Annotated in this window: 54 protein-coding genes (1 of these 54 running past the window's edge); 33 read left to right on the plus strand and 21 right to left on the minus strand. The window is 65.5% G+C overall.

Annotation, left to right across the window (positions count from 1 at the left end; genetic code table 11):
• Positions 1 to 221: 221 nt before the first annotated feature.
• A complete protein-coding gene (locus AC5JLE_RS10255) occupies positions 222 to 1,181 on the minus strand; it encodes a mitochondrial fission ELM1 family protein (RefSeq protein ID WP_100449279.1) in 960 nt (319 codons plus the stop codon).
• A gap of 126 nt (positions 1,182 to 1,307) precedes the next feature.
• Here AC5JLE_RS10255 and AC5JLE_RS10260 point away from each other — a divergent pair, with 126 nt between their 5' ends.
• Both AC5JLE_RS10260 and AC5JLE_RS10265 read left to right on the plus strand, forming a co-directional pair.
• Entirely contained in the window at positions 1,308 to 1,898 is a 591-nt protein-coding gene (locus tag AC5JLE_RS10260; RefSeq protein WP_005415046.1) for a malonic semialdehyde reductase, read from the plus strand.
• An 86-nt stretch (positions 1,899 to 1,984) separates the two neighbouring features.
• Positions 1,985 to 2,692 carry a YceI family protein gene (locus AC5JLE_RS10265; RefSeq protein ID WP_496065270.1) on the plus strand — a complete coding sequence of 236 codons (708 nt, stop codon included), beginning with the start codon at positions 1,985 to 1,987 and terminating at the stop codon, positions 2,690 to 2,692.
• Positions 2,693 to 2,849: 157 nt separating this feature from the next.
• Here AC5JLE_RS10265 and AC5JLE_RS10270 read toward each other — a convergent pair whose 3' ends face one another.
• Positions 2,850 to 3,251: a hypothetical protein gene (locus AC5JLE_RS10270; protein WP_496065271.1), complete on the minus strand. Its 402-nt coding sequence runs from the start codon at positions 3,249 to 3,251 to the stop codon at positions 2,850 to 2,852.
• A 208-nt stretch (positions 3,252 to 3,459) separates the two neighbouring features.
• On the opposite strand from AC5JLE_RS10270, the gene AC5JLE_RS10275 reads away from it, so the two are divergent.
• Entirely contained in the window at positions 3,460 to 4,293 is an 834-nt protein-coding gene (locus AC5JLE_RS10275; RefSeq protein WP_496065272.1) for a hypothetical protein, read from the plus strand.
• A 161-nt stretch (positions 4,294 to 4,454) separates the two neighbouring features.
• Here AC5JLE_RS10275 and AC5JLE_RS10280 read toward each other — a convergent pair whose 3' ends face one another.
• Both AC5JLE_RS10280 and AC5JLE_RS10285 read right to left on the minus strand, forming a co-directional pair.
• Positions 4,455 to 5,252 carry a siderophore-interacting protein gene (locus tag AC5JLE_RS10280; RefSeq protein WP_197602871.1) on the minus strand — a complete coding sequence of 266 codons (798 nt, stop codon included), beginning with the start codon at positions 5,250 to 5,252 and terminating at the stop codon, positions 4,455 to 4,457.
• A gap of 60 nt (positions 5,253 to 5,312) precedes the next feature.
• Positions 5,313 to 5,873, minus strand: a complete 561-nt coding sequence (locus AC5JLE_RS10285) for a helix-turn-helix transcriptional regulator (RefSeq protein WP_197561521.1) — start codon at positions 5,871 to 5,873, stop codon at positions 5,313 to 5,315.
• Between the two features lie 545 nt (positions 5,874 to 6,418).
• On the opposite strand from AC5JLE_RS10285, the gene aceE reads away from it, so the two are divergent.
• The 4 genes from aceE to AC5JLE_RS10305 all read left to right on the plus strand — a co-directional run bounded on the left by aceE (position 6,419) and on the right by AC5JLE_RS10305 (position 13,528).
• Positions 6,419 to 9,106, plus strand: coding sequence for a pyruvate dehydrogenase (acetyl-transferring), homodimeric type (gene aceE / locus AC5JLE_RS10290; RefSeq protein ID WP_012478970.1), 2,688 nt, complete (start codon positions 6,419 to 6,421; stop codon positions 9,104 to 9,106).
• A 145-nt stretch (positions 9,107 to 9,251) separates the two neighbouring features.
• On the plus strand, positions 9,252 to 10,160 hold the full coding sequence (locus AC5JLE_RS10295; protein WP_496065273.1) for a HamA C-terminal domain-containing protein: 909 nt from the start codon (positions 9,252 to 9,254) through the stop codon (positions 10,158 to 10,160).
• Complete coding sequence (locus AC5JLE_RS10300) at positions 10,153 to 12,261, plus strand: DEAD/DEAH box helicase (RefSeq protein WP_496065274.1); 2,109 nt, start codon at positions 10,153 to 10,155, stop codon at positions 12,259 to 12,261. Before AC5JLE_RS10295 ends, AC5JLE_RS10300 begins: the two co-directional genes overlap by 8 nt.
• Positions 12,262 to 12,625: 364 nt before the next feature.
• Positions 12,626 to 13,528, plus strand: a complete 903-nt coding sequence (locus tag AC5JLE_RS10305) for an HNH endonuclease (RefSeq protein WP_496065275.1) — start codon at positions 12,626 to 12,628, stop codon at positions 13,526 to 13,528.
• 135 nt (positions 13,529 to 13,663) lie between these two features.
• On the opposite strand, the gene AC5JLE_RS10310 is transcribed toward AC5JLE_RS10305, so the two are convergent.
• Together AC5JLE_RS10310 and AC5JLE_RS10315 are read right to left on the minus strand one after the other, a co-directional pair.
• On the minus strand, positions 13,664 to 14,032 hold the full coding sequence (locus AC5JLE_RS10310; RefSeq protein WP_496065276.1) for a hypothetical protein: 369 nt from the start codon (positions 14,030 to 14,032) through the stop codon (positions 13,664 to 13,666).
• Positions 14,033 to 14,516: 484 nt separating this feature from the next.
• The gene (locus AC5JLE_RS10315; protein WP_496065277.1) at positions 14,517 to 14,732 is read right to left on the minus strand and encodes a hypothetical protein; all 216 of its coding nucleotides are present in this window, start codon (positions 14,730 to 14,732) and stop codon (positions 14,517 to 14,519) included.
• Between the two features lie 198 nt (positions 14,733 to 14,930).
• Here AC5JLE_RS10315 and AC5JLE_RS10320 point away from each other — a divergent pair, with 198 nt between their 5' ends.
• Positions 14,931 to 15,572 (plus strand): DUF1629 domain-containing protein, encoded by a 642-nt coding sequence (locus AC5JLE_RS10320; RefSeq protein WP_151354663.1) that lies wholly within the window; start codon positions 14,931 to 14,933, stop codon positions 15,570 to 15,572.
• A 59-nt stretch (positions 15,573 to 15,631) separates the two neighbouring features.
• Here AC5JLE_RS10320 and AC5JLE_RS10325 read toward each other — a convergent pair whose 3' ends face one another.
• The gene (locus AC5JLE_RS10325) at positions 15,632 to 15,802 is read right to left on the minus strand and encodes a hypothetical protein (RefSeq protein WP_496065278.1); all 171 of its coding nucleotides are present in this window, start codon (positions 15,800 to 15,802) and stop codon (positions 15,632 to 15,634) included.
• A 179-nt stretch (positions 15,803 to 15,981) separates the two neighbouring features.
• On the opposite strand from AC5JLE_RS10325, the gene AC5JLE_RS10330 reads away from it, so the two are divergent.
• Positions 15,982 to 16,620, plus strand: coding sequence for a DUF1629 domain-containing protein (locus AC5JLE_RS10330; protein WP_496065279.1), 639 nt, complete (start codon positions 15,982 to 15,984; stop codon positions 16,618 to 16,620).
• A gap of 37 nt (positions 16,621 to 16,657) precedes the next feature.
• Positions 16,658 to 20,002 carry an XVIPCD domain-containing protein gene (locus AC5JLE_RS10335; RefSeq protein WP_496065280.1) on the plus strand — a complete coding sequence of 1,115 codons (3,345 nt, stop codon included), beginning with the start codon at positions 16,658 to 16,660 and terminating at the stop codon, positions 20,000 to 20,002.
• A 183-nt stretch (positions 20,003 to 20,185) separates the two neighbouring features.
• Here the strand turns inward: AC5JLE_RS10335 and AC5JLE_RS10340 are convergent, their stop codons facing one another.
• Together AC5JLE_RS10340 and AC5JLE_RS10345 are read right to left on the minus strand one after the other, a co-directional pair.
• On the minus strand, positions 20,186 to 20,905 hold the full coding sequence (locus AC5JLE_RS10340) for a hypothetical protein (RefSeq protein WP_496065281.1): 720 nt from the start codon (positions 20,903 to 20,905) through the stop codon (positions 20,186 to 20,188).
• A gap of 64 nt (positions 20,906 to 20,969) precedes the next feature.
• A complete protein-coding gene (locus AC5JLE_RS10345) occupies positions 20,970 to 21,842 on the minus strand; it encodes a hypothetical protein (protein WP_496065282.1) in 873 nt (290 codons plus the stop codon).
• 216 nt (positions 21,843 to 22,058) lie between these two features.
• On the opposite strand from AC5JLE_RS10345, the gene AC5JLE_RS10350 reads away from it, so the two are divergent.
• From AC5JLE_RS10350 to AC5JLE_RS10375, 6 genes are all read left to right on the plus strand, one after another.
• Positions 22,059 to 22,985, plus strand: coding sequence for an XVIPCD domain-containing protein (locus AC5JLE_RS10350; RefSeq protein WP_496065283.1), 927 nt, complete (start codon positions 22,059 to 22,061; stop codon positions 22,983 to 22,985).
• Positions 22,982 to 23,617: a hypothetical protein gene (locus tag AC5JLE_RS10355; protein WP_496065284.1), complete on the plus strand. Its 636-nt coding sequence runs from the start codon at positions 22,982 to 22,984 to the stop codon at positions 23,615 to 23,617. The genes AC5JLE_RS10350 and AC5JLE_RS10355 overlap by 4 nt, the downstream gene beginning before the upstream one ends.
• A gap of 2 nt (positions 23,618 to 23,619) precedes the next feature.
• Entirely contained in the window at positions 23,620 to 24,633 is a 1,014-nt protein-coding gene (locus AC5JLE_RS10360; protein WP_496065285.1) for an XVIPCD domain-containing protein, read from the plus strand.
• 177 nt (positions 24,634 to 24,810) lie between these two features.
• Positions 24,811 to 25,956, plus strand: coding sequence for a YncE family protein (locus AC5JLE_RS10365; protein WP_496065286.1), 1,146 nt, complete (start codon positions 24,811 to 24,813; stop codon positions 25,954 to 25,956).
• A gap of 143 nt (positions 25,957 to 26,099) precedes the next feature.
• The gene (locus AC5JLE_RS10370; protein ID WP_496065287.1) at positions 26,100 to 26,672 is read left to right on the plus strand and encodes a hypothetical protein; all 573 of its coding nucleotides are present in this window, start codon (positions 26,100 to 26,102) and stop codon (positions 26,670 to 26,672) included.
• 77 nt (positions 26,673 to 26,749) lie between these two features.
• Positions 26,750 to 27,325, plus strand: a complete 576-nt coding sequence (locus AC5JLE_RS10375) for a hypothetical protein (protein WP_496065291.1) — start codon at positions 26,750 to 26,752, stop codon at positions 27,323 to 27,325.
• A gap of 41 nt (positions 27,326 to 27,366) precedes the next feature.
• On the opposite strand, the gene AC5JLE_RS10380 is transcribed toward AC5JLE_RS10375, so the two are convergent.
• Positions 27,367 to 27,783 carry an XVIPCD domain-containing protein gene (locus AC5JLE_RS10380; protein ID WP_164111033.1) on the minus strand — a complete coding sequence of 139 codons (417 nt, stop codon included), beginning with the start codon at positions 27,781 to 27,783 and terminating at the stop codon, positions 27,367 to 27,369.
• Positions 27,784 to 27,858: 75 nt separating this feature from the next.
• Complete coding sequence (locus tag AC5JLE_RS10385; RefSeq protein WP_164111032.1) at positions 27,859 to 28,338, minus strand: nuclear transport factor 2 family protein; 480 nt, start codon at positions 28,336 to 28,338, stop codon at positions 27,859 to 27,861.
• A 221-nt stretch (positions 28,339 to 28,559) separates the two neighbouring features.
• Here AC5JLE_RS10385 and AC5JLE_RS10390 point away from each other — a divergent pair, with 221 nt between their 5' ends.
• Both AC5JLE_RS10390 and AC5JLE_RS10395 read left to right on the plus strand, forming a co-directional pair.
• A complete protein-coding gene (locus AC5JLE_RS10390; RefSeq protein WP_164111030.1) occupies positions 28,560 to 29,372 on the plus strand; it encodes an alpha/beta fold hydrolase in 813 nt (270 codons plus the stop codon).
• Positions 29,373 to 29,381: 9 nt separating this feature from the next.
• Positions 29,382 to 29,555 (plus strand): hypothetical protein, encoded by a 174-nt coding sequence (locus AC5JLE_RS10395; protein ID WP_005415066.1) that lies wholly within the window; start codon positions 29,382 to 29,384, stop codon positions 29,553 to 29,555.
• 110 nt (positions 29,556 to 29,665) lie between these two features.
• Here AC5JLE_RS10395 and AC5JLE_RS10400 read toward each other — a convergent pair whose 3' ends face one another.
• The gene (locus tag AC5JLE_RS10400) at positions 29,666 to 30,346 is read right to left on the minus strand and encodes a hypothetical protein (protein WP_069118052.1); all 681 of its coding nucleotides are present in this window, start codon (positions 30,344 to 30,346) and stop codon (positions 29,666 to 29,668) included.
• A gap of 138 nt (positions 30,347 to 30,484) precedes the next feature.
• On the opposite strand from AC5JLE_RS10400, the gene AC5JLE_RS10405 reads away from it, so the two are divergent.
• Both AC5JLE_RS10405 and AC5JLE_RS10410 read left to right on the plus strand, forming a co-directional pair.
• Positions 30,485 to 31,129 carry a hypothetical protein gene (locus AC5JLE_RS10405; protein WP_014645753.1) on the plus strand — a complete coding sequence of 215 codons (645 nt, stop codon included), beginning with the start codon at positions 30,485 to 30,487 and terminating at the stop codon, positions 31,127 to 31,129.
• Between the two features lie 64 nt (positions 31,130 to 31,193).
• Positions 31,194 to 32,162: a polysaccharide deacetylase family protein gene (locus AC5JLE_RS10410; protein WP_164111027.1), complete on the plus strand. Its 969-nt coding sequence runs from the start codon at positions 31,194 to 31,196 to the stop codon at positions 32,160 to 32,162.
• A 3-nt stretch (positions 32,163 to 32,165) separates the two neighbouring features.
• On the opposite strand, the gene AC5JLE_RS10415 is transcribed toward AC5JLE_RS10410, so the two are convergent.
• Positions 32,166 to 33,086 (minus strand): class I SAM-dependent methyltransferase, encoded by a 921-nt coding sequence (locus tag AC5JLE_RS10415; RefSeq protein WP_306813912.1) that lies wholly within the window; start codon positions 33,084 to 33,086, stop codon positions 32,166 to 32,168.
• Positions 33,087 to 33,151: 65 nt separating this feature from the next.
• Complete coding sequence (locus AC5JLE_RS10420) at positions 33,152 to 33,568, minus strand: hypothetical protein (protein WP_032961770.1); 417 nt, start codon at positions 33,566 to 33,568, stop codon at positions 33,152 to 33,154.
• Positions 33,569 to 33,658: 90 nt separating this feature from the next.
• Here AC5JLE_RS10420 and AC5JLE_RS10425 point away from each other — a divergent pair, with 90 nt between their 5' ends.
• Positions 33,659 to 33,943 carry a hypothetical protein gene (locus AC5JLE_RS10425; protein ID WP_032961769.1) on the plus strand — a complete coding sequence of 95 codons (285 nt, stop codon included), beginning with the start codon at positions 33,659 to 33,661 and terminating at the stop codon, positions 33,941 to 33,943.
• 85 nt (positions 33,944 to 34,028) lie between these two features.
• Here AC5JLE_RS10425 and dmeF read toward each other — a convergent pair whose 3' ends face one another.
• A complete protein-coding gene (dmeF, locus tag AC5JLE_RS10430) occupies positions 34,029 to 34,988 on the minus strand; it encodes a CDF family Co(II)/Ni(II) efflux transporter DmeF (protein ID WP_032961767.1) in 960 nt (319 codons plus the stop codon).
• A gap of 48 nt (positions 34,989 to 35,036) precedes the next feature.
• On the opposite strand from dmeF, the gene AC5JLE_RS10435 reads away from it, so the two are divergent.
• Positions 35,037 to 35,321 (plus strand): metal-sensing transcriptional repressor, encoded by a 285-nt coding sequence (locus AC5JLE_RS10435; protein WP_041863029.1) that lies wholly within the window; start codon positions 35,037 to 35,039, stop codon positions 35,319 to 35,321.
• Positions 35,322 to 35,397: 76 nt separating this feature from the next.
• Here AC5JLE_RS10435 and AC5JLE_RS10440 read toward each other — a convergent pair whose 3' ends face one another.
• The gene (locus tag AC5JLE_RS10440; protein ID WP_046428559.1) at positions 35,398 to 35,769 is read right to left on the minus strand and encodes a MerC domain-containing protein; all 372 of its coding nucleotides are present in this window, start codon (positions 35,767 to 35,769) and stop codon (positions 35,398 to 35,400) included.
• A 69-nt stretch (positions 35,770 to 35,838) separates the two neighbouring features.
• Here AC5JLE_RS10440 and AC5JLE_RS10445 point away from each other — a divergent pair, with 69 nt between their 5' ends.
• The gene (locus AC5JLE_RS10445; RefSeq protein WP_495233414.1) at positions 35,839 to 37,164 is read left to right on the plus strand and encodes a GTP-binding protein; all 1,326 of its coding nucleotides are present in this window, start codon (positions 35,839 to 35,841) and stop codon (positions 37,162 to 37,164) included.
• Positions 37,165 to 37,245: 81 nt separating this feature from the next.
• Here AC5JLE_RS10445 and AC5JLE_RS10450 read toward each other — a convergent pair whose 3' ends face one another.
• Together AC5JLE_RS10450 and AC5JLE_RS10455 are read right to left on the minus strand one after the other, a co-directional pair.
• A complete protein-coding gene (locus AC5JLE_RS10450) occupies positions 37,246 to 38,853 on the minus strand; it encodes an ATP-binding cassette domain-containing protein (RefSeq protein WP_495233413.1) in 1,608 nt (535 codons plus the stop codon).
• 210 nt (positions 38,854 to 39,063) lie between these two features.
• Complete coding sequence (locus tag AC5JLE_RS10455) at positions 39,064 to 39,963, minus strand: LysR family transcriptional regulator (protein WP_014645763.1); 900 nt, start codon at positions 39,961 to 39,963, stop codon at positions 39,064 to 39,066.
• Between the two features lie 230 nt (positions 39,964 to 40,193).
• Between AC5JLE_RS10455 and AC5JLE_RS10460 the strand changes: the two genes are divergently transcribed.
• Complete coding sequence (locus AC5JLE_RS10460) at positions 40,194 to 41,372, plus strand: serine hydrolase domain-containing protein (protein WP_495233412.1); 1,179 nt, start codon at positions 40,194 to 40,196, stop codon at positions 41,370 to 41,372.
• Entirely contained in the window at positions 41,369 to 42,553 is a 1,185-nt protein-coding gene (locus AC5JLE_RS10465; protein ID WP_014645765.1) for an MFS transporter, read from the plus strand. Before AC5JLE_RS10460 ends, AC5JLE_RS10465 begins: the two co-directional genes overlap by 4 nt.
• A 218-nt stretch (positions 42,554 to 42,771) precedes the next feature.
• Here AC5JLE_RS10465 and AC5JLE_RS10470 read toward each other — a convergent pair whose 3' ends face one another.
• Positions 42,772 to 44,388 (minus strand): EAL domain-containing protein, encoded by a 1,617-nt coding sequence (locus AC5JLE_RS10470; RefSeq protein ID WP_049441460.1) that lies wholly within the window; start codon positions 44,386 to 44,388, stop codon positions 42,772 to 42,774.
• A 230-nt stretch (positions 44,389 to 44,618) separates the two neighbouring features.
• Between AC5JLE_RS10470 and cycA the strand changes: the two genes are divergently transcribed.
• Positions 44,619 to 45,992, plus strand: a complete 1,374-nt coding sequence (gene cycA / locus AC5JLE_RS10475; protein ID WP_053496312.1) for a D-serine/D-alanine/glycine transporter — start codon at positions 44,619 to 44,621, stop codon at positions 45,990 to 45,992.
• Between the two features lie 162 nt (positions 45,993 to 46,154).
• Positions 46,155 to 46,931 (plus strand): lytic transglycosylase domain-containing protein, encoded by a 777-nt coding sequence (locus AC5JLE_RS10480; protein ID WP_495233411.1) that lies wholly within the window; start codon positions 46,155 to 46,157, stop codon positions 46,929 to 46,931.
• A gap of 98 nt (positions 46,932 to 47,029) precedes the next feature.
• Here the strand turns inward: AC5JLE_RS10480 and AC5JLE_RS10485 are convergent, their stop codons facing one another.
• A complete protein-coding gene (locus AC5JLE_RS10485) occupies positions 47,030 to 48,550 on the minus strand; it encodes a hypothetical protein (RefSeq protein WP_496065288.1) in 1,521 nt (506 codons plus the stop codon).
• A 165-nt stretch (positions 48,551 to 48,715) separates the two neighbouring features.
• Between AC5JLE_RS10485 and AC5JLE_RS10490 the strand changes: the two genes are divergently transcribed.
• On the plus strand, positions 48,716 to 50,797 hold the full coding sequence (locus AC5JLE_RS10490) for an SMP-30/gluconolactonase/LRE family protein (protein ID WP_197561891.1): 2,082 nt from the start codon (positions 48,716 to 48,718) through the stop codon (positions 50,795 to 50,797).
• Here AC5JLE_RS10490 and AC5JLE_RS10495 read toward each other — a convergent pair.
• A complete protein-coding gene (locus tag AC5JLE_RS10495; RefSeq protein ID WP_164111008.1) occupies positions 50,775 to 51,182 on the minus strand; it encodes a YciI family protein in 408 nt (135 codons plus the stop codon). The two genes, AC5JLE_RS10490 and AC5JLE_RS10495, sit on opposite strands and share 23 nt — an antisense overlap.
• 736 nt (positions 51,183 to 51,918) lie before the next feature.
• Between AC5JLE_RS10495 and AC5JLE_RS10500 the strand changes: the two genes are divergently transcribed.
• From AC5JLE_RS10500 to AC5JLE_RS10520, 5 genes are all read left to right on the plus strand, one after another.
• Positions 51,919 to 52,332 (plus strand): YciI family protein, encoded by a 414-nt coding sequence (locus AC5JLE_RS10500; RefSeq protein WP_014645771.1) that lies wholly within the window; start codon positions 51,919 to 51,921, stop codon positions 52,330 to 52,332.
• Between the two features lie 67 nt (positions 52,333 to 52,399).
• A complete protein-coding gene (locus AC5JLE_RS10505; protein ID WP_032959273.1) occupies positions 52,400 to 52,822 on the plus strand; it encodes a VOC family protein in 423 nt (140 codons plus the stop codon).
• Positions 52,823 to 52,858: 36 nt separating this feature from the next.
• Positions 52,859 to 53,269 (plus strand): VOC family protein, encoded by a 411-nt coding sequence (locus AC5JLE_RS10510; RefSeq protein ID WP_164110279.1) that lies wholly within the window; start codon positions 52,859 to 52,861, stop codon positions 53,267 to 53,269.
• Positions 53,270 to 53,292: 23 nt separating this feature from the next.
• On the plus strand, positions 53,293 to 53,649 hold the full coding sequence (locus AC5JLE_RS10515) for a DUF1428 domain-containing protein (protein ID WP_032959272.1): 357 nt from the start codon (positions 53,293 to 53,295) through the stop codon (positions 53,647 to 53,649).
• Positions 53,650 to 53,694: 45 nt separating this feature from the next.
• Positions 53,695 to 54,500, plus strand: partial view of an RNA polymerase sigma factor gene (locus tag AC5JLE_RS10520; RefSeq protein WP_032959269.1) — the 5' portion only. It continues 457 nt past the right edge of the window; only the first 806 of its 1,263 coding nucleotides appear in the window; its start codon is at positions 53,695 to 53,697; the stop codon falls past the right edge of the window.

Here is a 54,500-nt window from a genome sequence, read left to right on the forward strand (position 1 = left end):
CCATCGCGCTTGAACTCGGGACGCGGCCCCCGGGGGGGCCGGCCCGCGCGCCTATCATCCGCGCCTCCGCGCCGGGGGCTACCCCCCCCCTGGCGCGGCGAATGGGGGTCGGGCGGGCCGCTGGCCGGCAACGGCAGGGTTTGGCAATGCATGCAGCGTTGCCGGCCAGCGGCCGGCACTACCGTGATGCCAGGTACAGCGTTGCCGGCCAGCGGCCGGCATTACCGTGATGCCAGGCGCTGTTTCACTTCCGCCGCCACCCGCGCGGTCTCGCGCAGTGGTTCGATGCGGTCGTACTGCCAGTCCAGCCAGTGCGCCTGCAACCGCCCACGTTCGCGCAGCTGCTGCTGGAAGCGCGCCAGGCGGCCCTGCGCTGTGTCGGCCAGCGCCACCATCACCGGCATGCGCGTGGCGCAGGCCTCCGAGAGCAGGTTCACCGAATCGGGCGAGACCACCACGCGGTTGGCCCAGCCGAGCAGGCCGCCATAGGGATTGGTGCCGTCGCCACCATCGCCCCAGATCACGTGCGGCAGGTCGGCGAATTTCGCGCGCAGGATCTCCGCCAACGCCGGTGGGGTGCGTCGCGAGGTGGTGGCCAGCAGGCTGCCGCCTTCGCTGCGGATCTGCTCGGCCAGCGCCTGGAACACGCCGACCATCGCCGTCTCGTCCCAAGGCGCCAGCGGCGTCGGCCCACCGACCAGCAGTGCGGTGCGCGGGCCGGGCAGGGTGCTGAAGCCGGCGAACGCAGCGCGGCCCCAGGCCAGCCAGTCATCGTCCACCGGGTTGAGGCTGCCGAGCAGGGTGAGCACGTTGCTGCCGCGCAGGGCGTCGTGTTCGGGCACCACCACCACGTCCCAGTGGCGCGCGCCAATGCGCGGGTCGAGGATCTGCACCACCTGGGTGCCGCGTGCGCGCAGCACGCGCAGGGCGCCAGCGGCCTGGCGGCCACAGCCGATCGCCAGCGCCGGGGCGTCGGCAGCCAGCGTCGCGAAGGCCTCGCCGTAGCCGTTCACATCGCCGGGCAGGCGGCGCGGCGACAGCCAGCGCCAGGGCGCGCGCGGTTGCAGCAGCAGCGGTCGGTGGGTGCCCTGGCGCAGTGCCGAGGCCAGCGCAACCGCCTGGCGGACATTGCCCGCGCGGCCGTCAGTGACCGTCCAGGGCGCGCTCGATCGTTTCACCATTGGCATTAATTCGTTTCAGTCCTGCTGGGTGTTGCAACAGTCGCGACACTCTACACTGCGGCTCGTCGATTCGCCCCGCGCCGCCCGCGGGCACTGACTCCCTTTCGCCGCCCTGGAGATCCACCGATGTCCCACGCGCTCGACGCCGCCGCCCTCGATCAGCTGTTCCGCACGGCCCGCACCCAGAACGCCTTCCTCGACAAGCCGGTCCCCGAGAGCCTGCTGAAGGAACTGTACGACCTGGTGAAGTGGGGCCCCACCGCGGCCAACACCACGCCGGCCCGCTTCGTCTTCGTCACCTCGAAGGAAGCCAAGGACAAGCTGGCCCCGGCGCTGTCCGAAGGCAACCTGGCCAAGACCATGGCCGCGCCGGTCACCGTCATCATCGGTTTCGACCTGGACTTCCACGAGAAGCTGCCGTACCTGTTCCCGCACACCGATGCCAAGGCCTGGTTCGACGGCCCGCAGGAAGGCCGCCACGAAGCCGCCATCCGCAACGGCAGCCTGCAGGGCGCCTACCTGATCCTGGCCGCGCGCGCGCTGGGCCTGGATGCCGGCCCGATGTCCGGCTTCGACCCGGCCAAGGTCGACGAAGCCTTCTTCGCCGGCACCTCCATCAAGTCGAATTTCCTGGTCAACCTGGGTTACGGTGATCCGGCGGGCCTGTTCCCGCGCCTGCCGCGCCTGTCGTTCGACGAAGCGGCGCGCATCGCGTAAGTCGCTGTATCGGTTTCGGGCCCGCCGTCGTGCGGCGGGCTCTTGCTGCACCGTGTACCCACCCTACGATCCGGAGAGTTCCTCAGATGAGCGCCACCCGTAAACTGCTGCTGCCGCTGGCCCTGACCCTGGCCATCGCCGCCTGCTCCAAGCCGGCCGACACCGCTGCCCCGGCGGCCGATGCTGCCGCCCCGGCCACCACCGAGCAGGCCGCCACCCCGGCCGCCGATGCCGCCGCTGCTGCGCCGGCTGCCGAAGCGATCAAGATCGCCTCGGGCACCTACAAGCTGGACCCGAGCCACACCGACGTGCTGGCGCAGTGGAGCCACTTCAGCTTCTCCAACCCGAGCGCGCACTTCGGCAACGTCGAAGGCACCCTGGTGTACAACGCCGAAGACGTGACCAAGTCCACCGTGGAAGTGAAGCTGCCGCTGAGCGGCCTGAACAGCTTCACCGCCAAGTTCGACGAGCACCTGAAGAGCGCCGACTTCTTCGACGCCGCCAAGTTCGCCGATGCCACCTTCAAGAGCACCAAGGTGGAAGCGGCCGGCACCAACAAGCTGACCGTTACCGGTGACCTGACCATCAAGGGCATCACCAAGCCGGTCACCCTGGACGTCACCGTCAACGGCGGCGGCGAGCACCCGATGGCCAAGGTTCCGGCCGCCGGCTTCGATGCCACCACCACCCTGAAGCGCAGCGATTTCGGCGTCGGCGCCTACGCTCCGAACGTCAGCGATGAAGTGAAGATCCGCATCACCACCGAAGCCACCGGCGAAAAGCCGGCGGCTTGATGTACCCGACTCACTCGTCGTGAGAAGGCAGAAGGCCCGCTGAAAAGCGGGCCTTCTTTTTGGGTGCGGGGGAACGCGCATTGGTAGATGCCAACCTTGGTTGGCACATGGGCACTCCGCAGGCCAACCAAGGTTGGCCACTACCGGGTACGCGCCCTCAGCGCAACGTGCCCAACCACGCCCCACACGCTTCGCTCGGGCTCTGCTTGGCCTTCACCGTCATCCCGCTCACCCGCACGAACGTCTGCGCGGCCTGCGCCACCACCTGGCGTGCGATCAGCGCCGCCTGCTTGGTCGCGGCCTGTTGCTTGCGCAGCTGCACGATGTGCACCGACGGCCGGCCCACCGGCGCGTACTTCTGGTCACGGCGCAGCACGTCGGCCACCTGGGCCACTTCGAATTCGGCCTGCAGGTAGCGGTGCTGCGCCGCCACCAGCTCGCGCAGCGGCGCGCGCAGTGCAGCGCTGTCGGCGAACGCGGCCAGCGCCGCATCGCAGGCGGCGTCATCGGCAAAGCGGGTACGCAGCGCATCCACGCTGGCCAGGGTCAGTTTGGCCATGTGGGCCTCGTTGCTGCAGGAAAGGAGCGCGATTGTCGCATTGCCTGGCGGCTGATGCGTTGAACCGGGTGTCGGAATCCGTGTAGAGCCGAGCCCACGCTCGGCTCATCGCGCGCAGCGCGAGGGTTTTCCGATGGCGGAGCGGAGAGCAGCCGAGCGTGGGCTCGGCTCTACAATGGCTGTTGTATCACCCACGGAAGGAAGACCCATGCAGGACGCGCAGTACTGGTTGAACGAATTCTGGTCGGGCCTGAGCGTGCTCGATCTGCTGGGCGGCAGCGTGCTCGGCACGTTGCTTGGCCTGGTGCTGGGCATCCTCGGCTGGCGCTGGCTGCACAGCCGGGGTTGGTTGCAGCGGCGCAAGCGCTGGCATCACTGGCTGCTGGCCAGCTACGTGGTGCTGCTGCCGCTGGCCACGGCCTTCTTCGGGCTGCAGCTGGGCTTCACCGCCGGTGCGCACCGCGCGCTGTTCAAGCAGCTCGATCATTTCCAGCCGCACCTGCAGACTCTGGTGGAAGGCTGGAGCGAAGGCTTCACCGGCTCGCTGGACGACCCGCGCATGCGCGAGGCGTTGCGCAGCCAGGGCACGGTGGGCGATGTGGCCGACACCATTGCCTCTGCCTACCTCAGCGAACATCCGTTGCCCGGCCTGGACCGTCTTGGCAACGGCCCGTTGGCGCGCGGTACCGGCTGGGTGATCGGCAAGGTGCGCGAAGGCCTGCTGCGCGGCATGGTGGAAGACACGCTGGTGGACAAGGTCGGCACCCTCGGCCTGGAACCCAAGGTGGTGCGAGAGGCGCTGACCATGCATGTGGATGAGCTGTTGCACACCCGTGGCGTGCTGCGGCTGGTGAAGGCGCAGATCAACGGCATGATGCCCGGCGTGTACTTCGGGCTGCTGCTGCCGCTGCTGGTCATCGCGCTGCTGGTGGCGCTGGAGATCTGGGCCGCGCAGCGGTTCGGGTGGACGGGGCAGGTGGCCAAGCCGCCGGTCGCGGTCCCTCCTGTAGAGCCGAGCCCATGCTCGGCTCATCGCGCGTAGCGCGATGGGTCCATCGGTGGCCGAGCGGAGAGCAGCCGAGCGTGGGCTCGGCTCTACACAGTCAAGGGCGTGCGGACCAACGGTCCGCACCCACCAGGCAGGTTCTGGTGCATGGGGTCAGATCCCTTTTCCACAGGAAAAGGGATCTGACCCCGAGCCGGTCAATCGCCGTCGGTTTCGTCCGGGTGGGCCTTCCAGTAGCCGGTCGAGCGGATCCAGTCGCGCGGCACGCCCAGGTGGCCTTCGATGAACTTGCGCATCATCCGCGCGCGGCGCGATTCGGTGGCGATCCAGTAGAAGACATCGCCGTCCGGGGCCTCGAAGTCGGTCAGCATGTCTTCCAGCAGCGTGCTGCTGGCCGCCGGGAAGCCGTTGCGCTCCAGCCAGTGGATGCGCACGTTCTCGTACTGCGGCAGGTCCTGGCGCTCGGCCTCGTCGCGCACTTCGATGAAGGCCTGCACCTCGGCGCCGTCCGGCAGCACGTCCAGCCAGCGGGCGATGGCCGGCAGCGCGGTTTCATCGCCGATCAGCACGTAGGCGTCGTAGGTGTCGGCCACCACGAACGAGCCGCGCGGGCCGCCGATCACCAGCGTGTCGCCCGGCTGTGCGCGTTCGGCCCACGGCCCGGCGACGCCCTGGTCGTGCAGCACGAAGTCGATGGCCAGCTCGCCGGTTTCGTGGTCCCACCAGCGCGGGGTGTAGTCGCGCGACGGCGAGGGCTCCTTGCCGGCCGGGTAGCTGCGGCCTTCGGCGGTCAGCACCGGCAGCACCATCTCGCCGCTGGCGTTGGGGAAGAACAGCTTGATGTGGTCGTCGGCACCGGGCGAATCGAAGCCGGCCAGATCGTCGCCACCCAGCACCACGCGGCGCATGTGCGGGGTGACCTCTTCGGTGCGCAGCACGGTCAGTTCACGGAAGCGCACATCCAGGCGCAGGCGCGTGTTGTTGTGTTCGGTCATGGGGATACCTGTAAAGGTGTCGCGCGGGGGCGCGCGGCATGGGGGAGGACCTGGCTGGATTCAGTCTGGCTGGGTCGTTGAAAACGGTGGGTTCTCGCTACCGGCGGTACCGTTGAGCAGGGCCGAGGCCCGCGTCAGCAGCGCCGCCACTTCTTCCGCCTCGCCCTCGGCCCAACGGCCGTGGTGATGCACCAGCGCCCGCTTGAACTCGCGCAGGGCAGTGGCCAGCGGCGGCGGCAGCGAGGCCTTGGTGATCTCGCGGGCACGGTCGAAGGCACGCCGCTGCGCCAGCCGCACCTGGGTGCGCTGCACCTTCAGCTCGAACTCGCCGGCAGCGGTGATGCGGAAGATCCGCTTGCCATCCAGTTCCTCGGCCTCGATCCAGCCGGCCTGCTCGAAGCTGGCCAGCAGCGGGTACATGGTGCCGGCGCTGGGCGTATAGGCCTGCATGAACTGGTTGCTGATCAGCTGCATCAGCTCGTAGCCATGGCGCGGCTGCTCGCCGATCAGGGCCAGCACCAGCAGGCGCAGGTCGCCGCGGCTCAGCACGCGTGGCTGGCCGTTGCGGCGGGGCACCGCGGGATCGGTGGAACGGGCTCTGGGAGAAGGGGGGCGGCTCATTTCGATATATCGGTAAACGAGTGTGCAAACGATATATCGATATATCGAAGCCGGCAATCATCGATCCGGCCACAAGCAGGTCCGTTTTGGGCCACGGGCGGCCGCGTGCACAGCAAAAGGGGCGCCCCTTGCAGGGCGCCCCGGCGATGCTGTGGAAGGGAGCAGGGCCGCCAGGCCCCTCACTCGCGGCCCACGCTGGACCCGCAGCCGGTACCGATCCAGAGGCAGGTGCGACATGTTGTCGCCGGTTCAGTACCGTTGCCCGAACCGCCCCTACAGCGGTGCCGGAGTTGCCCTACAACCGTCATCGGCAGCGGTAACACTGCGTCCTGCACATGGGCGCAGCGGCCCGCAAGCGACAGCCCGCGCAGCCGCCAAGGCCCGCCGCAGGGCCGTCAGCGGGCGCGGCAAGCCCCTTGCGGACACTGGCCGCATGCGTCCATACGCCAGCGTAGCCAAGTGACGAAAGCCCTTGGTGCGCTACACTTTGCGGTCTAGAAATCTATACAACAGTCGCGCGCGTGCGTGCGGTAATGGGAGCGCTAATGAACTGGTTGAACGAGGTGCTGAACAACGACCCGAATCCTGTGGAGACCCAGGAGTGGATCGAGTCGTTGAAGGCCGTTATTGATGTCGAGGGCTCCGAGCGCGCGCATCAGCTGCTGGAAGGCATGGTGGAACTGACCCGTCGTTCGGGCGCCTACCTGCCGTTCTCTCCCACCACCGAATACGTCAACACCATCGAACCGCAGTTCGAGGCCAAGAGCCCGGGCAACGCCGAGCTGGAATGGCGCATCCGTTCGATCATCCGCTGGAACGCGATGGCCACCGTGGTGCGCGCCAACCGCAAGCCGGGTGACCTGGGCGGCCACATCGCCTCGTTCGCCTCCGGCGCCACCCTGTACGACGTGGGCTTCAACCACTTCTGGCGCGCCCCGAGCGAAAACCACCCGGGCGACCTGCTGTTCATCCAGGGCCACAGTGCGCCGGGCATCTACGCGCGTTCCTTCCTGGAAGGCCGCATCAGCGAAGAGCAGCTGGACAAGTTCCGCATGGAAGTGGACGGCGGTGGCCTGTCCTCGTACCCGCACCCGTGGCTGATGCCGGACTACTGGCAGACCCCGACCGTGTCGATGGGCCTGGGCCCGCTGGCCGCCATCTACCAGGCGCAGTTCATGCGCTACCTGGAAAACCGTGGCCTGATCGAGAAGTCCGACCGCAAGGTGTGGTGCTTCATCGGCGACGGCGAGAGCGACGAGCCGGAAACCCTGGGTGCCATCGCGCTGGCCGGCCGTGAAGGCCTGGACAACCTGATCTTCGTGGTGAACTGCAACCTGCAGCGCTTGGACGGTCCGGTGCGCGGCAACGGCAAGATCATCCAGGAACTGGAAGGCGTGTTCCGTGGCGGCGGCTGGAACGTGATCAAGCTGCTGTGGGGCGGTTACTGGGATGCCCTGCTGGCCAAGGACACCAATGGCGTCCTGAAGAAGCTGATGATGGAAACCGTCGACGGTGAGTACCAGAACTGCAAGGCCTTCGGCGGCGCGTATACCCGCGAGCATTTCTTCGGCAAGTACCCGGAAACCGCTGCGATGGTCGCCGGCCTTTCCGACGACGACATCTGGCGCCTGAACCGTGGTGGCCACGACCCGCACAAGGTGTACGCCGCCTACCACCAGGCCGTGAACACCAAGGGCATGCCGACCGTCATCCTGGCCAAGACCGTGAAGGGTTACGGCATGGGCAGCGCCGGTGAGGCACTGAACCCGACCCACCAGACCAAGAAGCTGGACGACGAAGCGGTGCGCCACTTCCGCGACCGCTTCAACATTCCGGTGACCGACGCGCAGCTGGCCGACGGCCAGGTGCCGTTCTACCACCCGGGCCCGGATTCGCCGGAAGTGCAGTACCTGCAGGAACGCCGTGCCGCGCTGGGCGGTTACCTGCCGCAGCGCCGCCGCAAGGCCGACAAGACCTTCGTGGCACCGAAGCTGGAAGCCTACGAGCGCCTGCTGAAGAGCAGCGGCGAGCGCAGCTACTCCACCACCATGGCGTTCGTGCAGAGCCTGAACATCACCCTGCGTGACAAGGAACTGGGCCCGCACATCGTGCCGATCGTGGCCGACGAAGCCCGTACCTTCGGCATGGAAGGCCTGTTCCGCCAGATCGGCATCTACGCGCCGTTCGGCCAGAAGTACAAGCCGGTCGACGCCGACCAGCTGATGTTCTACCGCGAAGACCAGAGCGGCCAGGTGCTGCAGCAAGGCATCAGCGAGCCGGGCGCGATCAGCTCGTGGATGGCGGCCGGTACCAGCTACTCGGTCAGCAACGTGCCGATGCTGCCGTTCTACATCTACTACTCGATGTTCGGCTTCCAGCGCGTGGGCGACATCGCCTGGCAGGCAGCGGACATGCGTACCCGCGGCTTCCTGCTGGGTGGCACCGCCGGCCGCACCACGCTGAACGGTGAAGGCCTGCAGCACGAAGATGGCTTCAGCCATCTGGTGGCCGGTGGCATCCCGAACGTGCGCAGCTACGACCCGACCTTCGGCTTCGAAGTGACGGTGATCCTGCAGCACGGCACCAAGCGCATGATGGAAGACCAGGTGGACGAGTATTACTACGTCACCCTGATGAACGAGAACTACACCCACCCGGAAATGCCGGAAGGTGCGGCCGAAGGCATCGTCAAGGGCATGTATCTGCTGACCGACGCCGGCAAGCCGAAGAAGGGCGAGCTGCGCGTGCAGCTGCTGGGTTCGGGCACCATCCTGCGCGAAGCCATTGCCGCCGCCGAGCTGCTGGACAAGGACTTCGGCGTGACCGCCGATATCTGGAGCTGCCCGAGCTTCAACGAACTGCGTCGCGATGGTTTCGACGTGGAACGTGCCAACCGCCTGCATCCGGAAGGTGAGCAGCGCAAGGCCTACGTGACCGAGCTGCTGGAAGGCCGCCAGGGCCCGGCGATTGCCGCCACCGACTACGTGCGTGCGTATGCGGACCAGATCCGCGCGTTCGTGCCGATGTCGTACACCGTGCTGGGTACCGATGGGTTCGGCCGTTCGGATACGCGTGCGAACCTGCGCCGGTTCTTTGAGGTGGATCGGTACTACATCGCGCATGCCGCGATTGCGGCGCTGGCGAAGGAAGGGAAGATGACCGCGAAGGATGTGGCCCGGGCGATCAAGCAGTACAAGATTGATCCGGAGAAGGCTAATCCTGTTGGGGTTTGATTTCGTCAATTAATTGACGTGAGAAAGGGCGGCCATTGGCCGCCCTTTTTTGTTGTATCAAGATGAGTATGCTAGTGGTGGTTCGATGTGCTCCGAGCGATTGTGACTCGGAAGGAAGCAGAGCTTAGCCAACCTGGAGTGGTTCGTGTTCAAGACTGTTTTGAAAGAATCGGTGAACATAGCTGGATCGGGCGGAGACCGACATTTCGTACTGAGCATCGCGAATGACTTTGAAGACTCAAAGTGGCGAGTAGCAAAATTCCATGAATTCGTGTGGAACAATATCGCTCAAACAGCTCTATCAGAGTCTGAGCGAAATGCGCTAATAGACAGTCCGCAAACCCTTATCAATAGAGCTGCTAGCAACCTTAGGCTCACCGATAGCGCAGAGGATATTGGATCTGGCAGCGAGCTTGCTGAGGCCATGTTGTACGGGGTCATGAGAGCGTACTATGACGGTCTCCCTGTAGTTCCAAAGATATTCTATAAACAGAATGCCCAGGATAACGCGAAGGGTGCAGATAGTGTCCACGTGACCGTGGATGGCGACGAGTTTCACCTCTGGTTTGGTGAGTCTAAATTCTACTCAAACATCGAAGATGCTCGTATTGCCTCTATTGTGAAATCTGTTGGGGAGTCGCTAAGGACGGATAAGCTTAAGAAAGAGAATGCAATAATATGCAACGTGAGCGATCTCTCGGCTTGCGTAAAAAATGAGATCGTTCTAGATAAGATAAAAAAAATGCTCTCCCAGGACGTCTCCCTGGATGAGCTCAAGCCCCACTTATGCATCCCCATACTTCTGCTTCATGAATGTGCGCTTACGTCGAGCGCCTCGATTTGGACCGATGAGTACGAGAAGTCCCTGATTGACCGCCACCGAGAGCGAGCGGTGGCCTACTTTAGTCGGCAGCTCAGCCAGCTTTCGTCCACTGTATCTCAGTATGGCGACATCACGTTTCACGTGATTTTGTTCCCAGTCCCTGACAAGAAGAAGGTTGTAGAGAAGTTCCTCGCAACCGCGAAGTTCCACAAGGAGTGTGGTAATGAATGATTTCGAGGTGCTTTCTAGAATCAACGATATGATCGAGCTTGGATGTGAGCAGGAGGCTCGATCTTCACTGATTGAGCATCTCCATGGACGGTCACAATCAGAGGAGGCCTATACGCCCCTTCTGAATCATCTCTTACGCAGGGTCGGGCTCTATCCTTATCTTCAGCTTGATACAGCGATGTGGCAGGATCGCATCGTCGCAGACGTTTTTCGAGCAGACGTTGGACTACCAGAGTTTGCAACTCTCCATCGCGACCAATCATCCTTGCTTTCTAAGCTGTTGAAGGGGCAGAGCGTCGCAGTAAGCGCACCAACTAGCTTTGGCAAGAGCTTCGTTATTGATGCTTTCATTTCGATAACTCGGCCAAAGTCAGTCCTCATCATCGTGCCTACGCTAGCGTTGATGGACGAAGTGAGGCGTCGACTTCATAGAAAATTTGGTGGCAGCTACTCAGTCGTGACGACGACTGAAGGGAATATCCCAGAGGGGGCGAAAATATTCGTCTTTCCCCAAGAGCGAGCCATTACCTATGCAAACAGAATTGAAAGCCTCGACTTGTTCATTGTGGATGAATTCTACAAGGCAAGTGCTGCGTTCGATAAAGACCGGTCTCCAACGCTAGTTCGTGCAATGATTAAGTTTTCGTCGATCGCCAAGCAGAGATATTTTCTCGCGCCCAATATATCATCGCTGAAGGAAAATCCTTTTACCAGGGGTATGGAGTTTGTTAAGACGGACTTCAATACCGTTGTTCTAAAGACTTACGACCTTTCGGACTCGACTTCTGGTGACGTAGATAAGAAGTCGGCTGCAGTGCGCAGAATCTGCCAGCCAGGCTCAAAAACCTTGCTTTATGCAGGATCTCATTCTCAGGTCAAGGTTGCATCGGATGCTGTCAAAATTTCGTGGCCATTGTCTAGTTCTTATCTCCTGCGCGACATAGGTAGATGGCTGGGAGATAACTATTCTGCAACCTGGGCTCTATCAACTCTTATTCAACATCGGATTGGGTTGCATAATGGCCAGATCCACCGGGCGATTGCCCAGATGCAGCTGCGGCTGTTCGAAATGGAACAGCATGGTTTGGATTTGATTGTATCTACGTCCTCGATAATTGAGGGCGTGAATACGTCAGCGCAACGTGTCGTGGTTTGGAGTAACAAGAATGGCAACCCGCGGCTTTCTAACTTCGACTACCGAAATTTAATTGGTCGTGGAGGGAGGATGTTCAGATACTTCGTTGGTGAAGTATATTTGCTGGAGAAAGCTCCTGCTGATTCCGAAACGCAGCTCACTCTAGAGTTGCCTGAATCGTTGCTTGGTGTTGCTGAAATTGACTCAGTGTCGGATTCGTTGAGCGAAGCGCAGCGGGACAAGGCCGAGGCTTTTGATAGAGATGTTTCGGCTATTCTTAACGTGACGTCTGTGGCTGCGCTGCAACGAGAAGGCAAGTTGCAATCGAGTGACGCAAATGTCATCTGGAAGCTGGTGAATTCGATTTCAAATGATCCGAGCAACTGGAGGGCTTTAGCAAATCTGAACTCCTCGAATCGAGAGTCATGGGAATGGGTACTCTTCAATGCAATCAACCTGAGTCCGGCTGGATGGGATGCCCCATACACCAAAGTCGTTGCATTCATCAAAGTCGTCGCAGACTCATGGACGTCTACAATTCCGGCAATGCTACGAAAACTCTCTAATCACGGGGTTACGGTTGAGGAGTTCTTCAAGCTTGAGAGGACGGTTTCCTACAAAATGGCAGCGCTCCTTGGGGACATCAATACAATTCATGCCAGGGTTAGTCCAAATCGCGGATTCGATGTGTCGCCATTCGTTTATAGGCTTTCCCACGCTTTTCTTCCGGCAGCAGTTTATCAACTCGAAGAGTATGGTCTGCCAAGAATGCTTAGTCGCAGGATTCATCTGTCAGCGATCGTAGATTTTGAGAAGGCGGACTTGTCTCTTCCTGATGCGCTCGAGGTGCTGGAGACCCGTCGGTCGGAAGTCTATGAGCTGTTCGGTTCCCCCGCAGAGCACTTCATGCTGGACCATTTCTATGCCGGCGTGACAGTGGATCAGGACACTCGCCAAAGTACCTAGTTCTTGTTTCAGCGGCACCGTCAGTGCCAGTGATTAGGTTTCTTGGAGATTTGAAAAGTATCGCGCATTCAGTTGATATCGCTAGTTCGTTTCAAGCTATAGGCGTGCATTTCGGTAGAAGAATGTACTTAGACAGGGGCGCAGGGAAGTCTACGTGGAGCTCGACCGCTACAGATTTTTGCGCGTGGGCACTGATCAATAGGACGGAAGTTCTCTAAGTAATCATCGAGGCACCGTGTAGTAGGGAGGCGCGTCCCTGACTGCCCCGGCGTCCAGCAGATGCGTGCCGATTGCGACATTGAAAGGTACTATCCCGTCTCGAGGCCATTTGGCCATACGGATCAGATGAGACAGGGAAGCAAGGATGGCGTACTGGTGGGTGAACCAGAAGCGGACGTTTGATCGGGCTGTTAGGGCGGGGTACTTGTGGTCGCCGAAGACCAATGTGGAAGGGAAGACAAATCCCTTCTATGAGCACATGACCCAGGTGCGTCCAGGCGATGTGGTTTTCGCTTTTGCCAATTCTCATATCAAGGCTGTCGCGATCGTCAATGGGGCGCACTATGCAAAAGATCGCCCTGATGACTTCAAAAAGACGGACAACGAATGGCGTAGGGACGGCTGGGCCGTTCCGGTGGACTATCACCTGATGGAATCGCCGCTAAAGGTGAGCGAGCATATGGCGAAGATTCGGCCGCGTCTTCCGATGAAGTACTCGCCGCTGAAGCCGGATGGCAAGGCTAACCAGGCCTACCTGTTCCCAGTGCCGCCGGAAATGGCTACTGAGCTTTTGTCGTTGCTCAACGTTGACATTGATGACCTGAGCGCTTGGCAAGAGGAGGTGCGAGTCAAGGAGATCAAGGACGACAAAAATATTGGGGAGACAGTGAAGGCCCAGCTGATCAATGCCAGAGTGGGACAGGGAATCTACCGTAAGAACGTGAGCGACATCGAAAAGGTCTGCCGCGTTACCGGCACGAGTGAGCCCAATTTTCTCATCGCTAGCCACATTAAGCCCTGGGCGAAGAGCACCAACTCTGAGCGCCTTGATGGAAGCAATGGACTGATGTTGGCGCCCCATATCGATCGGCTATTCGACCGTGGATACATCTCGTTTGAAGATGACGGCCGGCTAATTCTGAGCAAGCAGTTGCCGGAGGCATTGCGCTTGAGGTGGGATGTGGTGCAAAAGATTCCGAGCGTTCCGTTCTCGGCGGCGCAGGCCTCGTACCTGAATTACCATCGGGCCGTACTGCTGCGTAAGTAAGAAATAGTCACCGGAGGCAGGCATCTCCGAATCGGGGATGCCTTGTGGAACCCGCAAGGGTGACTTCCAACCGACGTCAGCCGATAGCACGTGGATGACCAGCAGCTACGTGACACATGGCCAGATCCAACTGGGCTATTCCCGCACGTGCAACCGCTCAGTCACCTGCGCAGTCAACGCCACACACGCCATCTTCAACCCCTCCATAACCCGGTCTCCCAGATACTCCTCGGGCGCGCCATTCTGCCGAGTCCGCTCCGCAGCCAACATCAGCTCTGCCACCACGCGCAGGCCTGCCAGCGCGCAATCTGCATCCGCTAGCTGAAGACACCGCCCAGGCAGTTGATGCCGCTCCGGCCAAGGCTGGCCGTCCGCAGCTGCACCGGTTCCGATGCGGCGCAGCGTGGCGACGAAAGCGTTGGGATCGACGGAACGTTCGCGCTCGGGCTCGGCGTTGTCCGGATCGTACTGCGCGTGCAGGAAACGGAAGTCCGATGTGTTCATGGCAATGCTCCGTACAGGACAGATAGCAGCGCCACCAATAAAGGTGGCGGACGGTGCGGGCTCGAAAACCGGTAAATGCCAGACCGGCGGGCCCGAAGGCCCCCACGCACCGCCCGCCATGGAACGCGAACGGATTGCCAGCCGACGCCACATGAAAGGTGACGTCGGCTGGCAAGCGCATACAGCTGGCATAAACACGGGTTTTCGAGTCCCGCGCCACCCTTTTCCGGTGGCACGTCAAGGTGTACTCGCATGATTGCGAGATGCCAAGAAACCGTAGGCCGCAGAGGCCGCAAATGCTGACGCTTACGGCATTGTTGCATGGCGCAGGCGTGGCAGAACCCTTGCGGTGCAGTGGTTTCGGTCGGTGTTAAGTTACCGCCCGAATGCGCATTGAAAAGCACGGTTTGCAGCTGTTCGGGATCCCAAAAGCGACACGTAGCCCACAGGGCCCAGTCGCGCAGCGTGTCGATTGCGACACAACTTAACTTTGCAGCGCCACGCCCGGCCGAGGCCACAGCGCATCGTCGCGCTCCAGGTCGTAGTCGCTGCCGAAAGCCAGCGCCGGATCGCGTGGCGGAAGGTCTGCGTAGCAACTCAGCAGGTACTCATCCATGCCGGCATCGCGATGGTCGATGGCGAACAGGTGGAGGAGCTCCTTGTCGAAGGCTTCCAGCCATGCGGGGTCGATTCTGGTCATGGGTATCCTCCAGTGCAGGAGGAAGAATGGTCTGCCTCCGTCTCAGGGGATGCGATGAAGGGCAGAACCTGCTTCTCAGTCAGCACAGGGTGGCGTCAGCGGAAACCGTGAGCCTGTCGCATCTGCCTCGAAACGACCAGGCCAAGAGGGGTAAGCTCCATCTGCGGTGTCATTGAAGGGAATCCAGGGACGCAAGCGATGAAGCGAAGCCCCACGCAAGGCCCTCAAGCGGGCCAGTTCTACTTGTTCTCACCAGATCTGGAAAGCAGCCGTCCTTTCCGGGGCGCCGAGGTTGAGAACCTGTCGGTGTTGCTCGATCCACCGCGCATCATTCTGCGCCCGGACAATGGGGGTTTCCCGGCGCTTCGCGAGAAGCCACGCATCGTCTTCGATGCTTCCAAGGGCCCTGAGCCACGTGACCTGGAGGGCGGCTTCAGCGGGTACTGGCTCGTCTCGGAACGGCTATGGCAGGTGATGAATTCTGTGGATCCGCATGCGTTCGACTTTGTTGAGTGTGATGTCCGCCTGGCCGATGGCACAGCTATGCCACGGCGTTTCCTGTGCGACGTGGTGCGTGAACTGGACGCGATAGACGAGGAGCGTTCAAGGCTGGATATCGAGGTCGATGAGGACTTCGTCAACGGAAAGTTCTATTCGATTGCGGGCGGGGCGAGTCTGGCCATTCGCTCTGAAGTGGTGCGAGATGCGCATGTCTTTCTGACTCCATTCAGCACCTTCGTGATCGCGAGCCGCGAGTTTGTTGATGCAGTTCGCGCGGCGGGGCTTCCCACGAATCCTCGGGATAGCGGCATCTCGTTCGTGGATGCTGCGGAAATCTGACCTTGGGGAGCAGACAACTGACGGCAAACCAGCTGCGACGTGTTGAACGGCCGCACGGTTCAGTCAGGCACGCCCGACTGTAGCCACCGCCCATCGTCCAGCTGCAGGTCGTAGTTGCTGCCGAACACCAGGACTGCCTCGTGCGGTGGAAGGTCCGCATAGCAGCCCAGCGGGTGGTCGTCCAAGCCGACCTGGCTATTGTCGATGACGACCGAGTGAAGGGCTCCCATTGGACGGGTGATCTACGTGTAATGGATTTTCGCTGTCATCCGATACCGGCTGCTGCAGACCGGGTTACAGGAAGTACGCCCATTCAGCACGTATCTTTAGGATTGCGAGTATTTGCTCCGTGACCGGCCCCCGGTAAGCTGTGTCCAGTGCAGGAATCAGAATGAGATGGAGATAGCGCATGGATTCGACCTCAGCTAATCATCCCCGGAAGGGGGAGTTCTTTCTCCTTGAGGCCGGTGCAATCAGCGGCCCTGCATGCGGGGTCGTCTTCGAGAATCTGGATTGTCTGCTGTCGCCTCCCCGCATGATCCTGCTACCAGAGGAGGGGGGCATTCCACCACTCCGCGAGGTTCCGCGATTGGCTTTCAATCCCAGCGTAGGCGCACCGCCACGGGATCTGGAGCCGGGATTCAGCGGATACTGGCTGGTCTCGAAGCGACTGCACGACGTGATGATTTCCGTTGATCCTCACGCCTTCGCCTTTGCGGAAGTTGACTATCGGCTGGAAGATGGTAGCCAAGGCGACCGCCGCTACTTGTGCACTGTGATCCGGATAATTGATGCGTTGGACGAAGGTGCTTCCAAGCTTTTTATTGATACCTCCGAAGATTTCATCAACGGGAAGTTCTACGACCTGGGTGGTGGTGCAAGTGTGACGTTTGATCGTGGCGCGCTCGGCGAGGCGCACGTCTTCAAGACACCTTATACAGCCTCTGTCTTTTGCGACCACGTGTTCAAAGACGCAGTGGAAAGCGCTGGCGTGGCTACTGACAATGATGCCGATGGCATGTGGTTTATTGACGCTGCAGATATCTAGCCGCTTTGCAGCTGCTGAGCAGGAAGGAGCCTGATCGATGCCTCGCAATGGACCTCACTTTCAAGACCATCACGCCATCGAGCAGCGCACACTGGCGCGTAGTCCGCTGCTCAGGATGCTCGCCGACACCGGTCATTTTGATATCCACGCTCCGGAGAATCGGATTTTTCTCCCAGCTGATCCGGCGTTCGCTCAATCTCTGGGAGTTACTCCGCACAGCGGTGGCCCTATCGCCGACTATCAGATTGGACTTCTGCAACGTTTGCGTCGACTGGAGCAGACGCCCGACGGAGTGGCCGCGTTCAACGGAGACGCTGCCGCACAGGCGCGGATTTCCGGGCGGATAGAGGCACTGCGCGACACGGTACGGGTCGGCCTGATCAATGGTGATCTCTACACCAACGCTCCCTATGGTCTGAAGCCTGACGATATTCGGCCGCAAGTTCAGAGCTTCTTCTTCAACGAAGCCCGTTATGGCCAGTTAAACGCCGCCCAGCTTCAACAGCTTAGGAGCTTCACGCCGATCGATAGCGGCTGGGCGGGTGTTACCCATTCGGAGCATCGTGTAGTGGCCACGCTCCGGCACGTTCAGTCATCTCCCAATCCCCTAACACGTGGAGGTGGAGCGGAGTTGCAGCGTCAAGGCCTTTCGGAGGCAATCTCCAGCGCCTACCACGGTGGCAGGCTGAGCATATCCTCAGAGGGAGTCTTGGTAGTCGAGAATGCTCTGGGTAAGGAAGCGGCAGACCCATTGCGCATCCCGCAAGGTCAGCGAGGATTTGCAACTTCCAGCATCCTCCTCGGCGAAGCCTCCACCAGCCAACTGATCCGCTCCGGCGGCCTGCTCGCCTCCGGCGCCGACGCCGTCATCACCGCCCGTCGCACCTCGCAGTTGCTGGAAGAGGGCAACGGCACCGCCGCTCAGTCCGAGCTCACCCACGCCCTGGCACGCAACGGCGGTGGCTGGATCGGTGGCATGGCCACGGCGTCGGTGATCGGCACGTCGAGTTTCGTCCCTGCGGCCATCGTCGCGGGCGATGCCCTGCTGATGAGCAAGGCGTTCGACAAGGGCGCCGATCTGCTCGACAACCGCGCCATTTACCGGCAGACCGACAAGGCCGGCGTCACGTGGCAGTTCGATGGCCTCAACTGGCAGCGCCAGGCGGTCATGGACAGCGCGGGCGATGGCCTGGGCAATCCGGCTGAGCGTAGCGTGGGTGCCAGTTACGAGAAGGCCCGCGAGCTGGGCGCATACGCCCATGTAAAAGCGGTAGAGCTGGCGCTGGGCAAGGCAATGCCGCCGCAGGATCCTTTCAGTATCCCGGCAAAGGACGGCGAGGGCCGTCTGGACAATCCCAACTGGCACCGCGATGCGCAGACCCAACAGTGGATGCGGCAGGTCAAGGTTGGCGTGTCCGGCGCCAACGACCGGGGTGTGTATGAGACGCAGACCGCCAGCCCCGAGCGCGCCAACGAGTTGAACCGCGAGGCGGTGCAGCGCATCGAGAACAACATCGCCAACGGCAAGGCCGCCATTGCCGCCAGCTATCTAGAGACCTACGCCGCTACCCGTGCCAGCGACTTCGTGCCGTTGGTGCCGGAAGCAGTGGAGCAGGCCCGTGCCAAGCCCGACGCCGTCCAGGGCTCGGACAACCAGCTCTACCAGCGCGACGAAGCAGGGCAATGGCACCATGCTGGCCAGATCGCGCAGGGGAACATGGCGCTGGAGCTGGAACTGACCCGCACCATCCAGCAGCCGTCGCTCGATCAGTTCAACCAGACCATCGCCGCATTGGACGCGCGGCCATTGCCGTCGGCGGCGGAAGTGAACCAGAACGAGCTGCGCCACAGCTACTACGCTGCGGGCGTTGCGCTGACCCCGGCGTGGGAGCAGGCCATTGCGCTGGCCACGGCGCGCACGCGCGAGCAGCACGGCATTACGGGTCCCACGCTGCAGGAACTGGGGCCTGTAGCCGAGGGCAACGCGGGCGCGTCCCGGCCCATCACCCATTACCAGGTAGGCCAGGATGGCGTGGCGCGTACGGTCGCGACTACCAGCACGCAGGAGCTGCAGGCAGCGTGGAATGAGGTGCGGGCGCGTGCCAATGAGCAGGCGCCGTTGCCGGACTCGCCCGAGCTACGCATTGCCGCGCTGTCGGCGAGTGAGCAGGAGGCGTACCGGCAGGCAATGCAGGAGGCAAATCGGCTGGGTGCTGCGCAGGTGGATGCAGGACAGGCTGCACGAGCGGCCGCGCAGGTGGCACATGGCGGCAAGCCATCTGAGCAGGATGGGAACGTGGAAGTGCGGCCTGAAGAGCCGGCCACTGCGCAGCCCATCGCGCCTGCACCGGTTGCGGCGGCGCCGCCAGCGGTAGCGGTCACGCCGCCGCCTACGCCCGCGCCGCAGGATAAGCCCGAGCCACAGCGGTACGCCGAGCAGCGCGAACCGCCGCGGCGTGAGGCGGAGCCCGAACCTCAGCTCCATCCAAACAGCGAGGCGCCCCCCGAAAACCGTACCGCCTCACAGACGCCGGAGCCCGTGGGGCTTACGCAGGCGCCCACGGCCGCACCTGAGCACGCGACGCCAGACGCTGCCACGCCTCTGGCAGCGGCAACGCAGACGGTGCCCACTCAGCGCACAGAGCAGGCATCGGAGCCGGAACGGATAGCCCCGGTGCCTGCGGTTGCTCCCACTCCAAAGCAGGACATGGCAGTGCAGGAGGTGGAACCGGCGCCCTTCAAGGAGCCGCTGCCTGCTGAGCCTTCGCGCGATCCATGGCCTTTGGAGCAGGAAGCGCCACAACACGTGCCAGAGCCCGAACCGGCTCCGTTGGGTGACCACCAGCCCGTCACTGCGGCTGTCACTGTTCCCGCCGAGCCCACGACAGCGCCAGGCCCTGAACCGGCCGCGCCCGCACCGGATGAGGCATCGGGCCCGAACCGGGCGCTGCAGGACCCCACGCAGCCCGGCCACCCCGATCACGCGCTGTATCAGCAGATCCGTGAGGGCGTGGAAGCGCTGGACGCCAAGCACGGCCGCAGCTTCGATGAAGTCAGCGAACGCATGACCGCCAGCCTTCTGGTACTGGCCAAGGACAACGACCTGGAACGGGTGGACCATGTGCTGGTGAGCAACGCTACGAGTGAACATCCGGCCGGGCACATGCTGTTCGTGGTGCAGGGCGAACCGAGCAATCCGGCGCATCAGCGCGCTGCGATGCCGACCGAGCTGGCGGCGCAGACATCAGTTGAAGAGTCACTGCAACAGTTCGACTCTGTCAGCCGTGAAGCGCATCAGCGTGCGCTTGCGAATCAGATGGACCAGCAGCTGGAAGACCAGCGGGTGCAGCACGAGATACAGATTCGTGCGGCGAGCATGTGATGAGCCAGGCACGCGCTGCACTGGCGACCTGCAGGAAGGGCTGAAGATGACGCCACATGGAAAGCGCCGGAACTGCGGGTTGCCTACTTGCGCAGGCCCAAATAAGGCAGCCTCGCCACTGCCGGCACGCCGAGTGTAACGGGCAAATCGGCGCGACAATCTTCCGATAGAGGGGGATCGTATTCATCTGTCTCCCCCTCCGAACTGGACCGCGTAGACGCAGGTTCTCGCTGTATCACCTTCATCGGAACGATAGGTCAACAGGCTGGTATCCATACCCTGGCTACCACCGGTGATTGGGCGCCGATACTGCCTGATGCCCCCTCTCTGAAATGGCACTTCTCCTCCGGTCCTGTATCCGAGGGCTTCGAGGGCTCGTCCGGCACTTTCGGCTTCCCAGTAGCACACGCCATTCGGAGCATCCGTCACTGGCTGCTTGCCCAGCTGATAGAAGATCACCTCTTGGCTGGGAAACTCACGTGCCGACTCAACCGACAGATAAGACGCCCCATAGTTGTAGCCGTCCGTCGTTGCCAGGTCCTTTGCGATGTGCCTGATGCTGACCTTTTCGTCTGGCACAAGCGAGACACCGATCGCCGTGCCGAACTTGTCCGGACTGATATCCGCCGGTGACCTGAGCAAATCCGCATAGGCGAGAATCCGCTTCTGCAGCTCGGTCATGGAGATGCGGGCAGGGTGCGTATCTGCGGCAGCGGCACGTTCATTGACGGCAGACGTATCGGGCGATTGTGCACATGCAGATGTTAGCGTGAGCATGGCTGACAGTCCGAAAAGAGCACCAATGTGAGCTGCGCGCGGCATAGCTTGAGGTAGCTGCGGCCGAAGCAATCTGGTCATGATGGCGGAGAGCAAAGCCGAAGCCTCCTTCGTTGTGATGCCCATCGGTGAGTCCCTGACGGTGTTGAAGGTACTGTACGACCCGGATGAAGAACGCCGGGATCTCCATTCATTGCGATTGAACGCGATAGCGGCTCAGAAGATCACGCACGCTGGTTTCCAGGCGCTGCCAGTCGCTCAGCATGACGCGTGCATAGTTCATCTCGATGGCGATGCTATCGCCCACATCCACGATAGAATGGCGGCACATTGCGATCTGGCCCTCGCCGGCGCGTTCAAGTGTCTTTCCCTGAACGACAAGTCCGTCAGGAATGCGGTCTGCCGGGTCGCAGCTGATGAACGTTGTCAGTTGGCCCTCCGTCGAGCGGGTCACATACCAGTCTGGTTCCATTCCTGGGTTGTGCACGTAAGGCCTGTCCAGCGCAGCCTCCGAGTCCTTTGCATAGGCTTCCATCAACGATAGGTCAATCGCATAGGGCGTCAGACCCCAGCGTTCGGGTTGTGCAACGCGTAGCGCGAGGTTTTCTACCGGGTCCCTTCGCTCCAGCGATCCCGGCGCGCTGGTGGCTTCACTACTGGACCGACGTGCCAGATAGTTCTGGATGGGAACGCGATCGATGTATCTAAGCTCGACCAGCATCTGCCGCCGGCTGTCCTGCGTGCTGCGTACCGGGCGATCACCAGGAGGCGCTGCATCGAAATCAGGCCAGAACACCGTGAGCATGACGCCCCCATCGGCCAGGGGACCAGTCTGGTTGTAGTAGAGGTTGGCCGGGAACATGAAGCGGTGCGGGCCAAGCCGAGCCTCCACGGGCTGCGTCGTGTAGGTCTGTCCGCCCACCGTGCGTGGGCTGGTTGCGCTTTCGCGCATGGGGGTTCCGTTCGGGTCCTCTTCCGTGGATGGGCCCTTCGCGCAGGCGGTGGTGCTCAGCACGGCCACCAGAGCGAAGGAGGCAAGCCGGCAAGCCGGTGCTCTGCTCATGGGCGATTCCCTTGCATGATCGAAACGACTATAGAACGGTGGAATGGCAAGCTCCAGTCGCTGCGGCGACCTTGCTTGCGCCCGGGTCCATTACTGCATGCTGGCTCACATATTCAGCAAGTCGCGATCGACGCCCTCTCTTCCTCCACCTGCCCCCCCATCCCACCTATGCCATCATCCAGCCAGGACCGCAGCACCCATCAAGGCTGAACAGGCATGGAGCAGGCAACACGCTACACCGCAACGCTGTACCTGGCCGCCCCCGGCACCCCGCTGAAGAGCGGGGGCATCTCGCCGCGCGGCCACATGTACCTGCAGGTGGCAGCAGGCGACGAGGCACACAGCTACGGCTTCGCACCGCCGCGCCAGGCGCCGGGCGAAACCCGCTCCGGCGTGCAGTACGCGCAGGTTCGCCACGATGATGCGGACGAGCATCTGGACCCGTACTACAGCCGCACCCTGGAAATCACCGAGGAGCATTACGGCGGCCTGCGTGATTTCGCTGAGGAACCGGCCGAGTTCGAATTTGATGTGGATCGCCCGGCCACCATCAATCGCTGCAGCGATTTCGTCTGGGCGGCGCTGCATTACGCGGGCCTGCATCCGCTGCCGGCGCCGCTGGATGGCGGCAGCAACCTGGGCGAGTTCGCGGTGCTGTTCAACCTGCCGGAAATCCAGTGCATTGCCGCGCCGTTCCCGGGCAGCGACCTGAATGCCGAAACCCATCACGCGATGCCCGAGCGCGAGGCCGAGCACCATCGCCAGGGTGACCGCGCCAGCGATGAGCCGCCACCGACGCCGATCGAAGTGGCCGGCACGCTGCTGGACCCCTCACATCCGGACCATCGCCTGTTCTCGCAGCTGATCCAGAAAGTGGCCGAACTGGATGCCGCGCACGGCCGCCCGTTCGATGCGGCCAGCCAGCGCATCAGCGCGAGCCTGCTGGTGCTGGCCAAGCAGAACAATCTCTCGCGCGTGGACCACGTGCTGCTCAGTCGGCCGACCCAAAGCAGCCATGCGGCAGAGAGCATCTTCATCGTGCAGGGCGACCGCAACGACCCCGGGCACCGCCGCGCCAGCATCGCCACCGAAGTGGCGGCCAAGACGGATGTGGCCGATTCGCTGCGGTTGAAGGAGCAATGACGCGGCCACTGCGGCGGGGGGCGGTGGTACTGGCGGTGCTAGGCGCGCTGGCGGCATGCCGTGCGTCACCAGCGCCTGAGGTTGCGCCGCCCCCGCTGACGCGCGCACAGGCCGAGTCCCGCACAGTTGTGCCGTTCACGCGGGCCGTGCAGTTGCAGAAGGCCGGTCGGATTGCCGAGGTCACGTTTGATTTGCCGGCACCCCAGAAGCCGGCCATTCCGATTCTGAACATCGGGTTGCGGCTGCAGGATACCGACGCGCGACGGCTGCTGGATGCTTCGGAGAAGATCACTCTCGGACGTTTGCCAGCGCGGCTGCGCCTGGAGCGGATTGATGGCAGCTCGGCTCGTCATGTACAGCTCTGGCAGCGTACCCGCGATGGACGCGACTCGCAGAAGATCGCCGATGATGGCGTGGTCACAGACCTGACGACGGGGAGTGTGGACATCAATAGCTTGGCCGAGGCCGGGTTGTACTCTGAAGACGTGCTCTATCGCACGCTGCAGCTGGCGCAGGTCGGAGGCATTGCACCCGGGCGCTACGTTCTGCGGGTCGACCTTGTGGAGGATCGACCCCAGCTGGATGGCCTGAAAGCAGAATTGATCGTTGGCTACCAATCACTAGGAAAGTAGACATGCACAAGGACGATGCCGAACGCTACAGCGTAACCATCCATCTGGCGGCCCCCGGCACGCCGCGCTACGGCCGTGATGCCGAGGGAAACAGGTTTCTGCTGGAGCCTTCGTTCGCGGGGCACATGTTCCTGTCGCTGCGCCGTTCGGGTGAACCCTTGCCGGAGAGCATTGGTTTCACCCACGCAGGCACCAAGGACGAGCCGAACAGGGGCAAAGTCGATGACATGGACGTGTCGGTCTACGACAAGCCCCGCTTCGAGCGCACGATCGAGATCAGCAAGGCGCAGTACGACCGCATCCTCGAGTTCTCGGCAGACCCGAAGAAGCACGGGTTCGACATGAACTACGACTTCTTCTCCAACGCCTGCACCGATTTCGCCTGGGGTGCCCTGAACCACGCTGGCCTGCGTCCGGTTGGGCTGGCCGGGGAGATCACCAATTACGAGGGCGCCACCAGGGTCCTGGACAACATCCGCGCCGTCAACGCCATTCCGCAGCAGGTGAAGGGCAGCGAGCTGGACGGGGTGCAGTGGAACCCGATGCCGAAGCAGACGTTCCGCGAGTGGATGTTCACCGAGAACGGCGAGCAGTGGCGCGGCAACAGCACCCTCGCGGCAAGCGGCACGCCCGCAGACCCGGCGCACGAGGATCATGCCCGCCTCAACCAGATCCACCAGCAGGTGGCCGACCTCGGCGCTTTCGGTGCACGCAACGGCAATGTCAGTGCCAGCCTCCTCGCGCTGTCGAAGGAGCAGCAGTTCTCGCGCGTGGACGAAGTGGTGCTGGGCGAGCAGCGCGGTGATACCGCGCCGAAGCTGTTCATCGTGCAGGGTGACCGCGGTGACCCGGCGCACCAGCGCGCCAGCATGCCGGCGGAGCTGGCAGCGCAGGCACCGGTGGAGGCCTCGTTCGAACGGGTCGCGCAGTTGCAGCAGAACCTGCCGCAGCGCGATGTGCAGCGCCTGCAGGAAGAGCTGCAACTGCAACAGAGCCACGGCCCACGGATGGCATAGCCGGCGGGCAGCGCCAAGGTCGAACGTCGGCCATGCCGGCGCACGCCACGCCCCCCACCTGCTACCATTCCCCGGCAACCCCAGCCAGCCCACCCGCGCAGACAGATGCAGGTCGGGCCGTCGCAGTACGGCCCAGCGAGCCAGGACACCTTCCCGTGCCCATTCAAGGACGCTCGCATGTTCCGTACTCCTCTCTTCCGCTCGGTCGCCCTGGCCGTTGCCGTTTCGCTCAGCCTCGGCGCGCCTTCTGCATTCGCTGACAATGCGCCCGCCGCCAGCGCCACCGCCGCCGTGCAGCGCCAGGCCGTGGCCAAGGGCCTGTACGAGCTGGCCTACAGCCCGAAACAGAACGCCGTGTTCGTGGCCTCCTCCGGCGGTTTCGGCGATGACGCCGGCCCGGCCCAGGTGCTGCGCCTGAACCCGGCCACGCTGGCCGTGGAAACCCGCATCCCGCTGGAGCGCAAAGCCTTCGGCGTGGTGCTGGATGACGCCCACAACCGCCTGTACGTGGGCAACACCGTGGACCTGTCGGTGACCGTGGTCGACACCGCGCAGAACAAGGCCGTCGGCACCATCCAGCTGATGGAGAAGAAGACCGGCAAGGACGGCAAGGCTGCCTACACCCACGACCTGCGCGAGCTGGTGGTCGACAGCGCGGCCAACCGCCTGTACGTGACCGGCCACAGCAGCCAGCCGGACGTGAGCAGCGTGCTGTTCGTGATCGATACCACCACGCTGAAGGTGATCAACACCATCGATGGTCTGGGCAATGCCAAGGCACCGGGCCTGGCGCTGGATGCGGCCAACAAGCGCGTCTACACCAGCAACCTGCTGGCCGACCTGGTGGTGGTGGGCACCGATTCGAACAAGGTGGTGGCGCAGCATAAGATCGCTGCCGAGCAGCCGATGAACATCGCGCTGGACCCGGCCGGCAAGCGCCTGTTCGTGACCGACCAGGGCTCGGAATTCCTGCGTGGCTACCAGGCCAAGAGCAGCGGCCTGGTCAGCAAGCACCCGGGCCAGCGCGTACTGGTGCTCGACCGCAGCACCGGCAGGGAACTGGCCAGCATCCCGACCGATGCCGGCCCGCTGGGCATCCTGCTGGATGCACCGCGCAAGCGCCTGTACGTGACCAACCGCGAAGCCGGTACGGTTACCGTGTACAACAGTGACAGCTACCAGAAGGTGGCGACCTACAAGGTGCCGACCCACCCGAACAGCCTGGCGCTGGATGCGAAGAACAACGTGCTGTTCGTGAGCATCAAGAACGGCGAGAAGGATGACAAGGGCGCTGACGAGAGCGTGGCGCGCATCCAGCTGTAAGGCGCTGACGCAAGGCCCCGCGCCGTCGCGCGTCGCATGAGGAAGGCAGGGCGCAGGCTCTGCCTTTTTCTTTGCCCGGTTGCAGTGCAAGAGGCTGCCCGCTAGGGTTGAACCCCATGGCAGGGAGCCAAAGGATCTGAATCATGCTGGCTATCCGCCGCTGGCTGCGCGTCGGCCTGGTCTTCACGCTGGTGGGTGCACTCGGCGCCTGCAGCCGCATACCGGATGCACCGGAGCCGCTGGATCTGGTCAAGCCGATCAACGTGGCCGAGTCCGACCAGGCGGTGCGGTTCGAGTTCGAGACGAATGCCCGCAACTTCCACCCGGGTCGCACGTATGCGCTGGAGCTGGAGTTGCAGCGCCAAGAGACGCGAAAGCCCGACGAGCCTGACGTGGGCACAATGCGGATCCCGTTCGAGGTGACCCTGCAGCAATGGCGTGCTGATGCCTGGAAGGATGTTCCCACCTACGACAGCTATCAAGCCGGGGTGCTCAATGCCGGTGAGCAGCTTCCGGAATGGCATGCATCCAGCGAATGGCGGTATACGTCGCCGCACATGGGCAGTGATGGCCAGTACACGCTGAGCCTGGTTGCTCTGCCAATGGAAATTGACTCCCGCTACCGCGTGGACGTGCGTACGGTGCAGAGGACCGAGGCACTGCAGGGCTACTCGGCCCGTTTTCGGATCCATGCCGCCCGACCCGCTGGAAAGTAATCAATCGCCTGGTTGCTACGCCACTGGTCGCTCGCCAGGATAGGTACTTCATGGCAGGACGCCAAAGGGTCTTCATCATGCTGGGTATCCACCGCTGGCTGCGCGCCGGCCTGATCTTCACGCTGGTGGGTGCACTCGGCGCCTGCAGCAGCCGCATACCGGATGCACCGGAGCCGCTGGATCTGGTCAAGCCGATCAACCTTGCCGAGCCAGGCCAGACGGTGCGGTTCCAGTTCGAGACGAATCCCCGCAGTTTCTATCCGGGTCGACCCTACGTGCTGGATCTTGAGGTGCAGCGACATGGCCCCGGGCCTGACAGTGGGCTTGACATGGACACTGTTCATGTTCCCTTCCAGCTGTCCCTGCAGCGCTGGGTCGCAGGTGCCTGGCAGGACGTTGCAACGTCTGATGTCCATCAGGCAAGGGCGCGCAATCTGGGTCAGCCGCTACCCGAATGGCATGCATCGGCAGACTGGCGCTATGCGCATCAGGTATCGATGGACGCCAGCCGATACAGGTTGAACATCGTCACCCTGCCGATGGAAACCGATGCCCGCTACCGCCTGGATGTGCGCACGGTGCAGCCCACCCTCTTGCTCCAGCATTGCCCGGCACAGCTGCGGGTCCACGCGGACCCTCTGTCGGGAAAATGATCAGAGACTTGCGCCGCTCCGCCAACAACGCTGGAGGCGGCTCAGCCCAGACGGTGTGCCGGGTTCTGCTGCTGCTCCTGCTCACGGGCCTGCTGTTCGGGCACTAACCCCACGGCCGGCTGCTGCGAAGCCAACCCCAATTTCTGCATCGACTGCTCCACCGGCGTCTGTATCGCCACAGCCGTCGGCATCATCGCGCGCAGGTGCGCCGGATTGGCCGGGTCGCCCTGCACCACGAAGACGTTGTGCCCGGCCGGGTGCTGGGCCGTGGCGTTGCTGACCAGCACGTGGTCGACCTGCTGCAGGCCCTGCTCGCGGGCCAGCACAGTCAGGCTGGCGGTCAGGCGTTCGCTGGTCTGGTCGAACGGACGTCCATGCTGGGCGTCCAGTGCGGCCACGCCCTGACGGACCTGCTGGTTGAGGCCGTAGTCGGGGTGGTTGGGGGTGATCTCTGCCATGGCGATCGAACGGTAGCGGTGGGTCGGGGTGAACCCCGCCAGTATAGATCCGGCCGGTGAAGGGCGCCGGAAAGGTCAGTCCGCCGGCCGGTGGTCATAGCTGATCACCCGTTCGGCCAGCCAGCGCCCGTCCACGCGGCGCCAGACCTGGATGAAACGGGCCTGGCCGACCCAGTGCTCCACGCCGTCCTTGCCGCGCTCGTGGAAGCGGTGGTCGCCGATTTCCAGCGCCCGCTCGTCGTGCAGCGGGAATACCTGCAGCGAGGAGTCCACCAGCTCGCGCCGCAGGCGCCAGCCGTCCTTGCGCGCGTTGTCGCACAGGTTGGCCACGCTGCGGCGGAAATCCTCGCGGTTGCTGGCCGACTTGCCGTCCTTGTCATGGAAGAACTCCATGTCTTCGGTGGTCATCGCGGCGGCCTTGTCGGCGTCGCAGGCCTCGAAGGCGACGGCGAACAACTGGCTGTCGGCCTGGCGGATCTGTTCGCGCAGGTCATCGACGGGCGACGGTGCGGCGGCGAGGCCGGCGGCCAGCAAGGGCAGGGTGAGCAGCAGCATGGCAAGACTCCCGGGGATGGTCTGCGCAGGCTGGCATGCCGCTGACCGCGGCGGTACGGCGCTGCGACGAAACCGGGAAGGCGGGGTGCGAAGGCCGCGATTGCCGGTGCGGCTTCGCGTTGCGGCATGTGCAGGCGATGTCACGGGCGGGCGTGATTCCCTCACGGCTGCCACAGGACGCGGCCGCTAGCCTGCACTCCTCCCCTTCCACAGGAGCGCCCATGCCTGCTTCCCGCATCCGCCTGCATGTTGAAGATACCGGTGGCGACGGCCGCCCGGTGATCCTGATCCACGGCTGGCCGCTGTCTGCCGATGCCTGGAAGACCCAGGTGGCGATCCTGCGCGATGCCCAGCACCGCGTGATCAGCTACGACCGGCGCGGTTTCGGCCGCTCCGACAAACCGGCCGAGGGCTATGACTACGACACCCTCGCGGCGGACCTGGCGGGGTTGATCGAGGAACGTGACCTGCGCGATGTCACCCTGGTCGGTTTCTCGATGGGCGGTGGCGAGGTGGCGCGCTACGTGGCCAACCACGGCCAGGATTGCCTGCACAGTGTGGTGTTCGCTGCGGCGGTGCCGCCGTTCCTGCTGCGCAGTGACGACAACCCGGAGGGGCCGCTGACCCAGGACAAGGCCGATGAAATGCGCAGCGGATTGGAGAAAGACCGCGAGGCGTTCTTCGATGGCTTCACCCGCGACTTCTTCAGCGCCAATGGCCAGCTGATGGTGACCGAAGAAACGCGCCAGGCGGCGATCGCGCTGTGCCATCAATCCGACCAGACGGCGGCACTGGGCTGCATGCACGCGTTTGCCACTACTGATTTTCGGGATGACCTGAAAAAGATCACGGTGCCGACCTTGATCCTGCACGGTGACAGCGATGCCATCGTGCCGTTCGAGGGCTCCGGCCAGCGTACCCACAAGGCCATCAAAGGCAGCGAAGTGGTGATCCTGGAAGGCGCGCCACATGGCTGCAACACCAGCCACGCCGACCGCTTCAATCTGGCCCTGCTGAACTTCCTGAAGCGCTAAGCTGAGGCCATGCGCCAGACCAGGACCCCCCCATGGAAGAAGCCCAACCCCAAGGGCCAGACGTCGCAACCGCTATCGGATGCGCAGAAGGCGGCGGCACGGCAACGTGCCGAGGAGAACGGGCGGCGCTATCCCAACCTGGTCGACAACATGTGGGCGGCGAAGCTGCCGCGTGGGTCGTGATTCAAAGGCTGGCTGTGGGCCTGGTGTAGCGCCGAGCCGATGCTCGGCTGGCGCGCGGGGCGCGTGCCAGCCGGAGAAGGGGCAAAGGGCAGCGGAGCATGGGCTCGGCGCTAAGGGCCGGGCAGTGGCTGCCAGCCCGACTCCCTCCATGGCGCAACCTCGCGTTGCTGTACGTCAATGGCCTCGATTGGCAACCCGGCCAGCCGTGCCAGTTCCGCACGCAGCATTTCGGTGTCCAACGGCAGCGCGATGGCCACCTGCAGGCGGTCGCCCTGCTGCCGGACCTGCACGGGCACGACCGCATGGGCTTCATGCTCACCGCCGGTGCGACCGATCGGGTAGCGCATCGCCGTGGGCCGCCCCAGCTGTGCGAGCGCGGGTTGCCATGCCTGCAGCACGACGGGCTGTGCGGCCACGGGAACCTGCGCCTCGACGACGGTTCCCGCATAACCGGTGAGATTGTCCACCATCACCTGGAAGCGTGCGCCATCGGGGATGACCAGCACGGTGGCGATCAGCGCCATCAGCGAGAGGATGGCCGCGGCGACGTGCCAGCTGCGGGGTGCGGTGGCGGCGCGGGTTGCCGTGCGCAGGCCCGGCTTGCGCCGCAGCTTGCGCGCGTAGATGCGTCGATCCTTCCTGCGGGGGCTGCTGCTGTGCTCCGGCAGGTTCAACGGGACGCGTGGCATCCGGGCGACGCGCGCATTGATCAGGCGCGAGAGCAGCCACCATGCGAGCACGAACGCCAGCAGTGGCAGCAGCGTTCGTACCACCAGATACAGCATCACCATCGGGAACATCCTGCTTGGCACACACGGATTCAATCAACCTCGTCATCGTAACGGCGCTGCGCGGTGCGTGTCGCATCCGCCAGCCGACACGTGCGAAGCGCTTGGTTAGGATGGCTCTTTGCTGTCATGGATGAACCGATGAGCGCCGCCACTTCCCGAATCCGCCGCATCTGTGGGCAGGGGCCGATCCTGTTGATGCTCCAGTGGGTCGCGCTGCTGTCTGTGGTGCTGGCTGCCGGCTTCTTCCATTACCGCGTGGAGCTGTTGCTGGAGCCGGTGACGGTGGCCTGTGGGGGCCCGGACGCGCAGGCGCGATTGCAGGTTGCCGAACAGGTGATGGCGCGTGCGGGCGCACTGGATGACTGGCAACCCCTGGGCTGGATTCCATGGGTAGGCCTGGTGCTGGCCTTGCTGGGGGCCATGGCCGTATGCGCAAGCCGTGCGCTGTGGCTGCGCGATCGGCTGCGCACGGCGAACGTGGCGCTTATGGTGCTGCACGGTGGCGCACTGGCTTTGGCCGGATGGGTGCTGCACCTGTACGAGGATGCGTGGAGCAATGTGGCGCGGCTGTCACCCACGGCGTGCCTGGTGGAGCTGGTGTCGGAGGGCGATGTACCGCTGGAGCAGGCGCAGCGCGTGGTGTTCCACATCCTGACGCGGGTGAACGCGCCACTGCTGCGTAATCCGGATGATCTGGCGCTGGTGTTGACGGTGCTGTTGTTGGCCGCGATGGCCGGCGGCGTTGCCCTGTGGCGTGCGATCGCGCGGGCCCGGGCGGGCTGAGCACGCTCGGCGGCGTGCGGCAATCGCGCTACAGTCGACGCCTCGCCACTCCAGGGAAGACCCGATGCGCTTGTTGCTGCGTGCGTTGCCGTTGTTGCTGTTGTCGCTGGCGGTGCATGCCGCCGAGGTGGACCGCCGTATCGCGGTGACCATCGATGACCTGCCATGGGCACGGCTTGACCAGATCGTGCCGCCGGACCTGCAGGCGCGGCATGAGGCGTTGATGGCCCAGCTGCACCAGGCGGGCGTGCCGGTGGTCGGCTTCGTCAACGAGAACAAGCTTGAGGTGGAGGGACAGGTGCAGCCGGCGCGGGTGCAGATGCTGCGCGACTGGCGTGATGCCGGCTATGTGCTGGGCAACCACACCTACTCGCACATGGATCTGAATGCGAAGGGCCTGGCGGCGTTCCAGCAGGATTTCCTGCGCGGCGAGACGGTGCTGCGGCCGCTGCTGGCCGAGGAGGGGCAGGCGCCGCAGTGGATGCGCCACCCTTACCTGCGTGCCGGGCGCACCGCGGATGAGCGCGTGCAGATGGATGTGTTCTTCAAGCAGCATGGCTACCGCGTGGCACCGGTGACGGTGGACAACGGTGAGTGGGTGTGGGCGTTCGCCTACGCCAACGTGATGAACGAGCAGGCGGACTCGCCCTCGCGCGCGGCGACGCTGGCGCAGCTGCGCAAGGGCTACGTGCCGTACATGCTGAACAAGCTGGACTATTACGAGAAACAGTCGCAGGCGCTGCTGGGGTACGCGCTGCCGCAGGTGTGGCTGATGCACGCCAATGAGCTCAACGCGGCCACCTTCGCCGAACTGGTGGCGGCCACGAAGCGCCGCGGCTATCGCTTCATTTCGCTGGACGAGGCGATGCGTGACCCGGCCTATGCGCGGGGTGCCGAGGGCTACAACGGCCGCTATGGCCCGAGCTGGCTGCACCGCTGGGCGATGGCGGAGAACAAGCCGAAGGACTTCTACGCCGGCGAGCCCGAGGTGCCGGCGTGGGTGATGAAGCTGGCCAAGGTCGATTCGGAGTAAGGCTCAGCGCTTGACGGCCAGCACGCCGTCCAGCGCCAGTTCGGCCTTGAAACCGGCCTTTTCCAGGCGCTTGGCCACTTCGCGCGGCACGTCGCGGCCGCTGGTCAGCTTGTTCGGCGCACCGGTGTAGTGGAACAGGCGGCCGCCCTTGCGGATCACGCGGGCGAGGTGGTCGTAGAACACCTGTGAGTACAGCTCGCCGGCGATGCCGAAGCGCGGGGGGTCGTGCAGGATTGCGTCGACACTGTTGCTGGCCACCTGTTCGATCTGCTGCGAGACGTCACCGTGGCTGAACTGCAGGCGGCCACCGGCGGCAGCCGAGTCCGGATCCGGCGACCACGGGTTGAGCGTGCGCAGCCACATCACATCGGTGTTCTTCTCGAACGAGCGGATCTGGCCGACACCGGCTTCCAGCGCACAGGCGGCGAAGTAGCCGAGGCCACCGCAGGTATCGAGGATGACCTTGCCGGCCGGGGCGACCAGCTCCACCTTGCGGCGTGCATCCTCGAATGGCGACAGCTTCGAGGTCGGCAGCATCTTGATGCCGTCGATCTCGAAGGTCGGTGCGCCCCATTCGGTCGGCACCAGCTTGATCAGCGAGCCGCTGTAGCGCGAGATCGGCGCGAAGTCCTCGCCATCCCAGTAGTACAGCGTGCGGTCCTTCAGCTTGCCCGGCCAGGGATAGGGCTGGCCCCGGAAGTGGAAGCCGTCCGCATCGAGCGCCACGCTGTCCTGGCTGCGCCCGAGGTCGAGCGAGCCCTGCCAGTCGGCGGCGCCCTTTTCATGGGCACGGCGCAGGGTATCGGCGCTGTCGCGGGTCAGCAGGGGGCCGGTGTAATGGGGCACGGCGGGTACCGGGGCGGTTCGGGGGAGGGCATGGTACCGCAGCTGTTGTAGAGCCGAGCCCGCCCTAGGCTCCACCATGCCTGCATCCACGCATGGCGTGGATCTACTGCAAACGTAGCCGAGCGTGGGCTCGGCTCTACAGTTCAATCGCACTTCACCGCATACACCGGCCCAGCCCCGATCAGCATCAGCGCCATGTAGTCGCTGTCGCTGGCCTTGCCCTTCAGCGTCGCGCCCTTGTTGAAGTGGAAGATGCCGAAGCCGCCGGACATGCGGATCAGGGCACTGTCGATCTGGTCGGCGTCGTCGCGAAAGTAGCGGCTGATCTCGCTGGACGTGGCCTTGTGCAGGGCGTTCGGTTCGCGCTGCCACTGCTCGCCACGGCTGAAGGAAACGAAGTACTGGCCGCCTTCCTTGTCGATGCGGAAGTCGGCGGGCTTGCGCGCGCCGGTGGCGAAGCAGCCCTGCAATGGGTCGGCGGAGAAGGGAAGCCGCGCATCGTCGCCGCAGGCAGTGAGCAGCAGGAGGGCACCGGGCAGCAGCAGGTGGAGCGTGCGCATGGGATGTCCCTACAGGGCAGGTGCGGCTAGTGTAGGCAGCACGCGGGCGTGGCCCGTACAGAAATTCGGCAAGGACACAGGGGTTTTCGGATGGCGCAGGGCAAGGCACCGTGGTGCGGCGTGGCCAGTTGGCTGGGGATTGCTGTGGGGTGGGGGGCAGGCACCGTGGCGGCGCAGGCGGCAGTCGCTGCCGGTGGCAATGGCATGGCCGCTGGGCTGGGCGTGGGCGTGCTGGGCGCGGCCTTGGTGGGCGGCGGCCTGGCAGTGGCCGCGCGCGTGCGTGGCGAGCGCTGGCCATGGATCGGCATCAGCGGTGCGGTGCTGAGCGCGCTGCCGCTGCTGATGTACCTGCTGCGGATGATGCTGAAGCTCTGACTGTAGAGCCGAGCCATGCTCGGCTGATGGCCTGCGGCAGCCGAGCATGGCTCGGCTCTACAAGTGCGACGGCAGTCGGACAAAATCAGCTGCGGTGGATCTCCACCGTTACATGCACCAGTTCTTCGTGGATGGCCAGGGCGTTGCGCACGGTATCGGCATCCAGCGTGGCGTCACTGGTGACCACGCTGGCGCTGACCGCGTACTTGCCACGACCGACCTGCCAGACGTGCAGGTCGGCCAGGCGTGCCGGCCACGGGCCCTGTTCGATCACTTCGCGTACTTCGGCCACCACCGGCGCGTCCATCTGCGCGTCGAGCAGGATGCGGCCGCTGTCGCGCAGCAGGCCGACCGCCCACACCGTGACCAGTACGGCGCCAACCAGGCCCATCACCGGGTCCAGCCAGGTCAGGCCGAGCAGCTTGCCGCCGAGCAGGGCGACGATGGCCAGCACCGAGGTGGCGGCGTCGGCCAGCACGTGCACGTAGGCCGAGCGCAGGTTGAGGTCGTGACCGTGCGCATGCCCGTGGTCGTGGTGTTCGTGGCCATGCCCGTGGTCATGGCCGTGGTGATGATGCGCGTGGCCCGGGCTGTCGTGCAGCCACCAGGCACACAGCAGGTTCACGCCCAGCCCGACCGCCGCGATGGCGATGGCTTCGTTGTAGTGGATCGGTGCTGGTACCCACAGCCGCTCCAGCGACTGCACGGCCATCAGCGCGGCCACGCCGAGCAGGGCGATGGCGCTGGTATAGCCGGCCAGGATCTCGATCTTCCAGGTGCCGAAGGCGAAGCGCGGGTCGTGCGCGTAGCGGCGTGCGCAGCGGTACGCAAACACCGAGAGGCCCAGCGCCAGCGCATGCGAACTCATGTGCCAGCCGTCGGCGAGCACGGCCATGGAGTTGAACCACCAGCCGCCGACGATCTCCACGACCATCATGCTGACGGTGAGCCACAGGGCGCGGCGGGTATTGCGTTCGGCCAGCGGGTTGCCGTCGTCGAAGCGGTGTTCGTGGCGACGGGCGGCGGCAAGGGCGTCCAGGTGCATGGGGGCCAGCGGTGGAGTGGATACCCCCATAGGGTATATGATTCCGGCATGGCTCATGTACACAAGCATCGAAAGCAGTTGCTGACCCGGGTGCGCCGCATCGGCGGACAGGTGGCGGCGTTGGAGCAGGCGCTGGACAGGCCGGAGGGTGAGGCCGGCGACTGTGCGGACGTGCTGGTGCAGGTTGCCGCCGTGCGCGGTGCCGCCCATAGCCTGCTGATGGAGCTGCTGCACGAGCACCTGCAGGAACACGTGGTGGGCGCCGAAGACCCGCAGCAGCGGGCGGCCGAGGCCCAGGTGCTGGTCGAGCTGCTGCGCCGCTACGGCAAATGACCAGGTAGTGCCGGCCGCTGGCTGGCGACTGCAGGTTGTCTTCCCCGTTCATGAGGTTGCCGGCCAGCGGCCGGCACTACCCGTGGCGGTGTCGCGCGTTCCAGATATGCGTGGCGGCCAGCAGCAGGCTGCCGGTGACCGTCATCGGTGTTTCCCAGTCGTGCGAGGGCAGCGCCAACGCGCCGGCCAGCAGCAGGCCGAGCCCGGCGCCGGCGGTGGCCCAGGCCAGCACGGGCAGCGGGTGACGGCGTTCTGCCCGCCACAGCGCGTAGCCGGTCAGCGGCAAGGCGATGGCCACGAACAGCAGATGCACCCATTCCGCTTCGGCCCACGTGCCGAACAGCGGCAGCGCGGCGGCAAGCAGGGGCAGCGCCAGGCAGTGCAGCAGGCACAGGCTGGACAGGGCGACCGCGCTGGCATCAAGCAGGGCGGCAGAAGGCGACTTCATGGGGGGAGGTTCCTTGCGCAGAAATTGTTATACAGTAACATTTCCGTTCCGCAGCCAACCCGCTCCGACATGAACACTGTTTCCCGCGCCGACCGTCGCCTTCCGGTCACCGTGCTGTCCGGCTTCCTCGGGGCCGGCAAGACCACCCTGCTCAACCAGATCCTGCGCAACCGCGAGGGCTTGCGTGTGGCGGTCATCGTCAACGACATGAGCGAGGTCAACATCGATGCGCAGCTGGTACGCGAGGGCGGCGCCGAACTGCGCCGCACCGAAGAGACGCTGGTGGAGTTCAGCAATGGCTGCATCTGCTGCACGCTGCGCGATGACCTGCTGCAGGAAGTGCGGCGCATGGCCGATGCGGGGCGCTATGACTATCTGCTGATCGAGTCGACGGGCATCGGTGAGCCGATGCCGGTGGCGGCCACCTTCGCGGTACGCGACTATCAGGGCTTCAGCCTGAGTGACATCGCGCGCCTGGACACGATGGTGACGGTGGTGGATGGCAGCGCGTTTCTCGCCGACTTCGGCTCGACGCTGCGCCTGGCCGAGCGTGGCCAGCAGGCTGGGCGGGATGACGATCGCGGCGTGGTCGACCTGCTGTGCGAACAGGTCGAGTTCGCCGACGTGATCGTGGTCAGCAAGGTCGATCAGACCGATGACGAAGTGCTGCAGGACACGCTGGCCGTGCTGCGTGGCCTGAACCGCGACGCGAAACTGCTGCTGTCCAGCTTCGGTGACGTGCCGCTGGCCGAGCTGCTGGACACCGGTCGCTTCGACTTCGAGCGTGCGCAACGTGCGCCGGGCTGGGTAAAGGAGCTGCGTGGCGAGCACACGCCGGAAACCGAGGAGTACGGCATCGCCAGTTTCGTCTACCGCTCGCGGCGACCGTTCCATCCCGCGCGTTTCGCCCGCGCGTTGCAGTCGGGCATGCCGGGCGTGATCCGCAGCAAGGGCTGGTTCTGGCTGGCCAACCGCATGGACTGGGTGGGCGAGCTGAACACCGTAGGTGCCGCGACGCGGACGCAGGCGGCGGGGTTCTGGTACGCCGCTCGCGATCGCGTGCGTGCCGGGCTGGAGGACACGCCGCCGTTGCTGCCGCCCACGCCGCTGCCGTACAGCGACCTGGGCTGGGCGCGGCAGCAGGCCGATTGCTGGAGCGCACCGTTGCCGGGGCCGGAAGACTTCCCGGATGCGGCCGCGCACTCGGCGATGCAGCGCCTGTGGCACCCGTTGTGGGGGGATCGCCGCCAGGAGCTGGTGGTGATCGGCGTGCACATGGATGAGCGTGCGGTACGTGCGGAACTGGATGCCTGCCTGCTCAACGACCAGGAGCTGCGTGCGGGCCCGCTGCTGTGGCATCAGTTGCCGCAGGCGTTCCCGGTGTGGAAGCGGTGACGGTGCACTGAGGATCCATGGGCTGCCGGCCAGCGGCCGGCACTACCCCTGGTCGATACACCATCCACGCATGGCGTGGATCTACAAGGCGTCACGCCACTGCCAACCCCCGGTGCTCACCTGCAACACCTGCGTCGGCTGCAACGCCTGCAGCAGGTGCCGGTCGTGGCTGACCATCACCAGCGCGCCCGGCCATGCCACCAGCAGTTCTTCCAACGCCTGCAGGGCACCCAGATCGAGCGCATTGCCGGGCTCGTCCAGCAGCAGCATCTGCGGTGCGGGATCGGCATACAGCACGCTGGCCAGCGCGCCTTTCACCCGTTCGCCATCGCTGAGGTGATGGGCTGCACGCTGGATGCGTTGCGCGTCCAGCCCGAGCAGGGCCAGCCGTGTGCGCAGTTCACCGGTATCGGCCGCCGGGTTGGCAGCCTGCACGGTGTCGAGAATGCTGCGCTCGCCGGAGAGCCCCAGCAGCTGCTGGTCGAGCAGCGCCAGTGGTGCATGCCGTTGTACGTTGCCACTGCGTGCAGGCAACTGGCCGGCCAACACTCGCAACAGCGTGGACTTGCCACTGCCGTTGTCACCAACCACGGCGATGCGCTGGCCGCGGCGGATGTCCAGCTGCAACGGCGCGCGGCAGCCATGCGGCAGCACCAGCGACTCGGCCTGCAGCAGGCGTGCGCTGCCGCGTTCCCCCTCACCGGCAAACAGTGCGAGCTCCGGTGTGGCGTGAACCGCCGAGGCCGCAGCGCGCAGCTGGTCTGCGCTGGCCTGCAGGCGCTCGGCCTGTACCTGCTGTGCGCGGCCGTGGCTGCCCTCTGCACGTTGTTTCTGTCGGCCGAGCAGGATCGGCGCCTGGTTGGCCTGCTTTGCATCGCGATTGCCACGTGCCTGGCGTTGCTGCTGGCGTTCGTGCTGTTCGCGCGCACTGCGCTGCTGCTGCCGGTGCTGGGCGCGGGCGTGGTCGAGCTGTGCCGCGGCCGCTTCGCGTTCGGCGGCACGCGCGTCGGCGTAGTGCTGCCACGGCCCGCCATAGCGATGCAGCCCGCGCGCGTCGAGCTCGACGATCTGCTGCATGTGCGCCAGCAGTTCCCGATCATGGCTGATCACCAGCAGGCCGCCGCGCCACTGCTGCAACCGTTCGTACAACTGCTGGCGATGGCGGGCATCGAGGTGGTTGCTGGGTTCGTCCAGGATCAGCCAATCAGCGCCGCTGGCCCAGGCGCCGGACAGCGCCACCTGCATGGCCTGGCCGCCACTGAGGCGCGCGGCGGGTTGGGCCGGATCGAGGTCGTCGGGCAGCCGTAGCGCCTGCCATTGCTGCTGCAGGCGCTCGCGCAGGTCCCAACGGTCGCCGACGCAGGCGAAGTCGGCCTCGTCCACGCTGCCGGCTTCGATGCGTTGCAGTGCGGCCAGTTCAGCGCCAACGCCGGCCAGTTCACCGACCGTGCCAGCGGGTGGATAGCCGGGCGTCGGCAACAGGAACACGCGGCCGCTGCCGCGTACCTGCCCGTTCTCTGGCTGCACCCGGCCGGCGAGCAGGCGTGCGAGCACGCTCTTGCCAGCGCCATTGGCACCGACCAGGCCGGTGGCGACCGGATCGAAGGAAAACGTCAGATCGGAAAACAGCGGGCGGCCGTCGGCCAGTCGATACGACACGCGATCGAGCGTGAGGGAATACGGGGTCATGCGACCTCCATGGATGCCGGGTTCTCCCCTGCGCGCAGGGGCGGGAAGAGTCAGGCCGTCTGATGGGAAGACGGCGGCATCAATGGCGCATTGGTCGCGAGCCTCTTGGAGGAATGAGGGGCCAGTATAGCGGGACTGGCTGAATGGCTGCGTGCAGCGGTAGAGCCGAGCCATGCTCGGCTGACCTTAAGCACCACGCATGGCGTGGATCTACGGCACGGTACCCAGGCGGGCGCCGACGAAGTCGATGAACACCCGCAGCTTCGGCAGTACGTGTCGGCCCGAAGGCCACAGCAGGTGGAAGGTGCCGCAGGAGTGCACATGATCCTCCAGCACGGTGACCAGGCGGCCGTCGGCCAGCGCATCGCGCACCGAGTGCACCGGCACGAAGGCCAGGCCGACATCACGCAGTGCCAGCGCCACCCGCGCTTCGATGGTGTTGGCCACCATGTGCACCGGAAGTTCCTGCGGTGCTTCGTCATCGGGCCAGTGGATCGGCCACGGCTCCAGCTTGCCGGTGCTGGGGAAGCGATAGTGCAGCAGCGTGTGCTGCATCAGTTCCGCCGGCGTGCGCGGAACCCCGCGGCGCTGCAGGTAGCCCGGCGAGGCGATTACACGGCGCGGGAACACCCCCAGCCGGCGTGCGTTCATCCGCGAGTCGCTGGGTTCACCGACGCGCAGCACCGCATCGAAGCCTTCCTCGATGACATCGACCAGGCGGTCGCTGAAATCCAGGTCGAGGCGGATGTCCGGATACGCCGCCATGAACTCGGCCATCAACGGCAGGGTGAGATCGCCGACCAGCGGCAGGCTGATGCGCAGCGTGCCGCTGGGCGTGGCGTGCGGTTGTGCCAGCTCGGTGCGTGCGGCATCGCGCTCGTCGAGGATGCGCCGGCAGCGCGCCAGGAACAGCTGGCCCTCGGCGGTGAGCGTGATGCTGCGCGTGCTGCGGTGGAACAGGCGCACGCCCAGTGCATGCTCCAGCCGGGCAACGCACTTGCCGGCGGCAGATGCGGAGATGCCCTGCAGGCGCCCGGTCTCGACGAAGCTGCGCGTGTCGGCGGCGTGCACGAAGGTCTGCAGGTTGGCGAGATTGTCCAGGACTGACATCGGCGTAGGGGCAATGAAAGCGGCAGGGTAGGGGCGGCGTGATCACGGCGGGCGGCGCCGCCACCGCAACACTCTGGTGCAGGGTGGCGGCGCCTGCTGTTGCGGCCTTGCAGTTCCGGCCATCATGCCGATTGCGGACTCCACGGTCCATGATGCCCGGAGCGGCAACCGGCTTTTTGCGCTGCGCCGTGCTGCCTAACGTGGCGGGCCTCTCCCCACGGATCACCGCGATGAATGCCGCTCTTTCCCTCGAACCTGCACCGATGCTGCCTTCGGTGCAGCGGCTGCTGCAGCAGGTCCACCCGACGCGCCTGGTCGGTGCGGTGGTGCTGGTGTGCGAGCACGGCGTGCTGCGCCATGCCAGCGCGACCGGGCAGGCCGATCGCGAGTCGGCCCTGCCGATGCAGCACGATCAGCTGTTCCGGCTGGCATCGGTCAGCAAGCCGCTGTTGAGCACGGTGATCCTGCGCCTGGTGGCCGAGGGCGTGCTCGACCTCGATGCGCCGGTGCAGCGCTGGCTGCCGGACTTCCGGCCGGCGCTGGCCGATGGCCGCAGGCCGCCGATCAGCCTGCGCCAGCTGCTCAGCCACAGCAGCGGGCTGGGCTACCGTTTCCTGGAAGCCGATGCGCACGGACCGTACGCCCGGGCCGGCGTCAGCGATGGCATGGACGCCAACCCGGTGTCCCTGGCCGAGAACGTGCGCCGTATCGCACAGGCGCCGCTGCTGTTCGAACCGGGCAGCCAATGGCTGTACTCGTTGGGCGTGGACGTGGCCGGTGCAGTGGCCGAAGCGGCGACCGGTGAAACGCTGCAGGTGCTGTTCGAGCGTTTGCTGGCTGCCCCCCTGGGCCTGCGCGATACCGCGTTCGCCACGCGCGCTGCCGCACGGCTGGCCACGCCGTATGTGAGCGACACGCCCCAGCCGCATCGCCTGCAGGAAGGGGAGGTGGTCGTGCCGTTCGAGGGAACGGTGGGCATCGAGTACAGCCTTGCGCGTGCCCTCGATGCCAGCCGTTTCGCTTCGGCCGGCGCCGGCCTGGTGGGTACTGCCGATGACGTGATGTCGGTGCTGGAGGCGCTGCGTGACGTGCAGCGCTCCGGCCTGCTGCCGCCCGCGCTGGCGGCAGAGATGGCCAGCCCGCAGGTGGGCGAATTTGGGCCGCCGGAACCGGCCGGCTGGGGCTTCGGGCTGGGCTTTGCAGTACTGCGCGAGGCCGCTGCCAGCGGCACGCCGCAGCGCGAAGGCACCTGGCGCTGGGGCGGCGCTTATGGGCACAGCTGGTTTGTTGATCCGGCGCGTGGGCTGAGCGTGGTGGCGCTGACCAACACCCTGTACGAAGGCATGGATGGTGCCTTCGTCGATGACCTGCGCGATGCGGTCTATGCAGACCTGGAGGCTGCGCGATGAGCGGCCACGCCATCGATGCGGCCAGCCCGGCCGGTGAGGCCACACGCTTGCCGTGGGCGGGCCTGCTGGCGCTGGCAGGCGGCGGCTTCATCACCCTGTTGACCGAGACCCTGCCGGCCGGCGTGCTGCGACCGATGGGCGACAGCCTGGGCGTGAGTGATGCGGCGGTGGGCCAGCTGGTGAGCGTGTATGCGCTGGGCTCGGTGATGGCAGCACTGCCGATGACGGCGTTGACCCAGCGCCTGCCGCGGCGTCCGCTGTTGCTGGCGGCCATCGCTGGCTTCGTGGTGGTCAACACGTTGACGGCGCTGAGCAGCAGCTATGCGCTGATCCTTGCTGCGCGTTTCCTGGCCGGGGTGAGCGGTGGCCTGCTGTGGTCACTGGTGGCTGGCTATGCCGCACGCATGGTGGTGCCGTCGCTGCAGGGGCGCGCGATCGCGGTGGCGATGGTGGGATCGCCGTTGGCGCTGTCACTGGGCGTGCCGGCCGGTACGTTGCTGGGCCAGCAGGTCGGCTGGCGCTGGGCGTTCGCGTTGATGAGCGTGCTGGGCGTGGGCCTGCTGGCGTACGCGCGCTGGGCACTGCCGGCGCTGCCAGCGGCCGGTGCCGGTCAACGTGCGTCGCTGGCCAAGGTCTGGCGCATGCCGGGCGTGCGCAGCGCGCTGCTGGTGATGGTGCTGTACGTGCTGGCGCACAACGTGCTCTACACCTACATCGAACCGTTGGCGGTGGAGGCGGGTGCCGGCCCGTGGCTGGACCGGCTGCTGCTCGCCTTCGGCGTGGCGGCGATTGCCGGCATCGGGATTGCTGGTTGGGGCGTGGATCGCCACCTGCGTGCGCTGGTGTGGGCGGCGGTGATCGGCTTCATCGTACCGGTGCTGGCCTTGCTGGTATGGCCCGGCGTGGCCAGCGCGCTGCTGCTGGCGACGATCCTGTGGGGCGTGGCGTTCGGCGCGGTGCCGACCCTGTTCCAGACCGCCTTGGCACGACGCGCCGGCGCCGCTGCGGACCTGGCGCAGTCGATGCTGGTGACCGGCTGGAACCTGGCCATTGCGGCCGGCGGCGTGGCAGGCGGCGTGCTGCTGCAGGCCAGCGGCCCGAGCCAGCTGGGATGGTTGCCGCTGCTGTTGCTGGCGGTGACCGTCGCGTGGTTGCTGGCACGGCCGAAGGCGTGGGCGTAAGCGCCGATCAATGCTGGCGCGGTGCCGGCCAGCGGCCGGCACTACCGTGGGCCGCGCCATCCACGCATGGCGTGGATCTACCGAGTGCAGCGACCCGCGTTTGCTTTCTTCTGTTGATTCCGTGGTAGGGCCGCCGCCGGAACCTGTCAGAGACCGTCCCGGCCAACGCCGGGATAGCTGTACGCGACCCACCACCAGGGGCTCTGCCGTTGGCCGTCCTACTCGATCCCTTCACGCTCGATCGGCACGCTGCGCGGGTTCTGCATGTGCTCGCGTGCAGCGCCGTACTGCTGCTGCCGCTTGTGGTGGAAGGCGACGAACTCATCACGCGGCAGCGGCCGCGAGAACAGCCAGCCCTGGCCGAATTCCACATGCCGGCTGTGCAGGTAGGCCAGCTGCGCTTCGGTTTCCACGCCCTCGGCCACTACCCACAGGCCCAGCTCCTTGGCCATGTCGATGATGTGCGGCGTGACCGGGCTGGTGGCGCTTTCGGTGCCGATCGCATCGATGAACGACTTGTCGATCTTCAGCGCATCCAGTGGCAGCTGCTGCAGGTACTGCAGGCTGGAGAAGCCGACGCCGAAATCGTCGATCGCCACGCTGTGGCCGGCGCGGCGGGCGGCGGCAAGCATGGTGCGCGCGCGGTCCAGGTCGAGGAAGCCACGTTCGGTGGCCTCCATCCAGATCTGCTGCGGCAGGATGCCGCTGCCGGCCATGTGCCGGGAAATCATCTTCAGGGCGCGGCCGCTGCTGATGTCTTCGGCGGCGAGGTTGATCGCGATGTGCGCGCTGCGGTCGGCCACCAGCAGCTCGCGCATGTCGCGCACCACGTTCTCGATCACCAGGTCGGTGACGTCGGCGATCATGCCGGCCTCTTCGGCCAGCGGAATGAACAGGTCCGGCCGCACCTGGGTGCCATCCGGGCGTTGCCAGCGCACCAGCGCCTCGGCACCGACGCAGATGCCGGTGTCCAGTTCGATGATCGGCTGGTAATGCAGGTACAGCTCGCGGCGGCGGATGGCGGTGGCGAGCTCACCGCGCAGCGACAGGCGGCGCCGCGACAGCCAGATCACCAGGCCGGCCCCGGCGGCGGCCAGCAGCAGGCCGACCGGCACGTACAGCCATGCCTGCTGGCGGAAGGCGGCGGCCAGCGCGGTGCGCGGCGTGGTGGCGATGGCCAGCCATTCCTCGTTGCGCGCGCTGGCGAACAGCGTGGCGTGATCCAGGCCTTCGCCGGGGTCGCGCAGCAGTGCCTGCAGCAGGTCCGGATCCAGGCCGGGCTGTTTGGCCAGCAGGCGTCCATCGGGGCTGGCCAGCGCCAGCCGCACGTTCGGGTCGGCAATGACATCGACGAAGCGGCGCGGGTCCACCAGTGCGTCGTAGGACCCATACAGGACCGCCAGCACCTGGCGGCGGCCGCTGATTTCCGGGCGCACATCCACTGCAATGCCTGCGCCATCGCTGGTGACGTGGTCCGGCGTGGGTTGATCCACATCGGACAGGAACGGACCCCACGAGGTGCAGCGCAGCTTGCCACCTTCGAAGTAGCCCATCTGGTCGATCGATGGGGTGGTCATCACCAGGGTCTGCATGCGCCGGATGTGTTCGGGGCTGCAGGGTACGTAGGCGCCGGCCTCGGCCGATTTCAGTGCCGCCAGCGCTTCCTGGTAGGACAGGTCGGAGCGGCGCAGGGTGCGATCGGCGATGTCGCGCAGGCGCTGCTGTTCGACGCTGATCGCGCGGTCCCAGGTGGCGTAGGCCATGACCGCGATCGGCAGCGCAGCGGCCAGCAGGGCCAGGGCGGTGCCGCCGATGATGACGCGCAGCCGGCTCATGGCCGGGGCTCCAGCGGGGCGGGCGGGGCAGGGCGCATGGTGGGCCGGTCCTTGGGCAGGTGCGGCTATCTGAGCATGGCGCCGGGCCGGGCGGAATGGGATCAATACGGTATTCGGTCACATTGTGGTGAAAGCGGCCCGCTTTGACGCAATAGGTCCGTCTGGCGCTGGCGCTCGGCGCCGCGGAGGACTACCGTCGAATGCTTCGCCCGCCCCTTTTGCCCGCGCCCATGACCGAGCCCGCAACGCCCCCCGAGCACCTGCGCCGCAGCCTGTCCAACCGCCACCTGCAACTGATCGCCATCGGCGGTGCCATCGGCACCGGCCTGTTCATGGGATCGGGCAAGACCATCAGCCTGGCCGGCCCCTCCATCGTCTTCGTCTACCTGATCATCGGCGCGATGCTGTTCTTCGTGATGCGCGCGATGGGCGAACTGCTGCTGTCCAACCTGCAGTACAAATCCTTCATCGATTTCTCCACCGACCTGCTCGGCCCGTGGGCCGGGTTCTTCTGTGGATGGACCTACTGGTTCTGCTGGATCGTCACCGCCATCGCCGATGTGATCGCCATTGCCGCCTACGCGCAGTTCTGGTTCCCCGGGCTTGAAGCCTGGAAACCGGCGCTGGCCTGCGTGATGCTGCTGCTGGCATTGAACCTGGTGACGGTGAAGCTGTTCGGCGAAATGGAATTCTGGTTCGCGCTGATCAAGATCGTGGCGATCTGCGCGCTGATCATCACTGGCGCCGGGCTGGTGGCGTGGGGCTTCACCTCACCCAGCGGCCACACCGCGTCGCTGTCGAACCTGTGGAATGACGGTGGCATGTTCCCGATGGGGCTGGTCGGCTTCTTTGCCGGCTTCCAGATTGCGGTGTTCGCCTTCGTCGGCATCGAGCTGGTCGGCACCACCGCCGCCGAAACCGCCGACCCCGAGCGCAACCTGCCCAAGGCGATCAACTCGATCCCGGTGCGCATCATCATCTTCTACGTGCTGGCGCTGATCGCGATCATGGCGGTCACCCCGTGGCGCCAGGTGGTGCCGGACAAGAGCCCGTTCGTGCAGCTGTTCGTGCTGGCCGGCATTCCCGCCGCCGCCAGCCTGATCAACTTCGTGGTGCTGACTTCGGCCACGTCCTCGGCCAACAGCGGCATCTTCTCCACCAGCCGCATGCTGTACGGCCTGGCCGAAGAGGGCCACGCCCCGCGCGGGCTGTCGAAACTGTCGCGCGCCGCAGTGCCGGCCCGTGGCCTGCTGTTCTCGTGCCTGTGCCTGCTGGGCGGCACGCTGCTGATCTACCTGATTCCCAACCTGGTGACCGCCTTCACCCTGGTGACGACACTGGCGACGGTGCTGTTCATCTTCGTCTGGTCGCTGATCCTGGTGGCCTACATGGCCTATCGCCGTCGCTATCCGGAGCGCCATGCTGCATCGATCTTCAAGATGCCCGGCGGCGTCGCGATGTGCTGGGCGTGCCTGGTGTTCTTCGCCGCCGTGCTGGGGCTGCTGAGCCTGCAGGGCGACACCCGCCAGGCGCTGATCGCCAGCCCGGCGTGGTTCGTGCTGCTGGGCGTGGGCTATTGGGTGCGTCGGAGGACCGCGAAGTGATCCGAAGTGGGGTCAGATCCCGTTGCTCAGCAACGGGATCTGACCCCGGCAGGTCGCGGGAGGTTGCCGGCCAGCGGCCGGCACTACCACGGGTGCAGGACGCCGCCCTGCCGGCCCCCATTCACCCAACATTAGCGGGCACGGCCGGATCATCCGGCCGCCATGTCCCCTCGCCCCCTCCTGCTCGCGCTGTTGCTGCTGCCCAGCCTGTGGCCCGGGCTGGCCGCCGCGCGCACCGTCTACCGCTGCGTGCAGGGCAACACCGTCAGCCTGGCCACCGCGCCGGAGCCGGGATCGCGGTGCACGCCGAAGGAGATCGACGACAACACCGTCCAGACCCCGAACCTGTGGGGCAACATGGGCGTGTTCAGCGGCGTGCTGTACGAGCGCGAACAGGACGGGGCGCTGGTCTACTCCACGCGCAACCTGCCCGGCTCGCGGGTGTTCCTGAAGTTCACCGTGGCCACGCCGCCAGGCGAGCCGGCGCACGAGGGCCTGGGCAAGGTCGGCACGCCGCAGCTGGCGCAGCACGCCCGGCAGTTCAAGGCCGCGTCCAGGGCCACCGGCGTCGATGATGCCTGGCTGCGTGCCATCGCCCACGCCGAAAGCAATTTCGACGCGCTGGCGGTATCCAGCAAGGGCGCACAGGGCGTGATGCAGCTGATGCCCGAAACCGCGCAGGAATACGGGGTGAGCGATCCGTTCTCGCCGCAGCAGTCGATCGAGGGTGGCGCGCGCTACATGCGCGCGCTGCTGCGCCGCTACAACGGCGACCGCCCGTTGGCGGCGGCTGCCTACAACGCGGGCATCGGTGCGGTCACCCGCTACAAGGGCGTGCCGCCCTACGCCGAAACCCTGGCCTACGTGGACAAGGTGATGGCGCTGTACGCACGCTACCGCGAAGCGATGGGCATCCGCACCGAAGTGCCGGCGCGCTAGCGGACGGTGCTGCCTGCACGTGGCGTTGTAGAGCCGAGCCGATGCTCGGCTGCGCCAATTGCAGCCCCGCAAAGGCTCGGCTCTAAACAAAAAACCGCTCAGCGCGAGGGGGGGGGGCTGACCCGGTCGTAGCGCGCGATTCGGCCGACGCGTGCCACCTCGGCCTGCACGTCGGCACGCTGCTTGAGTGCACGCCACGCGGCATCGATGCGCACATCGCCCGGCAATGACGGATAGGTGCGCATGTCCTGCAGGCTGGCCAGGGTTTCCCCGCGTTCGATGGGCGAGCGCAGCTGTTCGATCAGCACGGCGGCGGCACCGTCCAGGTTGCCTTCCTCCAGCAGCATTTCGCGATGGAACAGGCGGGCATCCTCGCGCTGGGCCAGGATCACCGCGCGTGCTGCGTCGCGCGCCTCGGCATCACCGCGCTCGCGGGCGGCGGCGAACTGCAGCAGCGCCTGCGCGGCCTTGCCGTAGCCGGCGAGGCCCGGCATGTCATTCACTGCCTGCGCAGCGTCCTGCATGCGCCCCAGCGAACTGAAGACGAAGCCGACATTCATCTGGTGCTCGACACCATCCGGGCCGAGTGCGCCGATGCGTTGGGCCTGTTGCGCCGTGGCCAGTGCCTCATCGGTGCGGCCCAGCCGGCGCAGTGCGGTGAGCCGGCTGTTGAGCAGCCAGGCCACCCATTCCGCTTCGGCGGCGGCAGGTGATTCGCCGTTGCTCGCGGCACCGGCCATGCCCTCGGTCAACGACAGCACTTCCTCGTTGCGGTCCAGCATGAGCAGGGTGGTGCTGAACTCGGCCATGCGCGCGTCCAGTGCACGGTCGAGCAGGCCGGAAACACGCAGTTCATCGAGGTGGCGCTGCGCCGCCTGCACCGGATCGAAGCGCGCATCGCCGCGATCGACATAACGGTCGAAGCGCTTGTCGCTGCGCAGGCGGATGATCTCGGCCGGGCTGTCGATGCGCGCCAGCGTGGCTGGAATGCCGTCGCCACGGCCATTGTCGGCCTGCAGCGTGGCCAGCGTCAGCCACAGCCCGGTGGGCTCCAGGCCGCCACTTTTCCAGCCGTTGTCAAACAGCGCCTGCAGCAGGTCCATGCGCTTCATCGGCTGGTCACGCAGGCGGTACTGCAGGTAGTTGATGGCATGGTGATCAACCGGCAGCGGCGCGTCGGCATGCTGCAGTGCCTTCACCAGGAAGGTGGTGGCTGCGGCCGGCTGGTTGTCCGACAGTTCCACCGACACCTGGGTAAGCAGGATCTGTGCATCCTCCGGCAGGGCCTCCTGCGCCCGCTGCAGGTAGCGGCGGGCCAGGGCCGGCTTCTTCTGCATCAGTGCGGTCCAGCCAGCGACCTGCGAGGCGCGGCCACGATGCTCGGCATCGAAGTCGTCCAGCAGGGGATCCTCCATCAGCCGTTCCATGCTGATCAGCGCGCCCAGCGTGTTGCCACTGCGTGACTGCTGGATGGCCTCATCCCAGCGCGTGGCATAGGCCTGATGCATCGCATCGGCGGTGATTGACGGCTTCTGCGGCGCCACCGTGATCGAAGCAGTGGCGGATGTGCTGGCCAATGCGGCCAGCAGCAGGGCGGTGAGCGGGAGAACGCGGGGCATGGAGAATCTCCATCCGTGGGAACCGCATTGAACCTGCTGCAGCCAGCGAGGACAAGCACGACGGAGCGAATTCTGGCGTTCAGCCGCACAATCGGCCGTGGCGGATCGCACGCGCAGCGTCTATTGTCGGTGCCTCTTCAGACAGCAGGCAGGCAGCGCAGCACGATGGCACGGTGGCAATGGATGGCGGCAGGCGTAGCGTTGGCGACGGTAGTGGCATTGGCTGCGACCTGGTGGGAGACACCGCTGCATACGCTGGCTGAACCGGCGGGTCCGGCTCCGACGCCGTTGGCGTGGACCGCGCAGATCGAACCGCTGGCCGGCGATGGCCATCCGGGTGACCGTGATGGCGCGTCCGCGCAGGCACGCTTCGCCGATCCGTACGCGTTGCTGCGCAGTGCCGATGGCAGCGTCTATTTCACCGATGCCGGCGACAACAACCGGATCCGTCGCCGCCTTCCCGATGGCCGCGTTGAAACGGTGGCCGGGCAGGGCGAGGGACGTGTCGATGGCCCTGCACTGCAGGCCAGTTTCAACACGCCTTCGGGCATTGCCGCCGACGCGCAGGGCAACCTGTATGTGGCCGACACCGGCAACCATGCGATCCGCCGCATCAGCACCGATGGCCAGGTGACCACGCTGGCCGGTGGCGAACAGGGCCACGCCGACGGCCCGGCCGCGCAGGCCCGCTTCGATGCGCCGATGGGCGTTGCAGTGGACCAGCAGGGCCAGGTCTACGTAGCGGACACGTTCAATGACCGCATCCGGGTGATCGGTACCGATGGCAGCGTGCGTACCCTGGCCGGTGGTGATCGGCCGGGCCTTGCCGATGGCGTGGGCGCCGCTGCGCGCTTCGATACGCCGGTGGCGCTGGCCTTCGACGCGCAGGGCGCGTTGCTGGTGGCCGACCTGTTCAACAACGCCGTGCGCCGGGTGGGTGCCGATGGTACGGTCAGCACCGTGGTCGCCGCCGGTGGCGTGATCAATGGGCCGCTGTCGTTGGCCACCACCCATGACGGCGTGCTGTACGTGGGTGATCTCGATGGCCGCATCGTGCAGGTGACGCCGCAGGGCCATCAGATCGCGCTGGTCGGCAATGGCCGCCTGCCGCGGCTGGCCCGCCCCAGCGGATTGGCGCTGGATGCCGATGGCAGCGTGCTGGTGGCCGACGCCGCCAGCTACCGCCTGCATCGCCTGCGCCCGCTGCCGGTGGGCGACCTGCCGGCACCGGCACTGGTCGGCCCGGCTGCCGATGCCGCGCTGCCGAAGACCGGGGGCCGTTGGCCGCTGGCACCGCAGGACGGCTGGCACGAAGTGGTCGGCACCCTGGGCGAGGTGCGCGGCAACTTCACCGGTGAGAGCCGCCACCACCTGCATGGCGGCTTCGACGTGCGCGGTGATGTGGGCCAGACCGTGCTGGCGATCGCCGAAGGCAAGATCAGCAGCCCGGTGGCCGCCTGGAGCCTGGGTGAGCAGGCCGAGGGCCTGGTCGTGGATCGCCTCAAGTACATCCACATGCGGGTCGGCCGCACCCCGCGCGACGAACCCTACGATACGCGCTGGCAGGCGCTGTATGACGAGCAGGGCAGGCTGGAGCGGATGCGCGTGCGCCGCGGCATGCGCATCCACGTCGGTGACCGCCTGGGCAGCATCAACAACCAGGCGCACGTGCACCTGGCCGTGGGTACCGGTGGTTTCGAGACCAACGCGGTGGCGCTGGGTTTCCAGGGCTACGCCGACCACTTCGCGCCGCGCATCACCGATGTGGCCCTGCTGGACGACAACGACCAGCCGATGGCGGCGGGCGGCGATGGCGTGGTGATGGTGGCGCGCCATGGCCGCGGCGTGCAGATCGTGGTCGAGGCCTGGGACCAGGTCGACAACAACCTGCCGCGCCGCCGCCTGGGCATGTACCAGGTCGGTTACCAGATCCTCGACGCCGATGGCCGAGCGCTGCAGGGCTATGAACAGCCACGCTGGAACATCGTGTTCAACCGCATGCCGCCGCAGAAGGAAGCGGTGCGGGTGGCCTACGCCCCCGACAGTGGTATCACCGTGCACGGCAGCGCGGTGACCCGGTTCCGCTACCTGGCCACCAACACCGTGCGCGACGGCCTGATGGAAACCGGGCGCTGGCAGCCGGCGGCGCTGCCGCCGGGCGAGTACATCGTGCGCGCCAGCGTGCGCGACTACAGCGGCAACGAAGGCGTCGGCCCGCGCGAGATCAGGGTACGGCTGCTGCCATAGCCGCAGCCGGGGCGCCGCAGCGTTCGCGCTCGGCGTCCATGTCTTCCAGCGGCCGCACTTCAATGCTGCCGAAGCGCGCCCACGGGAAGTCGCGGGCGATGCGCATGGCTTCGTCGCGGTCGCGGGCGACGATCAGGTTGAAGCCGGCCAGCAGTTCGCGGGTTTCGGCGAACGGGCCATCGAGAACACGGCTGTTGCCATCACGCACGCGCAGGGTCTGTGCAGTGTCGACCGGCTGCAGTTTCTGCGCGGCCAGCAGCGTGCCTTGGGCCTGCAGCTTGTCGGCGTGGGCCAGGCAGTCGCGCATCAGCGCGTTGAATTCTTCGATGGGCAGGGCCTGCAGCAGGGCAGGCTCGATATAGATCAGAAGCAGGTACTGCTGCATGGGACGGTCCTGGCGGGGGCGGGGTGTCCATGATGGCGCAGGTTTGCCCGCCGGCATGCTGCAGCGCGAAAAGCCGCCTGCGGCGGGGACGGCGAACGGCGGAGCCCCTCCGTGGTGGGTTTGGGTGGGTCGCTGAAAGCGGGTTTCCTGAGGGTGGGCCAGGCGGGTGGGATTGGCGGGGACGCCGTGAATCCGTCCCTGGAGGCTTAGCCGCGCCATCCATGGCGCGGATACCCCGCCAACCCCACCCGCCCGGCCCCAGACAGATTCCGGCGGCCGATCCACCACGGGAAATCAACAATCAAGAGCAAAAGCGGGTCGCTTCGCTCGCAAAGCAGAGGCCGCCAGCCAACCGCCTTTGCTTTTGCTGTTGCTGTCGCTGTTGCTGTTGCCTTTTCTCTTGATCTTCCCGTGGTGGGTACCGGAGGCAGGAAACTGTCCAGGGCCGGGTGGGTAGGCGGGGCGGGGGTGTCCGCGGCATGGATGCCGCGGCCAAGCCCCCATGGATGGGTTTACGGCGTCCCCCGACCCGCCTACCCACCCGGCCAAACCCATGAACCCGCGCTTTCAGCGACCAACCCAACCCACCACGGAGGGGCTCCGCCGTTCGCCGACCTCCGCCGAAGGCGCGCTTTCCACGGAAGAAATAATTTTCAGAGGACGTGTCGATTCCCAGCCCCCTGGTTCGTTGTACCCAATGAAGGGCACGCACCACGCGTCCCCACGGGAGACCGCAATGAAAGTGATGGTGATCGTGAAGGCCAACGCCGACTCCGAAGCCGGCCGCATGCCCAGCGAACAGGAATTGTCCGAAATGGGCGCCTTCAACGAACAACTGGTGGCCGCCGGCATCATGCTGGCCGGTGAAGGCCTGCACGCCACCCAGCGCGGCCGTCGCATTCACTTCGGCGGCGGGGCACCCCAGGTCGAGGCCGGTCCGTTCGGTCCTGCCAGTGAACAGATCGCCGGCTTCTGGCTGTGGGAGGTGCGGTCGCTGGACGAAGCGGTTGAATGGGCCAGCCGCGCGCCGTTCGGCAGTGGCGGCACGCTCGAACTGCGTCCCCTGATCTCCGCTGAAGACTTCGGTGAAGCCTTCACCCCCGAATTACAGCAGCAGGAACAGCGTCTGCGTGCACAGCTGGAAGGTTGACCCGATTCATCTCCACGCCGGGCACGACCCGGCGCTACCGCCCTGAACCACATCACGGAGTATTGCCATGAGACTGATTCCCTTCCTCGGCTTCAGCGGCCAGGCCCACGAGGCGATGGCGTTCTACGCCAAGGCACTCGGTGGCCAGGTCACTTCGGAAATGAAATACCGCGACATGCCGCCCTCCGATGGCTCGCCGGGATGCAACGAGATGCCGCCGGAAACCCTGGACCACGTTGCGCACAGCCAGCTGGAGATCGGCAACGCCATCGTGATGGCGGCCGACGGCCCCGGCGGCGGCGAGGGTGGCTCGACCACCATCAATGTTGATGTCGACAGCATCGAAGAAGCCGAACGCGTGTTTGCCGCGCTGGCCGAGGGGGGCCAGGTGCAGATGCCGATCGCCGAAACGTTCTGGGCGCACCGCTGGGGCATGCTGATCGACCGCTATGGCAAGCCGTGGATGGTCAACTGCATGAAGCAGCCCTGATTCCTCTCTTTCTTTCATCCCCAAGGAGCTTCACCGATGAGTGCACCGCAACCGCAGATGATCTTCGTCAACCTGCCCGTGCAGGATCTGAACGCGTCCAAGACCTTTTTCGCAGCGCTGGGCTACAGCTTCAACCCGACCTTCACCAATGACGATGCCGCCTGCATGGTGATCAGCGAGAGCATCTTCGTGATGCTGCTGACCCAGCCGTTCTTCAAGCAGTTCACCACCAAGCCGATCGCCGACGCACGCAGCCAGTCCGAGGTGATCACCTGCCTGTCGGCGGACAGCCGCAAGGCGGTGGACGTGATGGTGGACAAGGCTCTGGCGGCCGGCGCCAGTGAACCGCAGCCCGCGCGCGACTACGGTTTCATGTACCAGCGTGGCTTCCAGGACCTGGATGGCCATCTCTGGGAAATCGCACACATGGACGGCGAGCCGGGCTGACGGCCGCCGCAGGGAGAACCCGCATGGCTTACGTGGACGCTTACGTGCTGCCGTGCCCGCAGGACAAGGTGGCGGCCTACCGCCGCCTTGCCCGCAAGGCCGGCGCGGTGTGGAAGGACCATGGCGCGCTGCAGTACATGGAATGCGTGGCCGACGATGTGGCGCCGGGCAAGAGCACCTCGTTCCCGCGCGCGGTCAAGGCGAAACCGGGCGAGACGGTGATCGTCGCCTTCGTGGTGTTCCGCTCGCGCGCGGCACGCGACCGCATCAACGCAAAGGTGATGGCCGACCCGCGGCTGGCGTCGCTGGGCCCGAAGGACATGCCGTTCGATACCCGGCGCATGTTCTGGGGTGGCTTCAAGCCGATTGTTGAAGCGTGAGCTGCGGCGCTTGTGCGGGCCGGGCGTGCGTGCTGTGATCGGCGCATGCTCGAGCCCGCACTGACGCAGCGTCTGGAAACCCTCTGGCGGATGGAGTCGCCAGTGCTGATTGCGCGCCTGGCGCGGCTGCTCGGTGGCGATGTCGGCCGTGCCGAGGAGCTGGCCCAGGACACCTGGCTGGCCGCGCTGGAGCGTTGGCCGGAGCAGGGTATCCCGGACAACCCCGGAGCCTGGCTGATGACCACCGCGCGCAACCGTGCCATCGATGTGCTGCGCCAGCACCAGCGGGTGGCGCAGCAGCATGCGCAGTGGGGCGAGGAACTGCATCCGGCGGCACTGCCGGCGCCGGATGACAGCCAGGCACTGGAGGACGACCTGGGCGATGACCTGCTGCGGCTGATGTTCGTGGCCTGCCATCCCGTGCTGCCGGCCGATGCGCGGGTGGCACTGACCCTGCGCCTGCTCGGTGGCCTGACCACCGTCGAGATCGCGCGTGCGTTCCTGCAGCCGGAGCCGACCATCGCCCAGCGCATCGTGCGCGCCAAGCGCACGCTGGCGCAGAAGCAGGTGCCCTATGAAGTGCCACGCGCCGACGCGATGCCGGAGCGCCTGGCCTCGGTGCTGGAAGCGATCTATCTGGTGTTCAACGAAGGCTACGCCGCCAGCGCCGGTGATGACTGGATGCGCCCGGCGCTGTGCGAGGAAGCGCTGCGGCTGGCCCGCATCCTGGCGCATCGGTTGCCGGTGCCGCCGGTACTGGGCCTGCTGGCGCTGATGGAACTGCAGGCCTCGCGCGCAGCGGCACGGGTGGACGCGCAGGGCGCGCCGGTGCTGCTGGACCAGCAGAACCG

Source organism: Stenotrophomonas sp. (assembly GCF_059505245.1).

Bases quoted from the DNA above. Each gene is read 5' to 3' on its own strand.
- AC5JLE_RS10410 (WP_164111027.1), top strand. From the start codon at position 31,194: ATGCGCTTGTTGCTGCGTGCGTTGCCGTTGTTGCTGTTGTCGCTGGCG.
- AC5JLE_RS10490 (WP_197561891.1), top strand. From the start codon at position 48,716: ATGGCACGGTGGCAATGGATGGCGGCAGGCGTAGCGTTGGCGACGGTA.
- AC5JLE_RS10305 (WP_496065275.1), top strand. From the start codon at position 12,626: ATGGCGTACTGGTGGGTGAACCAGAAGCGGACGTTTGATCGGGCTGTT.
- AC5JLE_RS10320 (WP_151354663.1), top strand. From the start codon at position 14,931: ATGAAGCGAAGCCCCACGCAAGGCCCTCAAGCGGGCCAGTTCTACTTG.
- AC5JLE_RS10300 (WP_496065274.1), top strand. From the start codon at position 10,153: ATGAATGATTTCGAGGTGCTTTCTAGAATCAACGATATGATCGAGCTT.
- AC5JLE_RS10350 (WP_496065283.1), top strand. From the start codon at position 22,059: ATGGAGCAGGCAACACGCTACACCGCAACGCTGTACCTGGCCGCCCCC.
- AC5JLE_RS10340 (WP_496065281.1), bottom strand. From the start codon at position 20,905: ATGGGCATCACAACGAAGGAGGCTTCGGCTTTGCTCTCCGCCATCATG.
- AC5JLE_RS10500 (WP_014645771.1), top strand. From the start codon at position 51,919: ATGAAAGTGATGGTGATCGTGAAGGCCAACGCCGACTCCGAAGCCGGC.
- AC5JLE_RS10440 (WP_046428559.1), bottom strand. From the start codon at position 35,769: ATGAAGTCGCCTTCTGCCGCCCTGCTTGATGCCAGCGCGGTCGCCCTG.
- AC5JLE_RS10260 (WP_005415046.1), top strand. From the start codon at position 1,308: ATGTCCCACGCGCTCGACGCCGCCGCCCTCGATCAGCTGTTCCGCACG.
- AC5JLE_RS10445 (WP_495233414.1), top strand. From the start codon at position 35,839: ATGAACACTGTTTCCCGCGCCGACCGTCGCCTTCCGGTCACCGTGCTG.
- AC5JLE_RS10420 (WP_032961770.1), bottom strand. From the start codon at position 33,568: ATGCGCACGCTCCACCTGCTGCTGCCCGGTGCCCTCCTGCTGCTCACT.
- AC5JLE_RS10345 (WP_496065282.1), bottom strand. From the start codon at position 21,842: ATGAGCAGAGCACCGGCTTGCCGGCTTGCCTCCTTCGCTCTGGTGGCC.
- AC5JLE_RS10400 (WP_069118052.1), bottom strand. From the start codon at position 30,346: ATGGTGATGCTGTATCTGGTGGTACGAACGCTGCTGCCACTGCTGGCG.
- AC5JLE_RS10280 (WP_197602871.1), bottom strand. From the start codon at position 5,252: ATGACCGAACACAACAACACGCGCCTGCGCCTGGATGTGCGCTTCCGT.
- AC5JLE_RS10270 (WP_496065271.1), bottom strand. From the start codon at position 3,251: ATGGCCAAACTGACCCTGGCCAGCGTGGATGCGCTGCGTACCCGCTTT.
- AC5JLE_RS10455 (WP_014645763.1), bottom strand. From the start codon at position 39,963: ATGTCAGTCCTGGACAATCTCGCCAACCTGCAGACCTTCGTGCACGCC.
- dmeF (WP_032961767.1), bottom strand. From the start codon at position 34,988: ATGCACCTGGACGCCCTTGCCGCCGCCCGTCGCCACGAACACCGCTTC.
- AC5JLE_RS10380 (WP_164111033.1), bottom strand. From the start codon at position 27,783: ATGGCAGAGATCACCCCCAACCACCCCGACTACGGCCTCAACCAGCAG.
- AC5JLE_RS10265 (WP_496065270.1), top strand. From the start codon at position 1,985: ATGAGCGCCACCCGTAAACTGCTGCTGCCGCTGGCCCTGACCCTGGCC.
- AC5JLE_RS10405 (WP_014645753.1), top strand. From the start codon at position 30,485: ATGAGCGCCGCCACTTCCCGAATCCGCCGCATCTGTGGGCAGGGGCCG.
- cycA (WP_053496312.1), top strand. From the start codon at position 44,619: ATGACCGAGCCCGCAACGCCCCCCGAGCACCTGCGCCGCAGCCTGTCC.
- AC5JLE_RS10465 (WP_014645765.1), top strand. From the start codon at position 41,369: ATGAGCGGCCACGCCATCGATGCGGCCAGCCCGGCCGGTGAGGCCACA.
- AC5JLE_RS10375 (WP_496065291.1), top strand. From the start codon at position 26,750: ATGCTGGGTATCCACCGCTGGCTGCGCGCCGGCCTGATCTTCACGCTG.
- aceE (WP_012478970.1), top strand. From the start codon at position 6,419: ATGAACTGGTTGAACGAGGTGCTGAACAACGACCCGAATCCTGTGGAG.
- AC5JLE_RS10355 (WP_496065284.1), top strand. From the start codon at position 22,982: ATGACGCGGCCACTGCGGCGGGGGGCGGTGGTACTGGCGGTGCTAGGC.
- AC5JLE_RS10330 (WP_496065279.1), top strand. From the start codon at position 15,982: ATGGATTCGACCTCAGCTAATCATCCCCGGAAGGGGGAGTTCTTTCTC.
- AC5JLE_RS10415 (WP_306813912.1), bottom strand. From the start codon at position 33,086: ATGGTGGAGCCTAGGGCGGGCTCGGCTCTACAACAGCTGCGGTACCAT.
- AC5JLE_RS10460 (WP_495233412.1), top strand. From the start codon at position 40,194: ATGAATGCCGCTCTTTCCCTCGAACCTGCACCGATGCTGCCTTCGGTG.
- AC5JLE_RS10335 (WP_496065280.1), top strand. From the start codon at position 16,658: ATGCCTCGCAATGGACCTCACTTTCAAGACCATCACGCCATCGAGCAG.
- AC5JLE_RS10385 (WP_164111032.1), bottom strand. From the start codon at position 28,338: ATGCTGCTGCTCACCCTGCCCTTGCTGGCCGCCGGCCTCGCCGCCGCA.
- AC5JLE_RS10255 (WP_100449279.1), bottom strand. From the start codon at position 1,181: ATGGTGAAACGATCGAGCGCGCCCTGGACGGTCACTGACGGCCGCGCG.
- AC5JLE_RS10275 (WP_496065272.1), top strand. From the start codon at position 3,460: ATGCAGGACGCGCAGTACTGGTTGAACGAATTCTGGTCGGGCCTGAGC.
- AC5JLE_RS10505 (WP_032959273.1), top strand. From the start codon at position 52,400: ATGAGACTGATTCCCTTCCTCGGCTTCAGCGGCCAGGCCCACGAGGCG.
- AC5JLE_RS10495 (WP_164111008.1), bottom strand. From the start codon at position 51,182: ATGCAGCAGTACCTGCTTCTGATCTATATCGAGCCTGCCCTGCTGCAG.
- AC5JLE_RS10285 (WP_197561521.1), bottom strand. From the start codon at position 5,873: ATGAGCCGCCCCCCTTCTCCCAGAGCCCGTTCCACCGATCCCGCGGTG.
- AC5JLE_RS10515 (WP_032959272.1), top strand. From the start codon at position 53,293: ATGGCTTACGTGGACGCTTACGTGCTGCCGTGCCCGCAGGACAAGGTG.
- AC5JLE_RS10470 (WP_049441460.1), bottom strand. From the start codon at position 44,388: ATGAGCCGGCTGCGCGTCATCATCGGCGGCACCGCCCTGGCCCTGCTG.
- AC5JLE_RS10365 (WP_496065286.1), top strand. From the start codon at position 24,811: ATGTTCCGTACTCCTCTCTTCCGCTCGGTCGCCCTGGCCGTTGCCGTT.
- AC5JLE_RS10370 (WP_496065287.1), top strand. From the start codon at position 26,100: ATGCTGGCTATCCGCCGCTGGCTGCGCGTCGGCCTGGTCTTCACGCTG.
- AC5JLE_RS10315 (WP_496065277.1), bottom strand. From the start codon at position 14,732: ATGACCAGAATCGACCCCGCATGGCTGGAAGCCTTCGACAAGGAGCTC.
- AC5JLE_RS10310 (WP_496065276.1), bottom strand. From the start codon at position 14,032: ATGAACACATCGGACTTCCGTTTCCTGCACGCGCAGTACGATCCGGAC.
- AC5JLE_RS10395 (WP_005415066.1), top strand. From the start codon at position 29,382: ATGCGCCAGACCAGGACCCCCCCATGGAAGAAGCCCAACCCCAAGGGC.
- AC5JLE_RS10510 (WP_164110279.1), top strand. From the start codon at position 52,859: ATGAGTGCACCGCAACCGCAGATGATCTTCGTCAACCTGCCCGTGCAG.
- AC5JLE_RS10360 (WP_496065285.1), top strand. From the start codon at position 23,620: ATGCACAAGGACGATGCCGAACGCTACAGCGTAACCATCCATCTGGCG.
- AC5JLE_RS10480 (WP_495233411.1), top strand. From the start codon at position 46,155: ATGTCCCCTCGCCCCCTCCTGCTCGCGCTGTTGCTGCTGCCCAGCCTG.
- AC5JLE_RS10450 (WP_495233413.1), bottom strand. From the start codon at position 38,853: ATGACCCCGTATTCCCTCACGCTCGATCGCGTGTCGTATCGACTGGCC.
- AC5JLE_RS10485 (WP_496065288.1), bottom strand. From the start codon at position 48,550: ATGCCCCGCGTTCTCCCGCTCACCGCCCTGCTGCTGGCCGCATTGGCC.
- AC5JLE_RS10325 (WP_496065278.1), bottom strand. From the start codon at position 15,802: ATGGGAGCCCTTCACTCGGTCGTCATCGACAATAGCCAGGTCGGCTTG.
- AC5JLE_RS10425 (WP_032961769.1), top strand. From the start codon at position 33,659: ATGGCGCAGGGCAAGGCACCGTGGTGCGGCGTGGCCAGTTGGCTGGGG.
- AC5JLE_RS10435 (WP_041863029.1), top strand. From the start codon at position 35,037: ATGGCTCATGTACACAAGCATCGAAAGCAGTTGCTGACCCGGGTGCGC.
- AC5JLE_RS10390 (WP_164111030.1), top strand. From the start codon at position 28,560: ATGCCTGCTTCCCGCATCCGCCTGCATGTTGAAGATACCGGTGGCGAC.